A 55546-nucleotide genomic window follows, 5' to 3' on the forward strand; every position below is an offset into this window, starting at 1 on the left:
GATCCGCGGCATCGCGCCGAGCAGACCGAGCGAATACGGGTGCGCAGCGCGGTAGAACAGGTCCCGGACAGTCCCCCGCTCGGCCGCACGACCGGCGTACATCACCAGTACGTCGTCCGCCACCTCGGCGACCACTCCGAGGTCGTGCGAGATCAGGACGAGCGCCGTACCGAATTCTTCCTGCACGTCGGCCAGCAGCTGCATGATCTGGGCCTGAACGGTCACGTCGAGGGCAGTCGTCGGCTCGTCGGCGATCAGCACCCGGGGGTCGTTCACCAGAGCCATAGCAATCACGACCCGCTGCCGCATTCCCCCGGAGAACTCGTGCGGGTAGCTCTTCGCCCGCCGCGCGGCGTCCGGGATGCCGACCTTGTCGAGCAGCTCGACGGCCCGCTGGAACGCGGCCTTCTTCGAGACGTCGTGGTGCAGCCGGTAGGCCTCGGCGACCTGCCAGCCGACGGTGTAGTACGGATTCAGGGCGGACAGCGCGTCCTGGAAGACCAGCGCGATGTCGTTCCCGCGGATCTTGCGCAGCTCGTCCGCGGGCAGGCCGACCAGCTCGCGGCCGTCCAGCAGCACCTCACCCTGCACCGAGGCGTTGGACGGCAGGATGCCCATCACGGCCGCCGAGCTGACGCTCTTGCCCGAACCGGACTCGCCGACGATCGCCAGTGTCTGCCCGGCCGCGACCGAGAAGTCGATGCCGTCGACAGCCGGGACCAGACCACCCTCGGTGTCGAAGGTGACCCGCAAGTCGTGGACTTCGAGTACCGGCTCAGCCATGAGTCACCCTCGGGTCGAGCGCACCGTGCACTATGTCCACCACCAGGTTCGCGAGGATGATCAGGAACGCCGAGAACAGGGTGACCCCGACGACCACGGCGACGTCCAGCTGCCCGACCGCGCTGATCAGCAACTCGCCGAGCCCCTGCATGCTGAACACCTTCTCGGTCAGGATCGCGCCGCCGAGCAGGCCACCGAGGTCCAGCCCGAACAGCGTCACGATCGGGACGAGCGCGCCGCGCAGACCGTGGGTGACGACGACGCGTGCCTCGCCGGCGCCCTTCGCCCGCGCGGTCGTGATGTGGTCGAGGTTCAGCTCCTCGAGCATCTGCGCCCGGGTCAATCTGATGTACGACGCCGCCTGCAGCACCGCGAGTACGAGCCACGGCGTGACCAGGTGCCAGGCCCAGTCGACCGGGCTCTCGGTCAGCGGAACGTAACCACTCACGGGGACCATGTTCAGCCAGAATCCGAAGACCAGGATCGCCAGCAGACCGAGCAGGAACGACGGCGTCGACACACCGATCAGCGCCACCCCGACGGCCAGCCGGTCGAGCGGGCGGCCCCGGTTCAGCGCGGCGACCACACCGAGCGAGACACCGATGAGCAGCCACAGTACGGCGGCTCCGGCGGCGATCGACACCGTCACGGGCAGCCGGTCGATGATCAGCGTGGTGACCGGGCGCGCCAGGGGGAACGAGTACCCGAAGCAGGGTGCGTTGCAGTGCACGGCGGCCGCATCCTCGCCGTACGTGCGACCGGCGAAGATGCCCCGCAGGAAGTTCAGGTACTGCTGGATCGTGCTCTGGTCCAGCTGCATGAAATGACGCGCCTGCTCGAGCCGGTCCGGCGTACAGGGTTTGCCGCAGGCGAGGTGGGCCGGGTCGGCCGGGATCGCGTAGAAGATCAGGTAGACGGCCAGGCTGAGCGCCAGCATGACGAGCGCCGTCGCCAGCAGTCGCCGGATGATGAACCAGAGGATGTCGGGCATCTCAGTGCGTCCTCCGCAGCCGTACGTCGAACGCGTCCCGGACGCCGTCACCGAGCAACGTGAAGCCCAGTACGGCGACGAACAGCGCGATACCGGGGAAGACCATGAACCACGGATCGGCGCCGGTGTAGACCCAGGCGATCGAGTCCGAGATCGAGCGGCCGAGACTCGGTGTCGGTGGTGGGACGCCGACACCGAGGAAGGACAGCGCGGCCTCGGCACCGATGTAGCCGGGGATCGCCAGCGTCGCGACGACCAGCACGGGGCCGAGCAGGTTCGGCAGCAGCTCGCGGGTGATCACCCACCAGCCCGACGAGCCGACGCTGCGGGCGGCCTCGACGAACTCGCGGGTGACCAGCGAACGCGCCTGCGCCCGGATCAGGCGGGCCAGCCCGGCCCAGCCGAAGACGCTCAGGACGCCGATCAGCAGCAGCGTCCGCGGCACCTTGGCCGGCACGATGATGCCGAGGGCAATCATGAAGACGAGCTGCGGGAACCCGAACAGGAAGTCCAGCAACCGGGACAGGACCGCGTCGAACCAGCCACCGACGTACGCCGCGGTGATACCGAGCAGGGTCCCGATCACCGTCGTGACGGCGGTGACCACGATCGCGATCATCAGCGACGTCCGCAACCCGAGCACCACGATCGAGAACAGGTCCCGCCCGGTCAGCGGCTCCACCCCGAACCAGTGGTCACCACTGACCCCACCGAACGACCCACTCGGCGCGTTGCCGCGGGCCGGATCGAGCAGGTCGATGTGGTACGTGAACGCGTCCTGCCCCGACAACTTCACCAGCAACGGCGACGCCGCCGCGACCACGATCAGCGCGACCACCAGTCCCAGACCGACCCGCGCACTCCGGTCCCGTCGTACCCGACGCAACGCCTGCCGGGTAGGCGAGACGGCCCCGGCAACCGACGAACTCACACGCACTCCCGACGAGGTTGTTTTCGAACAGCCGACACAAGCTAGGCCGCATCCTCCCACCACCCCCGGCCCATCTTGAATCCTGAGAATCTCGACTCGGTAACTCTGGATTCGGTTAGCTCCCCTCGGCTGACTACTCTCCGTTCATGGATCTGCTCGAGTACACCCTCTACGGTCCCACCGACGGTTTCCCGGTGATGTCGCTCGGCGGCTCCCCCAGCACCCGCTGGAAACGTCCGGACGTGGTCGAGATCATCATGGAATCCGGGCTGCGGTTGGCCGTCCCGGACCGCCCTGGGTACGGCGGTTCGGCCCGTCGGCCCGGTCGTACGGTCGCCGACGCGGCCGATGACGTGGCACAACTGGCGGATGCGCTCGGCTGGTCCACGTTCGCTGTCACGGGCGGTTCCGGTGGCGGGCCGCACGCGCTCGCCTGTGCCGCATTGCTGCCCGACCGGGTCACCTGCTGTGCCGTGGTCGGCGCGATCGCCCCGCTGACCACCGACGGCCCCGAGCCGACCGAGGACGACGAAGCGAGCGACCCGCGGCAGAGCCTGACGGCGTGGCTCGCCGTGCACGACCCGGCCCGGTTCCGCGCGCGGTTCGCGGCGGGGTCCGAGCAGATCATGGCGGCGGTCGCGGCCGGCGGGCCCGAGTTCCCGCCCGCGCCCGGCTCCCCGCCGGGGCCGCCCGCGCGCGACGACGCCGCCGCGATGGCCCGCCTGACCGCGACGTTCGGTAGCGGAAGCGCCGACGGCTGCCTCGACGACAACGTCGCGTTCGGCACCCCCTGGGGATTCGATCTGGCCGACGTCAGGGTGCCGACCACTATCTGGCACGGCACCGCCGACGAGCGAGCCGCCCGGCATGCCGTCCTGCTGACCGAGGCGATGCCGGCCGCCGAATCCGTCCAGTACGCCGGTGGCCACGTGCCGCCGCCCGCGGCATACCGGGAAATTCTCGAATGGTTGCGGGGCGCAACAAACGGAGCTGACCCGCGTCGGTAAGCTCAGCACCATGCTCGAGCTCAGCGGATCGACATGGGCGATCACCATCGGACTGGTCGTCGTACTGCTCGCAGTGGACCTGCTGCTCGCGGCGCTCCGGCCGCACCGGGTCGGATTCAAGGAGGCGGCCGCCTGGTCGATCTTCTACGTCCTGGTCGCGATCGCCTTCGGTCTGTGGTTCATGAGCCAGTACGGCGGTGACTTCGGCGCGCAGTACTTCGCGGGCTACATCGTCGAGAAGAGCTTGTCGGTCGACAACCTGTTCGTCTTCGTGATCATCATGACCACGTTCGCCGTCCCGGAGGAGCACCAGCACAAGGTGCTCACCTTCGGCATCGTGCTCGCGCTGGTCATGCGCGCGGTGTTCATCGCGCTCGGCGCGACCCTGCTGTCGCTGTTCTCGTTCATGTTCCTGATCTTCGGGTTGCTGCTGCTCTACACCGCGGTGCAGTTGTTCCGGCACCGCGACGAGGACCCCGACGTCGAGAACAACGTGATCGTGAAGACCGCGCGCCGTGTCCTGCCGGTCAGCGAGGAGTACGTCGGCGGCAAGCTGACCGCCAGGATCGACGGCCGCAAGGTGGTCACCCCGCTGTTCGTCGTGCTGGTCGCGATCGGCGGCGTCGACCTGCTGTTCGCGCTGGACTCGATCCCGGCCGTGTTCGGGGTCACCGACGAGCCCTACATCGTCTTCGCCGCCAATGCCTTTGCCCTGCTGGGTTTGCGGGCGTTGTTCTTCCTGGTCAAGGGCCTGCTCGACCGGCTCGTGTACCTGTCGGCCGGCCTGGCGATCATCCTCGCCTTCATCGGCGTCAAGCTGATCCTGCACTGGGGACACGTGGACATCCACAAGTCCATCCCGGAGGTCTCCACCCCGGTCAGCCTCGGTGTGATCATCGGCATCCTGGTGATCGTGGTCGTCGCCAGCCTGGTCAAGACCCGCAACGACCCGACCGCCGTCGCCCACGCAGGCTCCCTGACCGGCCACCACAAACCCGCCGACGACTAGTCAGGTTCGATCAGATCCCAGCGGCGCTGGCGGAGGAAGCGGGTGGCCGCCCAGGTGAGCAGGGCGCCCAGTAGGGCACCCGGCAGCAGCCAGCGCCACCCGGTGAAGAAGCTTGGCGCGGCAATCTCGGCGGCCGACGGAGTCGCGGGCTCGGTTTCCGGCTGAGTGGCCGGTTGGGACTGCGCAATGCTGGTCGGGCCGCCTCTGGCCTGCTCGCCGTTGCGGAGGCCGGGCAAGAGCTTCAGGCCGCTGAGGAGCTTGACGAGCGCCACCGGGTCGGTCGCTGTGTGCCAGGTCGGTCGGGTGGCGGCACCGGAGTCGGCCGAGACCTCGGTGGTGGCGATCCAGGGCCCGCCGGGCGCGTCGGGGTAGATGATGTCGAGGCGGTAGACGGACATGTCGTGGATGAGCCAGGTGGCCCGGACGAACGCACCGACTTCGTGTTGTTCGGAACCGGGGACGTCGCGCGTTCCTTCGACGCTCGTGAGCTTCTGGAGCTCGGCGTACTCCGGATCGTCGTACCCGAAGGCGAGTAGGTGTGGCGGGGCGCTGAGCAGCACGCTGGTGGGACCGCCCGCTGCGGCGGGGATCGTGGTGAGGGCGGCCACGACAAGGAGCGTGGCGAACAGGGCAAGAGCGCGTCGGACCATACCCGGATACACCGCTGCGGCTCAGGAGGTTCCGGTCGCCAACTGAATCGCACGGGCCTTGTCGGCGGTTTCGAGGCGGTAGGTGATGCCACTGCGCTCCCAGACCAGTGTGGGGCCGGCAATGCGCACCACGCGCTTGTCGACGAGCAGCAACTCATGCGGTGTGCTGAACCAGTAGCCGTCAACGGTCGGCACGTACTCGAGCTCGTCGTAGTACTTCTTCCAGTAGAACGGCTCGACCGCCGACTGGAACTGCTCCAGCCGCACGCCGTCCCAGCTCATCGCTACAAACCCCTGTGACGCCTCAACACCATCAGGTGCACCCAGCAGCGCAGGTCGCGCCGGAGTGAAGCCTGCGACCCGCGCAGCCTCCTCCAGAGACAGTTTGCCCGGCACTCCGGGCACAGGAGGCGCCGTACTGGGACCAGTGCCGACCGGGTGGGCCTCCACTCCCCCGATCCGCAGCCACTCGGCCACAGTCGCCCGGACCGGCGGCGTGAGCGCCAGACCGGCCAGCAGCACGCACAGTCCAGCCAGGAACACCCGCCACCGATCCCGCAGCCGCCGACGTACCGGTACGGCGGCCACCCGCGTCAACACCGCCGCAGTCAGCTCAGGGTCCACCGGAGGTACAACAGCCGAGCGCCCTAACGCCCGCAGCTCGTCATCCAGGTTCATGGCTGTACCTCCTTCCGCAAACGCTCCAGGGCCCGGTGTAGTCGTGACTTGACCGTCCCACGTGGCCAGCCCAGCACGACCGCCGTCTCCTGCTCATCCAGCTCCAGCAGATACCGGCACGTCACCACCAGCCGCTGCGGCTCCGGCAGAGCCTGTACGGCGCGCAGCAGCTCAGCCCGCCGTTCCAGCGACACCGCCTCGTCGGCCGGATCCAGTACGACGTCCGGTGGCGCAGCGATCTCTTCCCGACGACTGCGCCTCGAACGCGACCGCAGACAGTTCCGCGTCTCGTTGGCGACGATCCGCAACAGCCACGGCCGGAACGCGGCCTCGCTCCGGAAACCACCCAGCGCCCGGTACGCCTTCACGAACGCCTCCTGTACGACGTCGTCCGCATCCGCACCGGCCCCGAGGAACACCGCCGTACGCTTCGCGATCGGGGCATGCCGCAGCACCAGCTCGCCGTACGCGGCGGAGTCACCGCTACGCAGCCGAGCCAGGATCGCTACCTCGTCCAGATCGCTGATACACCCTCCTGGCACCTACAGGTCATTGTCACTACACCGCAGCTCGCCTGTCGGTTCCGGTGTATAGGGTCGGGATCGTGCCAGACATCGATGAGTCGTTCCTTGCCCTGCCCCGGCATGAGCTCGCGGAGGCCGCTCTGCAGCGGGCCCGGGACCTCGGGGCCACCTTCGCCGAGTTCCGCCTGGAGCGGATCCGGTCGGAGTCGATCGCCCTCCGCGACAGTGTGCTGGAGAGTGCGAGCGACGGCGAGGACCTGGGGCTCGCGGTGCGCGTCGTGCACGCCGGTACCTGGGGTTTCGCGGCCGGGGTCGCGCTGACCACCGATCAGGCGGTCCAGGTGGCCGAGCAGGCCGTGCACATGGCGCAGGTGTCGCGGCCGATCAACGCCGAGACGATCGAGCTCGCCGACGAGCCGGTGTACGACGACGTCACCTGGATCTCGTCGTACGAGATCGACCCGTTCAGCGTCCCGCGGACCGAGAAGGTCGCGCTGCTCACCGACTACAGCGACCGGCTGCTCAAGGCGGACGGCGTCGCGCACGTGAGTGTGCATGTCACCTCGGTCCACGAGTGCAAGTTCTACGCGAACACGGAAGGTACGTCGTACACGCAGCAGCGGGTGCGGATCGGGCCGGACATCACCGCGTTCGCGGTGGACGCCGAGACCGGCCGGTTCGACTCGATGACGAGCTGCGCGCCGCCGGCCGGCCGCGGCTGGGAGTACCTGACGGGCACCGGCTGGGACTGGGACGACGAGCTCGCGCAGATCCCGGGCTGGCTGGCCGAGAAGATGGCCGCGCCGAGTGTCGAGGCCGGTGTGTACGACCTGGTCATCGACCCGACCAACCTGTGGCTGACGATCCACGAGTCGATCGGCCACGCCACCGAGCTGGACCGCGCGCTCGGCTACGAGGCCAACTACGCCGGCACGAGCTTCGCGACCACCGACAAGCTCGGCAACCTGAAGTACGGCTCGCCGATCATGCACGTCACCGGTGACCGGACCGCCGAGCACGGCCTGTCCACGGTCGGGTACGACGACGAGGGGGTCGCCGGTCAGCAGTGGGATCTGGTCAAGGACGGCGTACTGGTCGGCTACCAGGTCGACCGCCGGATGGCGAAGGTGAACGAGAAGCTCCTCGGCACCGGCCGCTCCAACGGCTGTGCGTACGCCGATTCGTCCGGCCACATCCCGATCCAGCGGATGGCCAACGTGTCCCTGCAGCCCGCGCCCGGCGGCCCTTCGACCGAGGAGCTGATCAGCCGGGTGGAGAACGGGATCTACATCGTCGGCGACAAGTCGTGGTCGATCGACATGCAGCGGTACAACTTCCAGTTCACCGGCCAGCGGTTCTACAAGATCACCAACGGCAAGCTGGACGGCCAGCTGCGCGACATCGCCTACCAGGCCACCACGACCGACTTCTGGGGCTCGATGGAGGCCGTCGGCGGCCCGGAGACCTATGTCCTGCACGGTGCGCTGAACTGCGGCAAGGCCCAGCCCGCGCAGTCCGGTGCGGTCAGCCACGGTTGCCCGTCCGCCCTGTTCCGGGGCGTCCGCATTCTCAACACCACGCAGGAGGCCGGCCGGTGACCGCCATTCAGCTCACCCCGCAGGACACCGTCGAGCGCGGGCTTGCGCTCGCCGCGGCCGAGGGAGCCGACGGTTGCGTGATCATCGTCGCCGAGACCTCCAGCGCGAACCTGCGCTGGGCCAACAACACCCTGACCACGAACGGCGCGATGCGCGGCTCGCACGTCACTGTGATCGCCACGGTCGGCGCCGGTGAAGGCACTGCGACCGGTGTGGTCAGCAGGACCGCGGTGACCGACGACTCGCTGCGTCAGCAGGTCTCGGCCGCGGTCGCGACCGCGCGCGCCGCCACACCGGCCGAGGACGCCCGACCGCTGGTCGACGGCACCACCAGCCCGGACTGGGACGACGAGCCGGAGGAAACCTCGGTCACCGTCTACGAGAAGTTCGCCCCGGCCCTCGGCGAGACCCTGCAGCGGGCCACCAGCGAGAGCCGCTGGCTCTACGGATTCGCCGACCACGAGGTCGTCACCCTGTACGTCGGTTCGTCCGCCGGGCTCCGGCTTCGGCAGGCCCTGCCGCGCGGTTTCGTCAGCTCCACCGGCAAGTCCGGCGACCTGAGCCAGTCCGCGTGGGCCGGTGCGGCGACACGCGACTTCACCGACATCGACCCACTGGCGCTCGACGCGGAGCTCACCCGGCGACTGGGCTGGGCATCGCGGACAGTTGCCGTCGACCCCGGTCGCCACGCAACCGTTCTGCCACCAACCGCGGTAGCCGACCTGACGACGTACCTGTTCTGGCAGCTGGACGGCAGGGAGGCCTTCGAGGGGCGCAGTGTGTTCGCGAAGCCACCGGGTGGCACGCGGGTCGGCGAGACGCTCTCGTCGAAGCCGGTGCAGTTGCGTTCAGATCCGAGCCTGCCCGGTCTGGAGACGTTCCCGTTCGCGGTCGCCCGTTCGTCGGGTGCTTCGCAGAGCGTCTTCGACAACGGCCTCACCCTGTCCGCGACCGACTGGATTCGCGACGGCAAGCTCGAGACGCTGATGACCAGCCGGCACACGGCCGAGCTGATCGGCGCCACCACTGCCGCTCCCCCGATCGACAACTACGTCCTGTCGATCGACGGCGCGACCGGTACGACGGACGACCTGGTGGCCGGGATGGGGAACGGCCTGCTGCTGACCTGCCTCTGGTACATCCGGATGGTCGACCCGCAGACGTCACTGCTGACCGGGCTCACCCGCGATGGCGTCTACCTGGTCGAGAACGGCGAGGTCACCGGCGCGGTCAACAACTTCCGCTTCAACGAGAGCCCGGTCGACCTGCTGTCGAGGATCGGCGCGGCCGGCGCGACCGTGCCGTCGTTCTCCCGCGAGTGGGGTGACGAGTTCTCCCGCACGGCCACCCCGCCGCTGCTGATCCCGGACTTCAACATGTCCAGCGTCAGCCAGGCCAGCTAGACGAAACGCCCCGCAAACCTCGAAAGGTCTGCGGGGCGTTTCGTTGTTCGACGTCAGGCCGTCGGATATCCCGGCTCGGCCGGACCAGCCGGCCCACCGAAGCCACGCTCGGCAGCCTTCGGGTCCGGACCGTACTGGTTGTCGCCCGGGTTGCCGTCACCGGCAGCCAGCACGATGAACCAGATCCAGCCGACACAAGGGACCAGGTTGATCAGGATCCACCAGCCACTGCGCCCGGTGTCGTGCATGCGGCGAATGGCCACACCGATCGAGGGCAGCAGCAGCGCCAGGCTGAACAGACCGGCCAGCAGACCGCCGAACGTGTTCTTCTGGTGCGTGCCGAGGATCTGGTCGACGACCCCCAGGACGATGTAGCCGATCGCCCAGAACAGCGTGTACATCCAGTATTCCTTGCGCCGGGCTCGTCCAGAGAACACGGCATACTGCTTGACTACCGCCAGGAACCACTGCATTGCTGAACTCCGATGCTAGAAAGTTGAGGCGCGGACAGAGCCTGTCGGACCTGCCCGGCGTCGTCAATGCACCGTCACCCTTCGGTGATCACTCTGCAACATGGCGCGCCGTACTTCGAGCTAACTTCACCTTTTCGCGACCGTGACCCGCCACATCCGGTGCGGTTTCGGGCCTTCGGCGTACGCCGTGGTGTCGATCGGCTGCCAGCCGTGGGTCAGCTCGTCGAGCCGGGACCGGTCGAAGAAGCGGCCGGCGAAGCCGTCGTGGACGGACAGGCCGCCACCGAGGTCCTGCCAGTTCGCCGCACAGGGGTCGTCGGCGGACCAGACGGCGTACACGAACAGGCCGCCGGGGCGCAGGACGCGGTGGATCTCGCCGACCAGTCCGCGCAGCTCGTCGGGGGTGAAGGCCATGTTCAGCAGCAGGTTCGCGAAGACTGCGTTCACTGTGGCGTCGGCCGGCGGCAGCGGATCGCGGACGTCGTGCAGCGCGGCGGTGACGCGGTCGTCGAGACCCTCGCGTTGTGCCTGCTGCCGCAACTGGTCGAGCGCAGTCTCGCTGAAGTCGGTGGCATGGACGCTGAATCCCTGCCTGGCCAGGAAAAGCGCGTCCCGGCCGTGCCCCGCACCGAGCTCGAGAACGTCATCGATGCCTGCGGCACCAAAGGTCTCCGCTGCCCAGTGCGCCGCCGCCGACGGCTCCGCTCCGTGCAGTTGCGGCTGCCGCGCGTAAGCGGTCTCCCACCGTTCCTGCTGAGCCCGTGCGAGCTCGACGTGTCCAGTGTTCATGTATTGCTCCCCGTGGTCGTCACGCCGGTCTGGACGATCGGCAGACCGCGCCAGCCTACAGTGCAAAGAGACCGGGGGAACCAGCAGCAGTCAGGCCGTGAGCGGGTTCGGGATGTTCAGGTAGACGGTGGAGAGATTCGCCTGGCAGGGCAGGGTGTCTGCGGTCAGCCAGCGGCGCGCGAGGCGGTCACCGTCCGGCCCGGCAGCCTGCAGGAGCGGCAGAGCGAGGATCAGCCGGTCGCGAACCACATTGAGTAGTTCTGCTTCGTCAGCAACCCCGTCAGCGGCCAGACAGCCCACCACGGCCAGCGCCTGGTTGTAGAGCAGGTTGCAGGTCAGGCGGTCGTCCACCGTGCTGTCGTCGACCACGGCCAGCGCAGAGTCGCGCAGACCGGTGACAGCGAGCAGACCACGCAGGTGCGACGACGCGAGGTAGTAGCCCTGGTTGTCGCGGTAGGCACCACCCTTGATTCGACCCAGCCCGTCCAAGCGGACCAGGGTGTTCTGCTGATGCGCTTCCAGGCCGATGCCGGTCTCGGCGTACAGATGGAGCATCGGGATCAGGACGTTGTCGATGTACGACGCCACCCAGCCGACCGTGTCATCAGCGGCGAACTCACTGAGGCGGCTGATGCGGTCCGGCCGTGGCGCGACCAGTCCGGCCAAGCAGGCATAGCTGTTGACGTCGTTCGGCACCTCGCGGACGGCAACATCCAGGCCGGTCAACGTGGGTCCACCCTCATCGAGTGCGATCCACGCCGGGTCCCGGACGATGGTGAAGCGTGGGTGCGCGGTCGCCGTACCGGCGTTGTAGGCAGCATCGAGGAGCCGGTAGACCTCGAGGCCGCGGCGGAGCTCGGTCGGGGTCGACTCCCGGCGTGAGTTCGCAATGCGGAGGCCGAGGGACAGTTTCAGCATCACTGGGAGGTCCGGGTGGTACAGGGTGCGCATGCTCGAAGTCGGGTACCACTGCGCGCCGTGCGGGCCGAGCTCTTTCACACGGCCTTCCGCGAGCAGCTTGGCGACCCGCGGCCGTTGCCGCAGTGCCGCCGCCTGCCAAGGGTGTGCCGGGATCAGCACCCGGCCCGCCGACGGAGTGATACCGGCCAGCGCGCCCATCAGCTGCACAGCGTCCAGTCCCTGCAGCGAGGGCGCGCCGGCCACCTGGTCCGAGGACACCAATTCGGTGTCGGCCTCGAACCAGTGCACCGCGAAACGGCCACCGAGCTCCGGCGAGTACCTCGCCAGCTCGGCACCGCTCAGTCCGTCCCGGCTCTTGGGTGCCGGGTGGTTCAGTTGACCGAACAGCAACGCCTGCTCGATCTCCAGGAAGCGGCCCGGACCGCGATCGGCCCCACCCGCGTCGACGAAGTAGGCGACGTTGCGGACCGACTCGGCCGTGCGCGCCACCAGGTCGTCGACCTCGGCCGGATCCGCGCCGGCCGACAGCAGCCGCACCAGCTCCTCGGGCGCCGGCGGGACGCCGTCCACGAGGATCTCGGTGAACTGGTGCCAGCCGCTCCGGGAAGCATGCTCGACGCGGGCTGTAACCGTCGATGCGCCGACGGCCAGCCGCAGCAGCCCGGTGGTCACCGGTACCGCAGCCTCCCGCGTGTAGCAGCGCAGAATCGCGTTCAGATGCGCCGCGACGGCCGTCTCGGTCGAGGTCAACGCTCACTCCCTGAAGTAAGGCAATGCTTACTTAGGTGAGCCTAACTTTAAACGGCTCCGGTGACCAGCTGACTCCACGTGGTCATCGTCACTCGCCGTACGGCGTCCTGGTGAGCGTGAAGGTGGCCAGATTCAGATGGTCGACACCGCTCGCGGAGCGCACCACCCGGAGCCGCTCCCCCGCGAAGTAGCCGTCACGCCCTTGATACAGGTCAGGCCCCAGCGGCGTGAAGCGGCAGCTCATCGCTCCCGTCAACTGCAGGACACCACCGCTGACCGCGATGGTGAGCGGCGTGTTTCCCCAGTACCAGTGGCCGAGCAACTCGTTGCCCTGCTCGAGTTCCGGCTCCGGCAACCACTCGCGCGCGAGCACCGGCTCGTGCCGGACGAGCGTGCTGATCAGCTCCGGCGCCAGCGACGCCACCTTCCCGTACGTCGCGTTCCCCAGCGTGACCGCACCGATCCGGCGTACCCGATCGACGAACAGCCCGGCCAGGAAGCCCGGCATCGAACCGGTGTGCCCGATCAGCAGATAGGGGTCGTCGGCAATCAACCGCAACCCGAGCCCGTACGATGCGGTCAGTGCCTCCCGCGGATCCGCAGCCGCCGGCGCGGCCATCTCGTCAACGGTGTCGCGGCTGAGCACCTCACCGACCGGGTCGATCCAGAAGTTCGCGTACTTCGCCAGGTCCTCGACCGTGCTCCACAACTGCCCGGCCGGCGCCATCGCACCCGAGTCGTAGGCCGGTTCCTCGATCAGCTGACCACTGAACGGGTGCACGGAATACCCCTGGGCAGCCGCGCCGAACGGGAAGTACGACGTACGCCGCATCTCCAGCGGATCGAGGATGCGCTCCTGCACCAGATCCAGCCACGACTCGCCACGCACCCGGGCCACGATCTCGGCCAGCACCGCGTAGCCGAGGTTCGAGTAGTGGTGCCGCCGATCGGCCGGACCGGCCGCGTGCGACTCGTCCATCGCCGCGACCAGCTCGTCGAACGAGACCCCCGGATTGCGCTCCCACCACGGCCCCTCGGGCTCGGCGTTCATCCCGCCACTGTGCGCGAGCAGGTGCCGCACAGTCCGGTCACCGAACGCGATCCCGGGCAGATGCTTGCCTATGGCATCATTTAGCGCAAGCAGCCCTTCATCGCGGCACTGCATCACCAGCACAGCAGTCAGCGTCTTGGTGATCGACCCGATCCGGTACTGCACATTCGCCCCCGGCGCGAGCCCACCCGCATCAGCGAACCGCCCGCGAGCCCCACTCCACACCAGCTCACTGTCCCGCACCACACCGGCGGCCAGCGAGGGCACTCTGGTCTCACTCTGCGCAGCTGCGATCCCGGCGATCAGGGCCGCGGCGGTCTCTGCACGTACGTCGGTCACCCGCACGAGTATGCCTCGTGCGGGTGACCGACATGCCGATTACTCGAAGGCTTCCGGGGACGGGCAGGAGCAGATCAGGTTGCGGTCGCCGTAGGCGCCGTCGATGCGGCGGACGGGGGGCCAGTACTTCGAGGCGCGGTCGACGGACTGCGGGAAGGCGGCCTCTTCGCGGGTGTAGGCGTGCTCCCACTTGTCGTTGATCACCGAGGCCGCGGTGTGCGGGGCGTTGACGAGCGGGTTGTCGTCGGCCGGCCACTCGTTGGCGGCGACGCGGTCGATCTCGTGCTTGATCGCGATCATCGCGTCGCAGAAGCGGTCGAGCTCACCGAGGTCCTCGGATTCGGTCGGCTCGACCATCAGGGTGCCGGCCACCGGGAACGACATGGTCGGCGCGTGGAAGCCGTAGTCGACCAGGCGCTTCGCGACGTCGTCGACGGTGATGCCGGTCTCCTTCGTCATCGGCCGCAGGTCCAGGATGCACTCGTGCGCGACCAGGCCGTTCTCACCGGTGTAGAGGACCGGGAAGGCGCCCTCGAGCCGCTTGGCGACGTAGTTCGCGGTCAGTACGGCGGCCTTGGTGGCCGCGGTCAGGCCCTCGGCGCCCATCATCCGGATGTAGGCCCACGAGATCGCCAGGACGCCGGCCGATCCGAACGGGGCCGCGCTGATCGGACCGACACCGGACTCGGGGCCGGCCTGGTCGAGCAGCGGGTGGTTCGGCAGGTACGGCGCGAGGTGCGCGGCGACCGCGACCGGACCGACACCCGGGCCACCGCCGCCGTGCGGGATGCAGAAGGTCTTGTGCAGGTTCAGGTGGCTGACGTCACCGCCGAACTGGCCCGGCTTGGCGAGACCCAGCAGGGCGTTCAGGTTCGCACCGTCGACGTACACCTGACCGCCGTGCTCGTGGACGATCCGGCAGACCTCAGTCACGCTCTCCTCGTACACCCCGTGGGTGGACGGGTAGGTGATCATGATCGCGGCCAGCTTCTCGGCGTGCTCAGAAGCCTTACCCCGCAGGTCGTCCAGGTCGATCGTGCCGTCGTCGTTGCCCTTGACAACAACAACCTTCATCCCGGCCATCACGGCCGAGGCAGCGTTGGTGCCGTGCGCCGAGGCCGGGATCAGGCAGACGTTGCGGTCCGCGTCGCCCTGGGCCCGGTGGTAGCCGCGGATCGCGAGCAGACCGGCGAGCTCACCCTGGGAGCCGGCGTTCGGCTGGATGGAGACCTTCGCGTAGCCGGTGACCTCGGCCAGCCAGCGCTCCAGCTGTCCGATCAGCTTCACGTACCCGGCGGCGTCCTCGATCGGCGCCAGCGGGTGCATGTCGGCGAACTCGGGCCAGGTGACCGCTTCCATCTCGGTGGTCGCGTTCAGCTTCATCGTGCACGAGCCGAGCGGGATCATGCCGCGGTCGAGCGCGTAGTCCTTGTCGGACAGCTTGCGCAGGTAGCGCAGCATCGCCGTCTCGGACCGGTGGGTGTTGAAGACGGGATGCGTCAGGTACTCCGACGTCCGCGGTACGGCGATCGCCGGGGCCGCGAGGGTGTCGTCGTACTGGACGCCGAAGGACTGGCAGACCCGGGTCAGCGCGGCGAGATCGGTCTTCTCGTCACACGAGATACCGACGTGGTCGGCGTCGACCTGGCGCAGCCAGATGCCGTTCTGCCGGGCAGCGTCGACGACATCCGCAGCAGCACCGGGAACGCGGGCCAGGACAGTGTCGAAGAAGTCGCCGTGCACGACCTCGACACCCCCGGCGCGCAGGGACGCGGCCAGCTTGCCCGCGTAGTCGTGCACGCGGGCCGCGATCGCCTGCAACCCGTCCGGTCCGTGGTACACGGCGTACATGGAGGCAACGACGGCGAGCAGGACCTGCGCCGTACAGATGTTGGAGGTCGCCTTCTCGCGACGGATGTGCTGCTCACGCGTCTGCAACGCGAGCCGGTACGCCGGGGCGCCGTCCGCATCGACCGAGACACCGACCAGCCGGCCGGGCAGCGACCGCTCGAGACCGGCGCGGACCGACATGAAGCCGGCGTGCGGGCCGCCGTAGAACAGCGGGACGCCGAAGCGCTGCGAGGAGCCGATGACGATATCGGCCCCGGCCTCCCCCGGTGCCTCGAGCAACGTCAGCGCGAGCAGGTCGGACGCGACCGCGACCAGCGTCTCGCGCTCGTGCGCGGCGGCGATCAACGGCTTCAGGTCACGGACAGCACCGCCGGAACCCGGGTACTGCACCAGGAAGCCGAAGAAGTCACCCTCGGGCAGGCCATCGGTGGTGTCGGCAACAACCACCTCGATGTCCAGCGCCTCGGCGCGGGTCTCGACGACCGCGATCGTCTGCGCGAAGCAGTCCGCGTCTACCAGGAAGCGGTTCGACTTTGCCCCCTTGATTGACGACTGCCGGTTCGAGCGGTGGGCCAGCGTCATCGCCTCGGCGGCCGCGGTGCCCTCGTCGAGCAATGAGGCATTTGCCGTCGGGAGACCGGTCAGGTCCGACACGACGGTCTGGAAGTTCAGCAGCGCCTCGAGCCGGCCCTGGGAGATCTCCGGCTGGTACGGCGTGTAGGCCGTGTACCAGGCCGGGTTCTCGACCAGGCGGCGGACGATCACCGACGGGGTGAAGGTGCCGTAGTAGCCCTGGCCGATCATCGAGGTGGCGACGTTGTTGCGGGCCGCCAGCTGGCGCAGCTCGGTGAGCGCGTCCACCTCGGAGGCCGGCTCCGGGAGCCGCAGCGGTTCGGTGGACCGGATCGAGGCCGGTACGGCGGCATCCGCGAGCGCGTCGACATCGGCGTACCCGAGGAGTTCGACCATCCGCGCGACCTCGTCGGGGCGGGGCCCGATGTGCCGGTCGGCGAAGATTGCTGAAATTTCCGTCATCGCAAGAGGCTCCGTTGCAGTAGCTTCCGGGGGCCTCCCCCTCTGTCACGCGGATGAGCACGCTTCAGAGTCGCCTGACGCACCCGGTCCATGGGCCTGAGAGGTTCCGGGGAGGAATTGCCCCTTCGGCGCCCGGTTTTGCACGGGTCTCTCCCGAGTGCGGTGAACAGCTAGCTAGAGGGTACCTCAGCCGGTCATGCGGGCCCGGCGGCGGGCAGCGAGCTCGTCGCTTGCATGGCCCGCGTCGTCACCTTCGCCGTGGCCGTCGGCACGCTCGGTCGGCAGCTCGGACAGCGAGCCTTCGACCTCACGCCAGACACCGCCGAGGGCGATGCCGAAGACTCCCTGGCCACCGGCCAGCAGGTCGATGACCTCGTCCGGCGAGGTGCACATGTAGACCGACGCGCCGTCACTCATCAGCGTGATCTGGGTCAGGTCGTCGATCCCGCGCTTGCTCAGGTGTGCGATCGCGGTCCGGATCTGCTGCAACGAGATCCCGGCGTCGAGCAGCCGCTTGATCACCTTCAGCAACAGAACGTCACGGAAACCGTACAACCGCTGCGTCCCCGAGCCGGTCGCCGGGCGCACCGACGGTGAGACCAGGCCGGTCCGCGCCCAGTAGTCGAGCTGGCGGTACGTGATCCCGGCGGCCGCGCAGGCGGTCGGTCCACGGAACCCGACATCCTCCGGCATCGGCCGCAGGTCGTCCTCGAACAGCAGACCCTGAACGCCGGCCGTGATCGCCGCCTCGGCGCGTGCTTCGGACGTCGACTGCGCCGTCAGATCCGTGTCGCCGGTGCGTGTCACGCCTGAGCCTCCCTGAATACCTGCTGGAACGAGTCGTCTCCGTGGAGTAACGGTGCCCCACGACTCCTTCACGGTAAGCCGCCGACCTGAGAGGGTCAACGACAACCGCTTCGAGCCGCTAGCGTGTCGCGACTCCCACACGAATCGTTACCTTCCCGGTCTTGCCTGCCGCAGGCGCCCGGAGCGGGCTCAGCTCTTGTCGAAGTCCTCGGGGGTGACCTGGTCGAGGAACTCCCGGAACCGCTCGACCTCCTCTTCCTCCTGTACCTCGTCGGCGCCGGTCTCGCTCTCCGGGACCGGGATCCCGGCCTCGGCCAGGATCTCCTCGGCGCAGTACACCGGGGTGCCGGTGCGCAGCGCGATCGCGATCGAGTCCGACGGGCGGGCCGAGATCTCGGTCTTGTCGTCGAAGACCAGGATGGCCTCGAAGACCCCGTCGGTCAGGTTCACGATCCGGACCTGACTGAGCGTGTGCCCGAGCACCCGGATCGTCTCCGCGAACAGATCGTGGGTCAGCGGCCGGGGTGGTTCCATCCCCTGCTGGGCGAACGCGATCGCGCTCGCCTCCGCCGCACCGATCCAGATCGGCAGGTACCGCTCGCCGCCGACCTCCCGGAGCAGCACGATGGGCTGACTCGAGGGCATCTCGACCCGGACTCCGACTACGTCGACTTCGCGCACACCTCAACCCTACTCCGCCCACCTCCCCGAAGCCCGCCACCAGCCCCCCGTCCCACTCCCCGGCCACACCAACGGATATCCGTCCGGAGGGCCCCTTCTACCCCCTTCACACGAACTGATAAGAGGCAACACCGACGGAGATCCCCTCTTGTTGCCCCTCCCGCCGCTCTGAACTGCCGAGAAGGAGCAACGCCGGGGGTTATCCGTCCGTGTTGCCGGTCAGCGTGGGAGGCGGGAGCGGACCAGGGCCGTGTGTAGGCGCACGGTGAGGGCGGCCAGCTCCTGGGTCTGGTCGGTACGGCGGGGGCCGGTGACCTGCTCGATCAGTCCGACCTCGCGGTCGGCCGCGGTCCGGAACGGGCGCAGGTGCCGCGGTTCGATCCCGTACGTCGCCAGCTCCGCGGCCACCTGGGCGACCACGATCGCGTCCCCGCCGTAATGCTTGCCGTCGGCCACGATCAGGCCGTGACTCTCCAGCTCGGCGAGCAACGCCGTACCGACTCCGGCGGCCGCGCAGAGCTCCGCCTTGGTCAGCCGCAGGTCGGTGCCGGTGGCACCGAAGTCGTCGGCGGCCGGCCCGGAGGCCGGCGTACTGGGAGCGATCGGCGGTCCACCTGCTGCCGGGCGCAGACCGCGGTCGATCGCACCGAGGTGCTCCTTGATGACCTTCAGCGGCAGGTATTGGTCACGCTGGGCGGTCAGCACGTAGCGCAGCCGCTCCACATCACCCGCGCTGAACTTGCGGTAGCCCGACGCGGTGCGCGCCGGTGTCACCAGCCCCTCGGCCTCGAGGAACCTGATCTTGGAGATGGTGACATCGGTGAACTCGGCCTGCAGGATCTGCAGGACCTCGCCGATCGAGAGCTCAGGCTTGGCCACTGGCGTAGTAGACCAGCCGGTACTTGCCGATCTGGACCTCGTCACCGTTGCTCAGCTGGACCTCGTCGATCCGGTCCCGGTTCACGTAGGTGCCGTTCAGGCTGCCGACGTCGCGCACCTTGACGCCGTAGGCGTCGCGGCGGAACTCGGCGTGCCGGCGGGACACCGTCACGTCGTCGAGGAAGATGTCGCTGTCCGGGTGCCGGCCGGCGGTGACCACGTCGACGTCGAGCAGGAACCGGCTGCCCGCGTTCGGGCCGCGCTGCACGATCAGCAGGGCCGACCCGGCCGGCAACGCACCCACCGCGGCCTGGTCGTCGGGCGACAGCGGCTCGCCCTGGTCGAAGCGCTCGGTCTCCGGCTCGGCGCTGATCGGCGTCAGCATCGCGGTGTCCGTCACACCGGGCGCCGGCGTCGCGGCGGCCGGACGGTCCGCCCCAGGGAGCATGGCTCCGCACTGCGAGCAGAAGCGGCTGCCCTCGGAGTTCTCGTGCCCGCACTGGTTGCAGAACGGCATGCTGTGATCCTCCCGATCGCCGTTAGGCGACGTTGTGTCGTAGACCCCGTGTTAACAGTGTGGACCCGGACCCCAACCCTCGATCAGCGGTTGAGGTCCGGCAAACCTATCAGGCAGTGACCGGCCCGCAGCGATCAGCTCGGGTCGAGCTGGCCCTGGTAGGTCTCGGCGTCCATCAGGGCCTCGACCTCGGCGTCGTCGTCCACCTCGATGTCGAGCAGCCAGCCCTCGCCGTACGGGTCGGTGTTGACCAGGTCGGGCTGGTCGGCCAGGGCCTCGTTGACGGCCCGCACGGTCCCGTTCACCGGGGCGAACAGGTCGCTGACACTCTTGGTCGACTCGAGCTCGCCACAGGAGTCGCCGGCGCGCACCGCGCTGCCGACCTCGGGGAGCTGGACGTACACGATGTCACCGAGCGCGTCCTGCGCGAAGTCGGTGATACCGACCCGCACCGGGCCCTCGCCGGCCTTCACCCACTCGTGCTCGGCCGTGTACTTCAGGTCTTCGGGGTACACCGTCGTTCCTCTTTCTGGAAGTGTGACTGGACGCTACTTGACTGGGCCTACTTGGAGGGGCTGGGCGCCGGGCGAGCGTAACGATGCTCCTCCTGCGCGTGCAAGGCAGTGATGGCGACGTTGGTCTCCTCGTTCACGTCCGCCGTACCGCCCACCTGGGGACCGGTCACCTCACTGACCAGCCCACCGGGAAAGTTGGACGCCTCGGCCAGGCTGTGCGAGTCACCGATCGCCTCGATCACGTACGGCGAGGTCACCTTCAGCCCGTCGATCTTGATACCGGGAGCGTCGTCGACGAAGTCGGTACTGGCCACCACCCGCACCGTGCCGTTGATCTGGATGGCCTCGGCACCGGCGTCGCGCAGTTCCTCGATCGCGTCCAGCAGGTTGCTGGACGTCATCTTGCCCTGCGGGTCGTTCAGGGTGATCCGGACCCCGGGTCCGTGCGCGGGCACCGTGCCCGCCAGGATCCCGAGCGCGCGGATCTGCGCCTCCGCCTGCTGCTTGGCCGTCTCCGCCTTGTCGGCACTGGACGCCAGCGTGTTCTTCCGCTCCTCCAGCTCGGCGATCTCACCCTCGAGCCGCCGGGTGTTCTGCCCGAGTCCGTCGAGGATCGCGATCAGGTCCTCACGGCGGGCGTTCTGGTACCCGTCGTCGGCACGGTTGACGCGCACCTGGACGACCGCCGTACAGGCGACCAGCGCGAGCACGACCGCGACGATCGCCTGGCCGCGGGACGGCTTGAACCCGGCCTTCAGCCGCCGGACGGCGAGGTTCGGCGTCCGCGCCTTCTTGGGCATCGGCGTCGGCTCGGCCGGATGCGCCTGCTCCGGCTCTGCCGGCTTGGGCGGGGCCTGCGGTTCGAAGCGGGGCGGCTTGGCATGCTCGGCCTTCGGCCGCAGCGGCGCCTCAACCACCTTCGGTTCGTCCGCGCTGCGCTCATCCGCCTTGGGCTCGTCCGGCTCATCCGCCTGGCGCGGATCCGTCTTGGGCTCGGCCGCCTGGGGCTCGGTCACTGCCTGTGCGTCGGCTGCGGGCTTGTCGGCCGACTGCTCCTCGGGGGCCGGCTCATCCGGTTCCTTGGGCTTGGCCGTCGGCGTACCGTCCTGGCCCCACCAGCTGGCGACGACCGTGGGCTGGTCGTCGGGGGTGGGCTTCTCGGGGTCCGGGGTGCCCGGCTTCTCGTCGCTCATGTCAGGCCCTGAAGATGTGCCGGCGGATCGCGGCCATGTTGGTGAAGATGCGGATCCCGAGCACGACGACCACGCCGGTGGACAGCTGCGAGCCGACCCCGAGCTGGTCACCCAGGTAGACGATCAGCGCCGCGATCAGCACGTTGGACACGAACGACACAACGAACACCTTGTCGTCGAAGATCCCGTCCAGGAACGCCCGCAGCGCACCGAACACCGCGTCCAGCGCCGCGACCACCGCGATCGGCAGGTACGGCTGGGCCCACTCCGGGACGTCCGGGGCGACCAGCAGGCCGATCACCACGCCGATGACCAGTCCGAGTACGGCGATCATTTCGAGCCACCGACCTTCGCGTATCGCAGCGCGATGGTCGCATCCGCCGGCACCAGCAAGGAATCCTCCGTCGTGATCGTCATCCGGACATCGAAGTTGCTGACCAGGTACTGCACCCACTGGCCGCCCGAGCTCTGCGCGAACCGGGCCGGCAGCGTCCCGGTGTCACCGATCGCGAGCACCGTGTACGGCGGGGTCAGCGAGCTGTAGTCGACCGTGATCGCACTGCCGGCACCCCGGATCGCGGTCATCGAGGTGAGCCGGTGACCGTTCACCGCGATCGCCTCGGCCCCTGCCGTCCACAACCCGTTGACGAGCTGCTGGAGGTCGACGTCGAGCAGCCGGCCCTCCTTGTCCGCGTCCTTGGCGTCGTTGACGACGACCTTGAGGCCGGGACCGGTGACCGCGATCGCTCCGGTCTGCAACTCCAGGTCGTCGAGCTTCTGCTGCAGCGCCACACCGTTGTCCGCGTTGGTCAGTCCCCCGGCCTGCAGCCGGCGGACCTCGTCGGCCAGCCGGGTCTGGTCGGTGCGCAGCCCGGCCAGCCGGGTGTCGGCCTGGTTGATCCGGGCGATCAGCTCCTTGCGCTGCTTCTCCGCCTCCGGCGCGCTGCGGTAGTTCTGCGAGGCCGCGACCGCGATCAGGAAACCGAGCACCACTGCCGCCACCGCGAGCATCACCCGGTGCCGCGACCGGACCGGCTTGCCGTCCTGCTGCGGCCGGGTCCGGGCCGCAACGGCGTACCCCTCGTCGATCGGGTGCGCCATCAGGTTGTTCAGCAGCGACATCGAGGCGTCGACGCGCCGTGGCGGAGGCGGCTTGGTTACGGGCTCGGTCACTGGCTACCGCGCCTTGTCGATTGGTTTCACTGTCTGGATCAGGTGCCGCAGCTGCTCGAAGTAGAGCACGCCGGCCCAGTAGTAGAGCGCCGTACCCCAGATGGCGAACGCCCAGCCGAAGACGCGGGCCAGCAGGTTCAGCGTGCTGTCGCCGTCACCGAGCAGGAGCAGCGGGAACGCGTACAGCAGGCAGAAGGTCGCCGACTTGCCGAGGAAGTGCACCGGCAGCGCGTTGAAACCACGGCGGTGCAGCGCCGGCAGCGTGAACGTGAGCAACAGGTCGCGCAGCGGCAGCGCGATCGCCAGCCACCACGGGATGATGTCGCGCAGCGCCAGACCGAGCACGGTGGCGAAGATGTACAGCCGGTCGGCCACCGGGTCGAGCATCTGCCCGAGCCGGGTGGTCTGGTTCATCCGCCGCGCGATCTGGCCGTCGGCCCAGTCCGTGAAGCCGGAGATCGCCAGCACGAGCAGCGCCCAGCCGTCCTCCCGCGGCCCGAGGATCAGCCACAGGAACAGCGGCACACCCAGCAACCTGAGGAAGCTGAGCGCGTTCGGGATCGTGAGCACCCGGTCGGACACTTCCAAGTCCGGCACGCGCCCCCTCCTCTCTCACCCCTGATAGTCGCTGTAACTCTACTTGGGCCATGCCCCGGGGCATGCCCCGGACACCCTCTACACCTGAACGTCTCGGCGGGTCACCCGCTATGGGTGCTGCAAACCGGTAATCCGATCGATACTGGACCGTGTCTAAGTTCCTGGTACTCATCTACGGCAATCCGGAATCCCGTGCGGTGTGGGACGGCCTGACCGCCGAGCAGAAGCGTGAAGGCATGGCCGGGTACGCCGCCCTGCACGAAGCGCTGGCCGAACGTGACGAGCTCCTCGCTTCCGAGTCGTTGGCTCCGCCGTCCGCGACCAAGCAGGTGCTGGTCCGGGACGGCAAGCCGCTGACGACGGACGGTCCTTTCGCCGAGGTGAAAGAACAGCTGGCCGGGTTCTATCTGCTCGACTGCGAGTCGATGGAGCGTGCTGCCGAGATCGTCGCGCTGATCCCGGAGGCGCCGTACAGCGTGGTCGAGGTGCGTCCGGTGCGCGATCTGTCGGCGTACATGTGATGCAGCTCGAGGAGGTGTTGCGGTCGCAGGCACCGTCGGTGCTGAGCGCACTCGTGCGCCGGTACGGCGATTTCGACGCCTGCGAGGATGCAGTTCAGGAGGCGTTGCTCGCGGCATCGGTGCAGTGGCCGAGCGACGGCGTACCGGAGAATCCGCGGAGTTGGCTGATCACGGTCGCGTCGCGGCGGCGGATCGAGGTGCTGCGTAGTGAGGCAGCCCGGCAGCGCCGCGAGGAGGCGGTGAGTGTGCAGCCCGAGCCCGAGCCAGCGCCGGCTGTCGACGACTCGCTGACCTTGCTGATGCTGTGCTGCCACCCGGACCTGACCACTCAGTCCCAGGTCGCACTCACTCTGCGGGCGGTCGGCGGCCTGACCACCGGCGAGATCGCCCGGGCATTTCTGGTGCCTGAGGCAACTATCGGTCAGCGGATCAGCCGGGCGAAGGCGAAACTGCAGGGCGCCCGGTTCGCGCTTCCGCCGCCCGACGAGCTGCCGGCCCGGCTGACCGCCGTACTGCATGTGCTCTACCTGATCTTCAACGAGGGCTACACCGCATCGTCCGGCGACTCGCTGCACCGGGTCGAGCTCAGCACCGAGGCCATCCGGCTGACCCGGCAGCTCCACGAGCAACTGCCGTCAGAAGGTGAGGTTGCCGGCCTGCTGGCGCTGATGCTGCTCACCGACGCCCGCCGCCCCGCCCGCACCACCCCCGAGGGCCACCTCGTGCCTCTCCCCGACCAGGACCGTTCCCGCTGGAACCCCGGAGCCATTGCCGAAGGCACCGACCTGATCAGCACCACCCTCGCCACCGCCCCCGTCGGCCCCTACCAACTCCAGGCCGCCATCGCCGCCGTCCACGACCAGGCCGCAACAGCCGACGCCACCGACTGGCGCCAGATCCTGATGCTCTACGAACTCCTCGAATCCACCGCCCCCGGCCCCATGGTCACCCTCAACCGCACAGTCGCCGTAGCCATGGTCCACGGCCCAGCCGCCGGCCTGGCCCTACTCGACGACATCGACCCCACCCTCACCAACCACCACCGCGTCTCCGCCGTCCGAGCCCACCTGCTCGAGCTAGCTGGCGACGTGGCCGCCGCCCGAGACGCCTACCTCCTAGCCGCCCGCCAAACCCAAAGCACCCCCGAACAGCACTACCTCCACACCCGAGCCGACGCCCTCACACCCCCAACCCCCTAACAGAATCCCGTCAGCCCAGCCAACAACCGGGGGCTTGAACAGGAACTGGTGGGCGTGAACAGGTCATTCCTTGTTCACGCCCACCACCCGCTGTCCACACCCCCACTAGCCGGCCACAGCACGCCCGCCCAGCCCCACTCCGAGTGGACGGGGTTTCAGTCGTAGGTGGCCTGTAGGTGCCAGGTGGCTTGGCGGAGGGTGAAGAGCCAGGCGCGGGTGTCGGCGGTGACGAACTGGAAGCGGGCTTGGCGGGCGGTGCCGGCGGGGTCCCACCAGCGTTCGTCGGTGGTCCAGGGGCCGGCCCAGGCGGTGATGGGGTGGAGTTTGTTGCTGTCGGCGACGCGGCGGCCGGGGGCGAGGCGGAAGGCGGTGGGGGCGGCGGAGAGGTCGCCGCGGGCGGTGACCGAGACCTGGGTGCCGTCGGCGGCGTAGACCTGGGCCGGGAGTGGTTCGGAGAAGACGGTGGTGGGGGCGAGTGCGGTGATCGCGCCGGGCCAGGGCTGGTCGGGTGAATGGGCGGGAACCGGGCGGTCGCCCCACGGGACCTGGGTCTGGCGTTCCGCGAAGCCGCGGCCGCCGCCGACCACCACCGACACGACAGCGCCGTGGCCGAGCATGCTCTGGACCCGGGACAGGGCGCGGTGGATCCGCTCGTCCGGTCCGCCGCCCCACAGGCCGTCGGCCTGGGCACCGACCGGGTCCACCTGCTCCGGGACGAGCCGGATCCGGGTGACCGGTGAGGTCAGGCCACTGGTCGCCGTACCGCTGCCTTGGAGTTGCCAACGGACCCGGTCGACCACATCGGCGGCGGTGAACCAGCGTGGGTGCAACCACTCGCGCTCGTGGATCCGCCCGGACTCGGTCTCGACCTCGACCCGCAGCGTCGTACACACCCCGCCGAGCTCGGTCAGCCGGTCGACCAGCTCGTCGGCCACCGACCGGACCGCGAACGCCACCTGGTCGACCCGATCCACCGACGGCTCGAACTCGAGCGTGCGGGTGAGCTCCGGCGGCACCTCCCGCGCCACCACCGGCCGGTCGTCCGCCCCGCGAGCCAACTGATGTGCGAACGCACCATCCGGGCCGAACCTGGTCAGCACCTCGGTTGCAGACAACTGCGCGAACGCCCCCAACGACCGCAACCCGAGGCGGCGCAGCAGACCGGTGAGCGTTGGCTGCTCGAGTACGTCGACGCTGAGCGGCGCGAGGAACTTCGGCGAATCGCCTGTCGGCACCACCAGCACCCGTGTCTGCTCCGAGCTCACCCGCGCCGCCTGCTCAGCCGCGAACGGACCATCCGCAACCCCGACCCGCCCACCGGGCACCTCGAACGTCTCGAGCCGGTCCAGCAGCTTCTCCGCAGCCGCCGACTCACTCCCGTAGAACCGGGCCGGCCCGCGTGCCTTCACCGCGCACATCCCCGGCCGGATCACCTGCACCCCCGGCGTCAACGCCTCCAGACACTCCACCACCGGCTCGAACGCCCGCGCATCCGCCACCTCGTCGTACTTCACCACCACCAGCTCCGGACACCGCGCCTGCGCCTCCCGAGCCCGCTGCCCGCGCCGCACCCCCTCCCTCCGAGCAGCCGCCGAAGTAGCCAGCACCCGCCCCTTCTCCAGCACCGCAACAGCCCCGTCCCCCACCCCCGCCGCCACCACCGGCCAATCAGGCACCCAAACCACCATCACCCGACCAACCTCCCGCCCCCTCACCACAAACCCCCAGCAGGAGCTGCGAGCGTGGGGAGGGCGGCGCTCCCCACCACGACCCCCCAGCAGGTGTCGGGGCAGGGAGGGCGGCGCCTCTCCCACCACGAACCCCCAGCGGGTGTGGGGGCGAGGAGGGTGGCGCCTCTCCCCCTCCCCGCCCCTAGCTCGTGGCCTCGCATCAGCCGACTGCCTCTTCTTGCCAGGTGGGGGCTGTAGTGAGGGCGGGCGAGGCGATGGTGCGGAGGGCGCCGTCGGAAGCGGGCAGCCAGAGGGTGTGTCTGCGCGGGGTGGTGCCGGCTCGGCGGGTGGTGACGGCGACGGTGGCTTGGCGGGCGGCGAGGAGCCCTTCACCGTCGCCCAGGCCGGTCCAGGCGTTGCTCTCGATCTCCAGGCGGGCTTCGCTGCCCGGCCAGGAACCGGAGGCGATCAGCAGCGCACCGCGAGTCCGCAACCGGGCGGCCAACCGGGACGCCTCGCCCGGTGTGACCTCACCGGGCGGCCGGACCACGACAACTGTCAGTGCATCGACCAGCGCGGCGACCACGTTGAGCCACTCGGACCCCGGATCCGGCACCAGCACGAGGCGCTCCAGGTCCACCCCCAGCGCCTGCGCCGCCTCCGCACCGAACGACGGCATCCCGACCACCCCGCACCAGGCACCCTCCGCGGACGGTCCCGCCATCAACGCCATCACCAGCGCCGTCGACCCGTGCACGGAGTACACCGCGCCGCCGCGCAGCGGGGCTCCCGCCAGCAGCTCGGAGACCACCGGTGACGTCGGCAGCGCCCTGTCCACCGTCGCCGTGTCCAGCGCCTGCTGCACGCGGGCCTTGGCGCCCCGCGCCTTCGTCGTGGACAGGAAGGCACGAGCCTCGTCGAGCGCCGTGATCCCCGTCATGAACCCATGTTCGAACACCTGTTCGACTGTGTCAATCCGATCGTCCACACCCCTGCGAACGGTTATCGTCCGACCATGCTCCGTGTCGACCATCCCACCTTCCAGCGCGCCCTCCAGGAGATCGAGGACAGCATCGACACCGCCTGGCAGGCCCTCTGCGCAGAGTCCGGCGTCACCCCCGGTACGCCGGAAGCCCGCGAACTGGCCGAGGTCGTCCTCCAGGACACCTCGGAGTTCGACTGGCGGGTCGTCGACGGCGCGCTCAAGCAGCTGACCTGCACCGAGTGCGGATCCGGTCTGGGCGCCGGCCCACTCGGCTGCGCCGCCTGCGACCTCGCGAACGGCTTCCGCTTCGCCGCCCAGGAGACTGACCGGCCAGGTGTCCAGTCCCGCAACGAACACGCGCTGCGAGTCTCTTCAGCCGTCGCCCGCACCCGCCACCGCTACACCCCGCGCGCCCGGGCCGGCTACGAGATCGCACTGCCCTGTCTGCTGGCCGGCAAGATCCCCACCACGCCACAGGCCCAGCGCGCCAAGGACCGCATCAACCAACTCACCGACCACGAGCTAGAGCAGCTGATCGACCCGCTGCCCCTTTACGGAGACCTCTGATGAACACCCTGTACGACGCAGTGGTCCGCCACCACGACGACCTGGCCGCCTGGCTCGGCGGTGACGCCGACCCGGAGGTGCTTGAGCGTTTCCGGGCTGCCCACCGACCGGAGTTCACCCTGATCACGGTCGACGGCGTGAAGCTCGGACTGGACGAGCTGATGGGTGGACTGAGTACAGCCCACAACGCCGTACCAGGCCTCAAGATCACCATCGAACAGTTCGAAGTACTCACCCAGTCCGCGGACACCGCGGTCTGCCGGTTCCTGGAGCAGCACTCGATCGGCACCGCCCGCTGGACCACCGCCGTACTCACCGGCACCCAGTGGCTGAGCGTCCACGAGACAGCTGTCCTCTGACCGCGCATAGGGTGGTGGCATGCCGAGAACTATTGCCACCAACACCAAGGTCGATCTCGAAGGACTACTGGAGTTCGTCCGGCCGCGTCATCACATGCTGCTGATCACGACTCGCGCGGACGGTACGCCGCAGGCGTCGCCGGTGTCGGGTGGGGTCGACCCCGAGGGCCGCATCGTCATTTCGTCGTACCCCCAGCGCGCCAAGAGCACCAACGTCGAGCGCAACCCGCAGACCAGCGTCGTAGTCCTCTCAGACGACTGGAACGGCGCCTGGGTTCAGGTGGATGGCGAGGGCGAGGTCATCCAGCTCCCTGAAGCAGTAGAGCCCCTCGTCGACTACTACCGCTCGATCTCCGGTGAACACCCCAACTGGGACGAGTACCGCGAAGCCATGCAAACCCAAGGCAAATGCCTCATCCGCATCACCCCCACCCGCTGGAGCCCCCTGGCCACCGGAGGCTTCCCGGCCCACCTCGCCGACTGAACCCGCACAGGGAGCTTCAGACTCGGTTGGTGCGGCGTTCCATGGTTTCGGTGATGCGTTTCATGGCACCTTCGAGGTGGTCTCGGAGGGCGGCTTCGGCGCCGGGCTCGTCGTGGGCCATGCAGGCGTCGAGGATGGCCTGGTGTTCGCGGCGGGTTTGTTCGATGCGGGCCTTGGTCTGGCGAGAGCCGAAGCGGTAGCGCTCGCTGTTCTGCCAGACGGGCTCGATGGCTCGGGGCAGCCAGCGGGAGCCGCCGGCGCGGTAGATCGCGAAGTGGAACTCGGTGTGGGCCTGGCGAGAGGCGATGTTGTCGCCGAGTCTGGACAGGCGGACGTGCTCGGCCAGGGCAGTGCGGGCCGCGGCGGCGTCGGCTTCGGTGAAGCGGGTGGCGGCGGCGCGGACGGCGAGGGACTCCAGCGACAGGCGGGTCTGGTGGGTGTCGCGGAGGTCCTCGACGGAGAGCTCCCGGACCCAGGCGCCCTTGTGGGGCACGATCTCGACCAGTCCGAGTGCGGCCATCCGGCGGAGGCCTTCGCGGATCGGCATCTGGCTCATGTCCAGCCGTTTGGCGAGCTCCTCGAGACGGAGCGCCGTACCACTGGGCAGTTCACCGGACAGGATGAGCTCGTGCAGCTCGGCGGCGGCCTCCTCAGCGAGAGTACGACGGCCGGTCGGTCCCCCAGGCGTGAGCTCGAGTCGTCGGGTCATTGGGCGCGGGCTGCCTCTCTCCTCCACACAGAACAGCTCTGGGAGGTAACCGTACGGCAGGCCGGGCCGAGTGCGCGCTTTCGCCGACAGATTGCTCAGGACGAAAGTTCAGCCCAGGAGTTCAGCCCAGTGCGGTCAGGTCCAGTAGAAACCGTGCACCGGAAGCGGATCGGTCCAGAACCTCGCTGATCCGGGCAGCCGGTAACAGCTCGACTTCCGGCCGCAGCCGGGCCGGTGCGATATCAGCCAATGCCTGACCGACCGCACCTGGCTCGGGTGTCGTCCGCTGCACGTTCACCGGCAGCACGCGCAGGTCGCGACCGATCAGCTGATGCAGGTCGAGGGTTGTGAACTCGCCACTCTTGTAGCCGAGCAGGGCGATTCGCCCGCCCGGTGTGATGTGCCCAAGCACCCCACTGGTCACCGGACCGCCCAGAGTGTCGACCGCGAGGTCGCACCACGGCAGGTCGCGACCGACCTGACCCAGCTCGTCCACGCGCACGATCTGGTCGACCAGATCACCAACCAGCTCGACGGACTCAACCACACCGGCCAGACCGATCACCCGCGCCGCACCGGCCGACCGAGCGACCGCTGCGCACAGCCGCGCGACCAGTCCGGTGATGCCGGTGACGACGACCGTCTCACCAGCGCGCACCTGACCAACTCGCCGTACGGCGGTGTGTGCGGTCAACGCCGGTGTCAGCAACGCCAGTGCGGTCGCCGGCTCCATCGATGCCGGCACCGGATGGACAGCCGCGTCGGGCACGACGGCGTACCGGCCCCATAGACCAGGCCGCGTCACACCGACCCCTTCGCCCCGCAGCACCACGCCGGCGCCGGTCTCGGCGACTGCCGAGCTCACCACCACACCGAACCCCTCGGAGCCCGGAGTGAACGCCGCTGCCGGCTGCTTGCCACTCAGCACGGTCCGGTCCTGTGCCGTCACCGAGGCCAGCCGCATCTCGACCAGCGTCTCCCCCGGGCCGGCCGTCTGCTCGATCTCCTCGACCGCCAACTCCGGTCCAGGTCCGTGACTGCGCAGCACGGTCCCCTCCTGCGACCTCATCTGTCCCCCATTTGATATGTGATCACGACACAATTCGACGGAAACCGCCACCTCACCGGTCGGAGACCTCCTTGGCCAACGGCACGGTCAGCTCCCCAGCAGTCACCGCACGCTCGCTCACCACCGCATCACTGCCCATCGGGAACGGCCAGTCGCTACCGGCCAGCACGTGGGCGGCACCGAAGGTCCTGGTGAGCAGTTGCAGCATCGCCTCGTCGTGCACGAGGTCGTCGACGTAGAAACTTCGGACCGCCTCGATCACCGGCATCGAGAGCTCCTCGATCCCCGGCCGGGCCGTCTGCACCCCGCGCTGCCATCGTCCAGCCACCGCCGCGGTCACCCCTCCCCCATGACACAAACAGAACCGAATCCCAGGGAACCGGCCCGGCACATCCGCGAAGACGAGTGACGCCGCGGCCAGCCCGGTCTCGTACGGATTCCCCAACAGGTTCGACAAGTAGAACGATTGGAGCCGCTTGTCGTCACTGTGTCCTGGATGAATGAGGGTGAAAGCCTCCAGTTCGTGCAGCACCTGCCACACCGGATCCAGCCCGGCATAGTCCGGCGTACCGAGCGCGAAGCCGCTGAACACGCCCTCGCGCGCCAGTGCCGCAGCCACCGCCGGGGCGGCCGGATCCAGTAGCGGCAGCTGAGCGAGCACCCGCAACTGCGGTGTGGCGAGCTCACGGAGCCCCTGGTTCACCAGCTCGGCCCACTCGACACCCGCGCCGTACCTGAACAGAGCCGGCGGCACCGAGACCACAGCGCCGTCCAGATCCTGGTCAGCGATCCACTGCAGCAGTGCGGCCGGGTCGGCCAGCCGCTTGAGCGGCAGCCGGTGCCCGTCGATCACCAACGCGCCACTGTCGACGGACAGCCCGTACTCACCCCGGTACGCCGCCGTGAGTACGGTCGGCGGAATCAGGTGTGTATGGACGTCCCAGCCCGGCATGTCAGCGCGCATCCTCGTCGTTGTCGTAGAACGACGGCCGCTCCGGGTAGTGCGGACCGTCGTACACCTCCAGCAGCACCGAGGTCTCCTCGGCCAGCGTCGGCCCGTGCACGGCGCCCTTGGGGTTCCAGTAGAAGCTGCCCTTGACGAGCGTGACCCCGGTCGGCACGTACACGTACCGCCCGCTCAGACAGAACATGAACTGGTTCGACGCATGCCGGTGCGGCGACGGGATCCCGCTCCCCTTCTCGAAACGCACCAGCGCGATCGACGCCTCGGTCTCCGGATCCCGCCACAACATCTTGTGCGACAACCCGTCCAAGGACTTCTCGACCCACTCCAGATCATCCGTCTGCAGCAACAACTCACGCAGCGGCTCATCAAACGAAGTCATCAGGCCTCCTCCCGCGGCACAGGCCGGCCAGTAACGCGTGTGTACAACTCAAAGGCCACCCCGGCAGACAGCGGCGCGACTGCGGCGACATGTCCGTCCGGCCGCAGCAGTACGACGCTCTCCGCCGGTACGCCGTACCTGTTCGTGACGACGCTGCCCGGATCGAACAGCGACCTGTCCCGCAGCCCTGAGTCGTGCGGCGCGTCCCAGCGGGACACCGCGTAGTGGCGAAGCGCAGGTGAGTCGTTGAGCGGGATCTCCGGCCGCCGCCGCACATCGGTGAAGTACAGCGCGACGAACGACTCCCGCACCAGCTCGTGAATCGTCACCCGTCCGGCCGGCCCCTGCAGGGCCAGGTCAGGCGCCCGGTCCCCAGCCCGTACGGCGGGCGGTTCGGCGGTCGTGGCCACCATGGACCAGTCCCCCACCCCGTCCACGTCCAACCGCACCCCGAGCAAAGTCCTCGTGTACGCCGTCGCCCAGTCGCTCGTGTCGGCAGTCACGGCACCACGCTGGTGGGACATGTACTTCCGGGCCGCCTCGGCCATCTCGCCGGACCCGTTGACCGCCACCGGCCGCTGCTCCTGCTCGTACCCGTCCAGCAAGGCCGGGTCGGCCCAGCCCCGCAGTACCCAGGCCAACCGCCACGGCAGGTTGGAGGCGTCGAGCGCACCCGTGTTCAGACCGAGCGCCCACATCGGCGTGATCAGATGCGCGGCGTCACCCATCAGGAACACCTTGCGGTCGACGGTCCACTTGTCCGCGACCCGGTGGTGCACGTTGTAGATGACGGTGCCGAGCAGCTCGATCCGATCCACCTCACCGATGAACTGCTTCACCTTCACCAGCAGGTCCACATCACCCGGCGTCTCCGCACCCGGCGCCAGCGGGAACAGGAACCGCCAGTTGTCCGGCTGCCGGATCAGCACCATCCACTCGGTCTTGTCCGCGAAGTATGCGAGGTACGGGTAGTCGCGGGCGTTGTCGACGTCCAGGTCGACGGCCACGTCGATCAGCATGTACCGCTCGGGCAGCGTCTCACCCACCACCGGCACACCGAGTGCGTCCCGCACCTTGCTCCGGCCGCCGTCACACGCGAGCAGCTGCGCAGCCTCCAGCGTCTGCGGGCCGTCCGGCGTGTCCACCTGCAGCACCACCCGGTCGTCCAGCACCTCGAACGACGTCACCCGGTGCTGCAACCGGACCGTGTGCCCAGCGCGCTCCAGGGCGGCCGCCAGGATCGGCTCCATCCGCTGCTGCGGCAGGTTGATCACGAACGGGAACTGGGTGTCGTTCACCAGCTCGGCCAGGCGCACCGACGCCCGCGGCGTGTTGGTGGCCCGGTCGATGTCACCGATCTCGTCGATCCGGACAGCGGCGTTCAGGATCTCCTCGACCGCGCCGTACCGGTTCCAGATCTCCAGGGTCCGGCTGAGCGTCGTACCGGCCTTGGTGTCCGACGACAGGGTGGCGTCCTCCTCGAGGAGCACGAACGGTACGCCGTAGTGCGCGAGACCGAGTGCCGTGGTCAGACCGATCGGTCCGGCACCCACGACGACGACGGGGAGCTGGTCAGCAGTCAAGAGTCACCTCTCGAAAAGGCACGCTCCCGGGTCAGCGTGGACCCGGTCATCGTGGCCGCATCGGACAGCAGGAACAGCAACGGGCCGACCACGTCCTCGGGGTCGCCGATCCCTATCGTCTCCCGCCAGTGCTCCCGGTCCGCCTCCTGGTTCGCACCGCGGAACTGCTCGGTGTCGATCACCCCAGGCGCCACCACGTTCACCCGCACCCGGTCCGCGGCCACCTCCGCCGCAAGCGACTTCGCGAACGCGACCACCCCGGCCTTGCTCGTCGCGTACGCCGCTGCGCCCGGGTAGCCCGTCGACGCCATCCCGGACGTGAACACGACGACCGAACCGGACCGCTGCGCGACCATGTGCGGTACGACGGCCTGACACACCCACACCACGCCGTCCAGGTTCACCTGGAGTGTGTGGGTCCACTCGGCCGGATCCAGCTCCAGTACGGCGGATCGCGGCTGCACCGCCGCACCGGCGACCAGTCCGTCGATCCGCCCGTACTGCGAGACCACTCCAGCGACCGCACGGTCCACAGCCGCCCGGTCCGCCACATCTACCTCGACGAACGAGACAGCGGGGTCAGATGGCTTCACCACGTCGAACACGACCGCAGTCCCGCCGCACGACGTGATCGCGGTCGCCAGCGCCGCACCGATGCCCTGAGCGCCACCGGTGATCACGACGACCACTCCGGTCGCGTCAAAGCTCACCTTCACGACGACGTCTCCTTCTGCTGCTTAGACGTCATCGTGTCCGTGATCCGCTGGAACGCGCCAGCCAGATGGTTGCGCAATGCCGTCTCAGCACCGTCAACGTCCCGCGCCGCACAGGCGTCGAGGATCGCCTGATGCTCAGACCGGTTCTGCTCGATCATCGCCGCGGTGAGCCGGCTGCCGAACCGGTAGCGCTCACTGTTCTGCCACACCGGCTCGATGGCCCGTGGCAACCACTGCGACCCGCTGGCCCGGTACAGAGCGAAGTGGAAATCCGCATGCGCATCCCGAGCACCAGCCAGATCCTGTGCCTGTGACAGCCGCAGGTGATCGGCCAGTGCGGCCGCAGCCTTCTCGGCGTCCGCTGCGGTGAACCGCTCGGCGGCAGCCCGCACTGCGAGCGACTCCAGCGCCAGCCGGGTCTCGTGGGTGTCCCGCAGGTCCTCCAGCGACAGGTCACGCACCCAGGCACCGCGGTGCGGGATGATCTCGACCAGTCCGAGCGCCTCCAGCCGCCGCAGTCCTTCCCGCACCGGCATCTGGCTCATCTCGAGCCGGTTCGCCAGCTCCACGAGCCGCAGCGGCGTACCGCTGGGCAGCTCGCCGGACAGGATCAGCTGGTGCAGCTCCGCGGCCGCATGCTCAGCCAGCGTCCGGCGCCCACCACGACCGCCACCGGTCATCAACTCCAATGGGCCGCTCATACCCGCACCATCCGATTCCGCAGCTCCCCGAGCTTGTCCGAGCGTGTGACCACCACATCGCCGTCCTGCAGGAACACCTGCGGCTCACGAGCGTTTCCGATTCCCGCCGGGGTCCCGGTCAGCAGCAGGTCGCCCGGCCGCAGTGTCATCCCGAACGACAGCTCACTGATCAGCGTGGCCACGTCGAAGGCCATCTGCCGCGTCGACGCGTCCTGCCGCACCTCACCGTTCACCAGGCACTGCAGTTGCACGTCCTGCGGGTCGCCCAACTCGTCAGCTGTCACGATCCACGGCCCGAGCGGCATGGTGTTGTCGATGCTCTTTCCCTTCAGCCACTGACCACCGTGGGCACGCTGCAGGTCCCGTTGCGACACGTCGTTGGCCAGCGTGTAACCCCAGACGTAGGACAGCGCGTCGGCCACCGGGATGTTGCGGCCGGTCTTGCCGATCACCAGCGCCACCTCGGCCTCGTAATCCCATTTCGACGAGATCGAAGGGTCCCACGCGATGTCGTCGTACGGGCCGATCACCACATCGGGCCCCTTGGTGAAGAAGGTCGGGTGCAGCGGCCGGTCGACGTCCTGCCCCTCGCGCTTACCCTTGCTCTCCTCGAAGTGGTCCCAGTAGTTCCACCCGGTACACAGGATGTCCCGCCGGAACCTCCGCAGCGGAGGCCGCAGATCCCCTTGCACATAAGAGATCTTCTCCCCCGACAACTCGGCACCCTCAGCGATCACGGACGTCAGATCCGTTGCCGTCAGCAACAGAACCGAGTCCCCCTCGAGGACGCCGGGCTTCTCCACCCCGGCGTCCGAGACCATCACGTACTTCATCTCAGGTCCACTCGACGCCACGCATGGAATCACCCCCGGTCGGTGCGACCACCGCGATCGCATTGATCTCGATCAGATAGTCCGGATGCGCAAGTTTGCTGACCTCGACCATGGTCGAGGCGGGCAGCGGTTCGACGAAGTACTGCGCGCGGATCTCGTGGATCTTCGCGAAGTCCTCCATGTTGCGCACGTACACATCCACCCGGCAGACGTCCGCCAAGGTGCCACCGGCGGCCCGGACCGCGGCGGAGATGTTCTCGCACACCTGCCGGGTCTGCTCCTGGATGTCACCGACGCCGGCGATGCTGCCGTCCGGACGGCGCGCGGTCATCCCGGAGACGAACACGAACCGCCCGGTCGCCGCGACCGTGGTCGCCTGCGAGAACACGCCGTTCGGGCTGTGCAGTTCGCTCGTCGTGACTTGGGTCTTCGCCATCAGTTCAGCACTCCTCCAGCCGGGATGACGGCGCCGACCGCGCGAGCGGCCGCCAGTAGCCCGTCCAGTCCCGACCTCTCGATCAGTACGCCGTGACGCCGTTGGTGAGCCGCGCGTTCCGCCTCGATCTCACCCGGCAGGTACAGCCGGTCCACCCCCGGCGCGGTCGCGCTGCCGCGGACCCGAGCAGCCAGTCCGGACGCGCGGTGGCGGAAGCTGTCGGCACCACCGAGCAGCTCCGGATCGATCGCCAGGAACAGGTGGGCACAGTCGTTCGGCCGGTCCGGCTCGCGGTACAGCGGGCGCACCTGGTCGCCCCAGCCACCACCACTGAGCACCCCGGTCAGTACGTCGATCATCAGCGCCAGCCCGAACCCCTTGTGCCCGGCGGCCGGCAGCAGCATGCCGAGCACGGCCTCCTCCGGATCCGTGGTCGGGATCCCGGACGGGTCGGTGGCCCAGGTGTCCGGGATCGGCTGACCGGCCGAGGCCGCCAGGCGGATCTTGCCCAGGGCAACGGCCGACAGTGCCATGTCGAGCACGATCTCCGCACCGGACGCGGTCGGTACGGCGATCGCCAGCGGATTGTTGCCGACCAGCCGCTCGGCACCGCCCGGTGCGGGCATCAACGGCGTCGTGTTCGACATCGCGATCCCGAGACAGCCGGCCTGTGCGGCCTGCATGGCCCAGCGACTGGCCGCGCCGAAGTGGTGCGCGTTGCGGACCGACACCAGGCCGATGCCGTACCGCCCGGCACGCTCGATCGCCTGCCCCATCGCCTGCGGGCTGGACAGCTGGCCCATCCCGCCGCGGGCATCCGCGACCAGCGCGGCACCGGCGTCGGACACGATGTCCAGCTCGCGCTCCCTGGTCACCCCACCGGCGTTCAGGCGATCGACGTACATCGGGACGAGCATGATGCCGTGCGAACTCACCCCGCGCAGGTCCGCCTCGACGAGTGCGACCGCGATCGACACGGCGTCGCCCGGCTCGAAGCCGACCGCGCTGAAGACGGCCGACACGGTCGCCTCCAGCCAGGCCGGCCGGACCAGGACGCGGCGGTCCGCGTCAGAAGCCTGAGTTGTCACCGCTTCTCCTGCGCCCACGGCAGCAGCAGATGCTCCAGCAGGACCAGCCCGTAGAACAAGATGATGCTCATGATGCTGAGCAGCGTGATCGCGGCGAAGGCCAGCGCGGTATCGGCACTCGCACCGGACTGCTGGATCAGATAACCCAGGCCCTGGGTGGCGCCGACGAACTCACCGATCACCGAACCGATCACGGCCAGCGAGATCGCGACCTTGAGCCCGGTGAAGATCTGCGGCATCGCGTGCCATAGCCGGAGCTTGAAGAACTCCTGGGTCCGGCTCGCGTTCAGCGACCGGAGCAGCTCGACCAGCTCGACCGGGGTCGACTTCATCCCCTGCGCGGTCGAGATGACGATCGGGAAGAAACACATCAGCAGCACCATCAGGACCTTCGGTCCCTGGCCGAAGCCCATCCACACCACCAGCAGCGGCGCGATCGCGACCTTCGGGATCGCGTTCACCATCAGCAGCAGCGGATAGACCAGCCGCTCGAGAATCGCCGACCGGACGATCAGCAACGCGATCGGGACCCCGACCACGATCGAGAGCAGGAATCCCTGGATCGTCTCCAGCAACGAGACCCCGGCGTTCTGCAGCAGCATCACCGGGTCCTGGCTGAACCTGACCAGTACGTCGCCAGGGCTGGGCACCAGGAACTCCGGCACCGCGAAGACGATCGTGGCCAGCCACCACAGGGCGATCACCGCGATCAGGCCGACGATCGGCAACCCGATGGCGGCGGCCCGGGACTCGGTCCACCAGGAGCGCTTCGTCATCGCGGCCACACCTCGTCGACCAGCCGCTCGGCGACCGGCGGCGTCTTGTCCGAAAGCAGCGCGTGCAGCCGGGCGCTGATCCGGGCGACATCGGCCAGATGGCTGTTCTGCCCGAGGCTGCGCGGCCGCGGGATGTCGATCTCGACGACGTCGCGCAGGCGGCCCGGCCGGGGAGAGAGGACAACGGCCCGGTCGGCCAGTACGACGGCTTCGTCGATCGAGTGCGTGACGAACACGATCGTGGTGGACAGCTCCATCTTGATCCGCTGCAGTTCCTCGGACAGCTCGGTCCGGGTGAGCGCGTCGAGCGCGGAGAACGGCTCGTCCATCAGCATCACCTTCGGGTCGCGGATCAGCGACCGGCACAGCGACACCCGCTGCTGCATGCCACCGGACAGCTCGTGCGGCAACCGCCGTTCGAAACCTTCCAGCCCGACCAGCTCGAGCAGCTCCTGCGCCCGCTTCTTGTACGCCGTCCGGTCCCGGATCGTCCGGTCCAGTTCCACCGGCAGCAACACGTTGGACAGCACCGACCGCCAGGCCAGCAGAGCCGGCCGCTGGAACATGAACGAGACGTCCGGCCGCGGCCCGGTCACGGGCTCGCCCGCGACCTTGACCGTTCCTGAGGTCGGCGACAGCAGTCCCGCGATCAGCCGGAGCAGGGTGGACTTGCCACACCCGGACCGGCCGATCAGCGTGACGAACTCACCGGCGCGGACGTGCAGGTCGATCTTCTCGAGGGCCGTGATCGAGCCCTCGCGTCCGTCGAAGACCTGACCCACACCGTCCAGCCGGATCATGCGGCCTAGCCCTTGGGTGCCAGGTCGACTGTGACCAGGTCGCCCGGCGCGAGCCCACCCTTGGTGAGCTGGTTGGCATCGACGAGGGTGTCGAGGACCTTCTGCACCCGCGCGGTGTCGACCGCGCCGAGCGGGTCGGCGCTGTTGACCGGCAGCGTGTACGGCTTCATCAGCTCGAGCTCCTGAGTGGCCACCCCGACATCGGTCGTCGGCACATGCTTCTTCAGGATCTCCGCCGCCGCGGCCGGGTCCTTCATCGTGTCGTCGAGGCCCTTGAGCAGCGCGGCGGTGAACTTCTTGACCTGGTCCGGGTTGTCCTTGGCCAGGTCGGACCGGGTCAGGATCGCGTTCCCGTAGAGCTGCGGCAGCGCCTTGCCGAACGGCAGCATGACCGCCTTGCGGCCCTCCTTGTCGGCCTTCTCGACCAGCGGCTTGCCCACCATGAACTGACCGATGGCGTCGACCTTGCCGGTCGAGAGCAGTGTCGGCAGCGCCGGCGGCGGGGACGGGATGAAGTTGACCCTCTTGTCGTCGATCCCGACCGCCTTGGCCCAGACCGGGAACATCACCTGGTTGGTCGACCCCGGCTGATCGCCGATGGCCTTCCCCTCCAGGTCCTTCGGCTCCTTGATGCCCTTGCCCTCGAGCGTCACGATCCCGGCCATCGACGTCTGGTGGATCATCCCGACCGTGGTCACCGGCAGCTTCTGCTTACCCAAGGTGATCGCGATCGCGGTGAAGTCACCGATGCCGTAGTCGGCCTGGCCACCGGCGACCTGCTTCATCACGTCGACGGTGCCGGAGCCGGGGCTGATCTTGACGTCGAAACCGGCGTCCTTGAAGTAGCCCTTCTCCAGGGCGACGTACGCATAGGCTTCGCGGCCGAACTGGCCGAACGAGGTCAGGTAGCTGACCTTCTGCAAGCCGCTGTCGCTGCCCTTGTCGTCCCCGCTGTTGCACGCGCTGACCAGGGCGAGCCCCAGGACCGCCGTCAGCGCGACGACGGAACGCCTCAACCTCATATCGACCTCTCTCATCCGATATTTGATCAAACATCAAATATGGAAAGGTGGTCAATCGGCTCCAGGGGACTTCACCGCGACTTTACCTGCCGGTCCCGGCCGGTGAAATCGCTGAGCTTCCCGCAGTTCCCGCGTGCCACCTGTCCTGGAGCCGTTCCCCTTGACCTGGCCCTTCCCGGCCCTGCCACCCGCCCCGACCACAGACCGTACCCGCCCGGACAGCAGATCGCGACGCCCCCGGAGTGCCGATCGGGGACTTCGGCATCAAATTTGCGTAAACCCTCAACCTCTTGTGATTCCGAGCACTCCCTTCAGCTCTTGACCGCCGTTCACTCCGGCGAGGGAGGTCGGGACGACCGGGGTTTGACACGATGGAGGCGTGGTGAACGCACTCAGGTCCCTCGGCCGGGCGTCGACGTACCTGCGCTGGATCTATCTCCTGATCGGCGCCGCACTGGTCCTGGCCGTTCTCCTGGTCGGCAGTGCGGTCGGCGCGCTCACGCATGAGCTGCGGCTGCCGGGTCCCGCGAGTGCCGTGATCCTGGTGCTGCTCGGCGTCGCACCGCCGCTCGCGATCGGTTTCCTGCCCGCGGTGCGCGAGGTGGAGGGCATCGCGGTCTCCTCGCTGCTCGGCGTGAAGTTCGACGAGCGCCCCCTCGGCCCGGCCAAGACCTGGGCCCAGCGCCGCCGGACTGCCGCCTGGCTGACTCTGCATCTGGTCGCAGGCGGTCTCGTCGGCATCCTCAGTACCGCGGTCTTCGGGGCCGGGCCGGTGTTGCTCGCGGCACCGTTCCGCGCGACCGGTTCGCGCGACCTCACGCCCGGCATCTCGTACGACGTCACCGGCAGCTGGACCGATCTGTGGATGCCGCTCGCGGTGCTGGTCGCACTGGCCGCGCTGTTCTTGATCTCGTCGGCCGTCGGCGCGCTACTCGCCCACCTCGCACCACGCATCCTCGGTCCGACAGCGGCCGAGCGCATCGAACTCCTCGAGCGCCGTACGGCGACACTTGCCGAGCGCAACCGTCTGGCCCGCGAACTGCACGACAGTGTCGGCCACGCACTCAGCCTGGTGACCATCCAGGCAGCCGCAGCCCGCCGGGTGCTGGCCAGTGATCCGGAGTTCGCCGAGACCGCCCTGGGCGCCATCGAGACCTCGGCCCGGTCGGCGCTGGCCGATCTCGACCACGTGCTCGGGCTGTTGCGCGACGACCGGCGACCAGGTTCCGCGACCGCACCGCAGGCGACCCTTGACGACCTCGACCGGTTGGTGGAGGCCACGCGAGCCGGTGGAATCACCGTCACGATCGAGCGCATCGGCGCACTCGACCGGCTGCCCTCCGCGGTGTCGCGAGAGGCCTACCGGATCCTCCAGGAGGGCCTCACCAACGCGATCCGGCATGCCGGCCACCCGGACGATCAGTTGACCGTGGCCATGGAGATCCGGCTCGACGCCGCCGGGCTGCGGCTGACTGTGACCAACCCGGTCAGCGGAGATTCCGCCAACTCCGGTGGCGGGCGGGGACTGGACGGCATCCGTGAAAGAGTCGCCGTACTGCGGGGCGCAGTCGCGGCCGGCCGGGACGACGAGGACTGGCGGCTGACCGTGTCGCTGCCGGTCGCCGTGACAACGAAGGGATGACAGGCATGACGCTGTCCGTGGTCGTGGTCGACGACGAGCCGCTGATCCGCAGCGGGCTGCGCGCGATCATCAACGCCGAGCCGGACCTGAGTGTCGTCGGCGAGGCCGGCGACGGTGCCGAGGTGCTGCCGGTCGTCCGCCGGACCAACCCCGACGTCGTCCTGATGGACGTCCGGATGCCCGCGGTCGACGGCATCCAGGCGACCCGGTTGCTGCTCGACAGCCTCGACCCGGCACCGCGCGTACTGGTGGTGACCACCTTCGAGAACGACGACTATGTGTACGACGCGCTTCGCGCCGGCGCCTCCGGATTCCTTCTGAAGCGGACCCCGCCGGACGACATCATCGCGGCGATCCGCACGGTCGCGAGCAGCGAGTCGCTGCTGTTCCCGGAAGCGATCCGGGCGCTAGCGCTGGCCCACGTCGGGTCACAGGCTCAGCGACCGACCGGGCTCGACCAGTACCAGCTGACCGACCGCGAACAAGAGGTCCTCCGGCTGATGGCTCGCGGGCTGTCGAACGCGGAGATCGCGGCCGAGTTGATCCTCGGGCTGCAGACGGTCAAGACCCACGTCGCGAACGTGCTGGCCAAGCTCAACGCCCGCGACCGCACGCAGGCCGTCATCAAGGCCTACGAGTCAGGCTTCGTGCCCCTGCACTAGGTGGTTGCCGGGTCGACGTTCTCGTCGGCCAGCAAACAGGCGTTGTGCAGCGGATCGATCGCATCCGCCTTCAGCGCGACCCGCTGCAGCAGCCGGCGGAAGCTCCGCCGCTCGTCGTCGTCCAGACTGCCGAGCACCTCGTCCTCGGTGGCCGTCAGCCGCCGCTCGAGGTCGCAGAGCGTCTCCGAACCCTGCTGGGTCGGCACGATCAGGCGGGCCCGACGGTCGGCTGGGTCCGGCTGACGCTGCACCAGGCCGGCCTTCTCCAGGTCGTCGAGCAGATACGTCATCACGGTCCGGTCGACGCCGAGCTGGGCGGCCAGGTCGAGCTGCCGCTTCGGGCCGTCGGAGTTCACCGTGGCCAGCACCTGATACCCGCGTGGCCCACCCGGTACGTCGTCGAGCGCCGCCCCGGAGGCCTTCGCGTACCGGCGGAAGACGACACCCAAGGCCCAGCCGAGGTCGGTCTCCACGGGCGCGCCACTGGCCGCGCGCGGCGAGACACCACGGGCCGTGGTGGCCTCCACATCCGCCGAAGTACTGGTCACGGGCCCAGTCTACGTGGTCTACGCCACCCGGAATATGATCTGACTTGAATATGTTCTGTTCTACAGATTATCTTCGTAGCAGCTCGAATGAGCTGAGCCTCACCAAGCCTCCAGGGAGAGAAACGACTATGACGACCTTGCTACGCGTCGACGCCAGCGTGCGCCTGAACGGATCGGTCAGCCGGGCGCTCGCCGACAGCGCCGAGGCGGCCTGGCGGGCCGAGCACCCGGACGGCGTCGTCGTCCGCCGGGACCTCGGCCGCAACCCGCTACCGGCCACGGCCTGGCCCGCGCTGGCCAAGGCCCAGCTCGGCGAGGAGCCGGCCACCGACGCCGAGCAGGACCTGCTCACCGAGGCCCGCGACCTGGCCGACGAGGTGACCGCCGAGCTGAAGAACGCCGATGCGCTGCTGCTCGCGGTCCCGCTCTACAACTACGGGATCTCTCAGCACGTGAAGACCTGGATCGACCTGCTCCTCCTGGATCCCGCGTTCCTGCGCGGCCCGAACCCGATCGAGGGCCGCCCTGCCATCCTCACCCTCGCCCGCGGCGGCGGCTACCAGCCCGGTACGCCGAAGCACGGCTGGGACCACGCCACGGCGTACCTGGAGCGCATCGTCGGTGACGTCTTCGGGCTGAAGATCCGGATCGCCGCGGCCGAGCTCACCCTCGCGCCGGTCACCCCGGGCATGGAGGAGCTGATCGACCTGTCCAAGGAGTCGGAGTCCGAGGCGCACGCCAAGGCCGAGGAGCACGGCGTCGTGGTCGCGAAGGAACTGGTCGCCAAGGCCGCCTGACCGCCAGCACTCTGACGCGATGCCGTGCTAGCCGGCGTCGGGTCAGTGCAGTTGCCAGGTGGTCAGGGTGACCGAGAGGGTGACGATGGCCGGCTCGGGGAGGACTGCGATCTTGTCCGAGAGCTCGTGCGGCGGGATGTGCCGCGCGCTCGGCGTCATCAGCACCAACTGCTCCACCGCGACTCGATCCAGCCGCATCGGCTCCGCGATCACCTCGCGGCCGGTCTCGACGAAGGTCCCACCGAGGGCGTCCTGCAGGCGCCGCTCCTTGTCCTCGTCGACCGACACCATCCCCAGTACGCCGATCAGCTCCTCCAGGTGCTCCGGATTCGGAGTCACTACCAGCAGCACGCCGTCCGGTCGCAGGATCCGAGCCATCTCGGTCGCGTTCCGCGGGGCGAACACATTCAGCAGCACCTTGGCCGCACCGTCCACCACGGGCAGTTCGCGCCAGGCATCACACACCACCGAGCCGATCCGCGGATCCACCTTGGCGGCCCGGCGAGCGGCGTACCGGGAAACGTCCAGAGCGAGCCCCGGTCGCGATCTGCCGGTGACGCCGGACAGGTAGTAGCCCGTCCCGGCACCGACCTCGACGACCAGCTCGTCGCTGTCCGGCTGCAGGTATTCGGCCGCACGCAGGATCAGCGCGTCCCGGATCGGGGCGTAGTGACCACCACCCAGGAACACCGTCCGGGCGCCGACCATCCCGGCCGAGTCGCCCTCGATCCCATTCGATGCCGAGGGCAACAGATTCAGGTATCCCTGCTTGGCCAGGTCGTACGCATGCCCCTGCGCACACCGCGCCGTCCGGCCGGTCAGTGCCAGCGCATCGGCACAGACCGGACAACGCAGTACGGCGACCAGGTCGGGATCCACCCGCCCATTGTCGGTCAGACGATGTCGCGACTGGTGATCCGGGCCCACGCCGCGCAGTAGAAGACGGCCAGGTAACCGGCCTGCAGGAGCAGGTTGCGGACGATCGCATCCCAGTACGGCGGGTCGCGGAGCAGGTCGGCGAACGACGTCCAGCCGTACATCAGCAGCCACGGATGGATCACGTCGATCTGCGGGATCGCCGACAGGATGCCGAGCACGATGAACGTGCCGAAGGTGGCCGCCATCGCGGCCAGCGGGGTCGAGGTCAGCGACGACACGAACAGCCCGATCCCGGCCAGGCCCATCAGCGAGAGCGCGATCACCACCGCGATCGCCAGCGCCCGGAGCAGCCCCTCACCCAGCGAGATGGTCGAACCGGACAGCAGCAGCACATCGCCGACCGGGAAGAGCACGAAGCCGACGATCAGCCCGGCGACCCAGATCGTGAACGTCGCGGCCAGGCAGAAGATCGCCAGCGCGACCATCTTCGCGGCCAGCAACCGGGACCGCCCGGCCGGTGCGGTGAGCAGGTTCCGCAGGGTGCCGAGGCTGGATTCACCGGCCAGCGACTCCCCCGAGATCACGGTCACCGCGGTCGGCAGGAAGAACGGCAGCGAGAGCCCGAGGCTGGCCACGATCAGGAACAACCCGTTCCCCGCGACCTGGCCGAGGAATCCCTCGGCGCCGCCTTCGGTCCCGGAGAGCTTGATCGCGACCCCGATCATCACCGGGACCGCGGCGAGCACGGCCAGCAGCACCCAGGTGCGGGCACGGCCGAAGACAAGCTGCAGCTCGGACTTGAACAACGCCAGTGTGTGCCGGCCTGCGCTGGGCCTTGCGACGGCTGGGATGTCTGCAACTGCGCTACTCGGCGACATCGAAACCCTCCCCGGTGAGCGCGACGAAGGCGTCTTCGAGGCTGGGACGCTCCAGGCCGAAACCGTGGATGCGGACATCCGCGGCGACCAGTCCCGCGGCGAACTTGTCGATCGGCAACTCCCCCGCGTCACCTTCGACGGTCTCTTCGGCGGTCCGCAGGTCGGTCACCCCGAGACTCTTCAGGGTCTCGGCGGCCTTGGTGATATCCGGTGTCCGGACGACCAGCCGCGGGCGCAGCTCGGAACGCAGCTCAGCCATGCTGGACTGGCGGATCAAGCGACCGCGACTCATCACCGCGGCATGTGTGCAGACCTGCTCGACCTCTGCCAGCAGGTGGGTCGAGGTGAAGATCGTGGTGCCGTCGTTCGCCAGCTCGCGGATCAGGTTGCGCACCTCACGGGTGCCCTGCGGGTCGAGGCCGTTGGTCGGCTCGTCGAGCACGAGCAGCTCCCGGCGCTGCATCAGCGCGACCGCGATCGCCAGCCGCTGCTTCATCCCGAGTGAGTACGCCCGGACCTTCTTGCCGGCCGCGTTCGAGAGGCCGACCCGTTCAAGCGCCTCACCCGCCCGGACCTTGCGGGTGCGCGGGTCCGCCGTACGGTCGGCGGCGTCGAAGCGGAGCAGGTTCGCCTGGCCGCTCCAGAACGGATAGAACGCCGGGCCCTCCACCAGCGCGCCGACCCGCGGCAACACCCGCAGCTGCGCCTTCGGCATCGGCTGCCCGAGCAGCTCGACCTCGCCCGAGGTCGGTGCGATCAGGCCCAGCACCATCCGGATCGTGGTGGTCTTGCCGGAACCGTTCGGCCCGAGGAAGCCGAAGACGCTCCCCGCCGGGACCTCGAGGTCCACCGAGTCCACCGCCACCTGCCCACCCCGAAACCGTTTGGTCAGCCCTCGCGTGACGAGTGGCGAGCCGCCGGTCGGAGTGGCAGGTGGGGGTTTGAGGTCCGACGGGGAAGCCCCGTCGGACAGCTCCTGTGTCTCTGTCACGGTCAGCGAGGGGCCTTGGCTGCGGCGTCCTGCAGGGTCTGCGGCGTGACCAGGCCGGCGAAGACTCTGCCGTCATCGGTGATCAACGCGTTGACCATCTTGCTGGTCACGATCTTGCCCTTGCCCCACGAACCTTCGACCGTCTGCGCACCTGCGAGGAACTGGTCGACCGGACCGCCGTTGCCGGTCAGCTTGGCGCCGCGGACCATCACTACGGAGCTCCAGCCTTCACCGAGCACGGTCGGCTCATTCGCCGTACCGGGCTTCTTCTCCGGCTTGGCTTCCGGCTTGCCCGGGATGCCCTTCGGGACGTCCGGGCGGGTCGTCGGCACCTTCGGCTGCGTCACCTCGACACCCTTCGGCGGGGTGAACGCGAACGTGCTCGCAGACGGTACGGCGAAGGAGACCTGGGTGAAGCCGATCTCGACCGCCGCGTCCTTGCCGGTCCTCGGCAGCACGCTCACCTGCAGCGGGACCCAGGTCCTGGAGTCCACGGCCAGGGTCACCGAACCGACCGTCGTCTTGTCGGTCTTCGGAGTCAGCCGCAGCTTGTAGGCGTCCCGACCGGCGACCTTCTCGGTGCCGCTGACGTCGACCTTCGTGGTCGGGTCGATCGCGTCCAGGAACTGCTTGGCCACGTCCTGCGGGTTGTACGACTGCGGCGCCTTCTCCGGCTTACCGCTCGACTTGTGCGCGGGGATCTGCAGCTTGACGGCCTCACGCTTGCCCGAGTCGTAGGCCCAGGCGGACTTGCCGTCCGTCGTCCAGACCCGCTCGGCCATGTTGTCGAGCACCGAGACCCGCGCCTTGTCCGGCGCGGCGAACGCGACGCGAGCTGTGTGCTCACCGCTCAGCATCTCGGTCACCGTGCCGCTCGCGGAGTCGCTACCACCGGTCACACCAGGTAGCGCCGGCAGCCCGAGGTCCGCGGACGAGTGCACCGTGCCACTCAGCCCGTCGACCTTCGCGGTCTGCACCTTGGCCAGCAACTCCTGTGCGGAGATGTCCGGCAACTTTGGCGAGGCGTCGGCGACCACCGGCCCGAGCGTCCCCACTCCGGCCACCAAAGCCACCGCTGAAACCGGAACCAACCACCGTCGACTGCGCTGCGCTGCACCCATGTCCTCAAGACTCGCACCGGCAGCAAGCCCAGCCAAGGGTCTTCGGGGTCAGTTCCCCCGAAAGAGTGAGCCCGCCGTACGACCTGGGTCGTACGACGGGCCCGATTGCAGTGGATCAGCGGCTCTGCAGCGCGTCCAGGGCGACCGTCATCGCGGCGGCGACCCGGAAGTCGACCCGCTGGTCCTGCACCGAGACGCGGTACCGGTCCCGGATCGACATCTTCCGCTCGACCGACAGGATCGGCTGCTGGCTCGCGTTGTCGGTGAAGTCGAAGTGGAAGATGAACGGCAGCGGGATGTCACCGACGATCGGGACGACGTCCCAGACCCGGCGCAGGATCGCGATCCCGGCGCTCCGCTCGGTCCCGGACGCCTCGAACCCGGCCCCGGTCAGCTGCCAGCTCGACCGCAGCAGGCTCTTGCCGAACTCCTTCTTGAACCAGCCGATCTGCTGGCCGCTCGCGTCGAACACGTCGTACCCCGAACCGAGGTCGATCCGCTTCCGCGCCTTGAACGAGAACACCACCTGCGACTTGGTGTCGTCGGTGTAGAACGTGACTTCTTCCTTGAACGCCATCCGCTTCTGCTGGGCGAACGCCAGCAGCTGCCCGTCGGACCCGTCCGGGTTGGTCGTGATCAGCTCGTACTTGTTGGCCATCAGCGTGATCCGCTGCTTCATCGAGAAGGCGGGCACGTACATGGATCCCCCACTGGGTGGCACAGTCATGCGGAGGAGTCTGGCAGCTCCCCCGGTTCATCCCGCAATCGAACCCCACAAGCCCCCGCCCCGACCCGCAACCCCCGCCCCACCGCAACCGCCACCGCGTCACCGTCAACCACCTGTACGACGATCTCCCCGGCTCCCTGCATCGCCAGGTCCCGCACGATCTCCACCCCGGTCTCGACCCCTTCCACCGGATCCCGCACCGGCCGCCACAAAACCCCGAAGTCAGCCGCCGGCTTCGCCCCCAGCTGCACGACGATCGTGTCCGCCCGCCCGAGGTAGTCGCCCGGCTCTCCACCAACCACCACCCGAACCACCTGCACCCGCGGAGCAGCACCACCCGCTGCAGGCTCTCCTGCGCCCATCCCCCGCGTCGGATGCCCCGGGGAGGACTCTCCCGGCGCCACTCCACCCTCCACCGATCCACCCGACGCGACACCACGCTGCGAAACGCTTCCTCGCTCGCCAACAGCTTCCCCGGCTCGCGCAGCGGCGCGCTCAGCGTCCTCGGCGATCGAGGCCGGGGCGGCGCCTGGGAGGCCTCGCTTCCCCCATGACTCCTGGTGCACAGCCCACGCCAGCGGGCGGCGGGATGCCCAGCCCGATCTCACGAGTTCGGGTGCTGGAGCGAACTCGTCGACGTACCCGATGCAGAGGTAGCCGACCAGCTCGATGTGTGCGGGCAGGTCGAGTACTGCGGCGACCTCGCCCGGTTCGAAGAAGGAGACCCAGCCGACGCCGAGTCCCTCGGCCCGTGCGGCCAGCCACAGGTTCTGGATGGCGATTGCCACCGAGAACCACGTGGTGCGCGGATCCGCATGCCGGCCGAGGACGTGCCGTCCACCCCGTCCGGCGTCACACGTGACTGCGATGTTCAGGGGAGTGTCGAGAATCGCCTCGATCTTCAACCCGTCGAACTGCTTGCGCCGCTCCGCCGGCAACGACGCCGCGAACGCATCCCGCTGCGCAGCCGCCAGATCGTGGATCTTCCGCCGCGTCGCGATCTCGCGGATCAGCAGGAAGTCCCACGGCTGACTGAGTCCGACACTCGGCGCCCGGTGCGCAGACTCCAGCACCCGGGTCAGCACGTCATCCGGAATCGGCAGGTCCACGAACCCACGCCGGACATCCCGCCGCTCAGCAAGCACCCGATGCACCACATGCCGCTCCCCCGGCGCATACCCGGGAGCTGAGGAGAGCCGCCCGACCGCAGCAGTGGCTTGCGCCGACGTCCGCTTGGTGACCACCAACTCGGCACCAGTGCTCAGAACTGCGGCTTCCGCGACACTCGGCGTACCGGCGAGGCGTTCGACCTGCTCGCTCGGGCTCGGCACGTTCTGCCGACGCAGTTCAGCCGGGGCGACCGTTTGCAGCTCGGCACCGAGGTGGGCGGCCAGCCTCTGGACACCCGGCTCGGTCTCGCGGCCCTCGGCCGTGATCAGGATGCGTACCTTGCCGCCGGCCTCGGCCACGGCTTCGTCAACCAGCATTCGGAGTTCGCGGTACGACGTACCGGCGCGCAGCCCGACGCCGACGACCAGGTTCATTTCTCCAACCCAGCGTGCACCCGAGCCGCCGCCACCAACCGCGCGGGCACATCCGGGCTGGCCGTCCAATGCAGATGCAGGTACGACGCGTGCACGCGCGGCCGGGCGATTCCCTCGACCCCGCTCGGCAGGTACCAGGCCGGATCGACCTCACCGTCGAGCTCAACCGCAGTCCGGTGGAATTCGTGCCCACGAACCCGCCGCCCCTCGTCGAAGAACGCGGTCGTCGTCGCCGCGATCGCAGTCCGGTAGCCGAGCGTCAGGCTGCCGGTCATGCGGGCGGTCGCCGGGAGTACGCCGGTCATCGGGTGACCGTCGAGTTCGCGGCAGAGATACAGCAGGCCGGCACACTCCGCGATCACCGGCAGTCCGGCCGCGATCTCGGTCGCCACCTGCTGACGCAACTTCTCGTTGGCCGACAGCGCCTCCGCATGCAGCTCGGGGAACCCACCACCGAGATACAGCGCAGCGGTGGCCTCTGGCAACGGATCGTGCAGCGGATCGAACCGGACCACCTCGGCCCCGGCCGCGGTCAGCAGCTCCGTCGTTTCGGTGTAGTGGAACGAGAACACCGGCCCACCAGCCACCGCGACAACCGGCCGGCCTTCCTCCGCCGGCGTCACCTCCGCCGCCGGATCCCAGGTCGACGTCTCCAACGCGGAGGCCGCCCGGGCCGCCGCGACGAACGCCTCCAGGTCGACCCCGGCGCGGACCAGCTCAGCCGCGGCCTCGACCGCCTTCTCCGCCTGCTCGCGCTGCTCATCGGCCGGTACCAAACCCAGGTGCCGACTGGGCACCGTCAGTCGGGTGTCCCGCCGCAACACGCCCAGCACCGGTACGCCGGTCGGTGCGACTCCGGCCCGGACTTCGGCCTCATGCCGGTCGGAACCGACCTTGTTCAGGATCACGCCGACGATGCGGACTTCGGTGTCGAAGGCAACGAAACCCTGGACGACCGCACCGACACTGCGCCCCGCGGCCGAGGCGTCGACCACGAGCACGACCGGTGCCTGCAGCAACTTCGCCACGTGCGCGGTCGACGAGAACCCTTCGGTTCCGAGCGCGCCGTCGTACAGGCCCATCACGCCTTCGATCACTGCGATGTCGGCACCCTGTGCACCGTGCGCGAACAGCGGCGCCACTCGCTCTTCACCGGAGAGCATCGGATCGAGATTGCGGCCCGGCCGGCCAGTGGCCACCGCGTGGAATCCGGGGTCGATGTAGTCGGGCCCGACCTTGAACCCACCGACGACATGTCCGGCCCGCCGCAGAGCGGCCATCAGCCCGACCGCGACGGTGGTCTTGCCCGCTCCGGAGGAAGGCGCCGCCACGACAACCCGCGGGATCACCACGCTCCGCTCCCTGCGGCTACCACTCGATGCCCTTCTGGCCCTTTTGCCCGGCGTCCATCGGGTGTTTGACCTTGGTCATCTCGGTGACCAGGTCCGCCGCGTCGATCAGGCGCTGGTCGGCGTTGCGGCCGGTGATGACGACGTACTGATGGCCGGGGCGGTTGACCAGGGTCTCGACGACCTCGTCGACATCGACCCAGCCCCACTTCATCGGGTAGGTGAATTCGTCCAGCACGTAGAGATCGTGGGTCTCGGCGGCGATCCGGCGCTGGATCTCGCGCCAGCCCTCGACGGCGTCGGCGGCGTGGTCCTCCTCGGTACCGGCCTTGCGCGACCAGCTCCAGCCCTCACCCATCTTGTGCCACTCGACCGGCCCACCCTGACCGGTTGCCTCGTGCAACTGGCCGAGCGCCTTGAAGGCACCCTCCTCGCCGACCTTCCACTTCGCACTCTTGACGAACTGGAAGACGCCGATGTTCCAGCCCTGGTTCCAGCCGCGCAGCGCCATCCCGAAGGCGGCGGTCGACTTCCCCTTCATCTCACCGGTGTGCACCATCAGCAGCGGCCGGTTGCGTCGCTGCCGCGTGGTCAGGCCGTCCTGTGGCACGACCTCCGGCTGTCCCTTCGGCATCAGGCCGCCTTCCGTTCGGTGACCGCACGAACAAGGTTGCCAGCGGCAACATCACCGAGGTCCAGGTACTCCGCCCCCAGGTCGGTGGCGAGCTCACCGGCGAGCCCGAGCCGGACCCCGCGGCGCGGCTCACAGTCGACCACCACGGTCGCGATCCCCCGCTGCGCAAGCCATCCGGCCGCCTGCTTGGCCCGGGCGAACGCCTTCTCCCCATGCGTCGCCCGGCCATCGGTGACAAGCACCAGCAACGGCCGCCGCCGCGGATCCCGGATCGCCGCGATCCGCAGTACCTCCGCCGCCTGCATCAACCCCTCGGCCAGCGGCGTCCGCCCACCCGTCGGAAGCGACTCAAGCCGCCGTACGGCGGTCTCCACACTCCCGGTCGGCGGCAACGCAACAGTCGCCTCCGCACCAGCAAACGTGACAAGCCCGACGGTGTCGCGCCGCTGATAAGCATCAAGCAACAGCGAAACGATCGCCGTCTTCACCTCACCCATCCGCCGCTTCGTCCCCATCGACCCAGAAGCATCCACACAGAACAGAACAAGATTCCCCTCCCGCCCCTCCCGCACAGAAAGCCGCACGTCACCACCCCGAACCACCAGCCCGCGGGCCTCCGCTCCGAAACTGCGTCGGCCACGGGCGTGCTGGTGTGGTGCTGCGGCTCGGATCGTGGCGAGCAGGTGCGGTCGGCCCGACTCGCGTCCCACGCGTGCGCGATCGCCCACCACTCGTCCTACCTCGGTGATCGCTCGCGACCGGCGACCGGCCACGCCGGCACCCGCCGCCTGCACGCTCAGCAGGCGCGCCTTGTACGGCTCGGAGCTTCCGACGACCTCGCCAACTGGGGTCGGTCGGCCGGGGCGGTTCGTGTCGGCGTCGGCCGGTTCCGGGTCGGTGGAGTTCCGCGGAAGGTCCGGCCCTGTGGGGTCGCTGGGCGCGTCCGACCCGTCTGACCGGTCGGCGGTTGAGCCGTCGCCCGAGTCTGCCGGGTCAGCACCGTCGCGTGGGTCTGCGGGGTCTGCGCCGTCGCCCGAGTTCGACGGGTCGGCACCGCCACCCGGGCCACCGTTGTCCGGGCCGCCGTCGGGGTCGTCTTCGGGATCCGGCGGAGGCGGCGTACTGTCTTGGATCGCCTGCTCGAGTTGGTCTTCGTCCATGCCTGGGGCGTCGAAGGGGTTTCGGCGGCGGCGGTGTGGGAGCGCGAGTTTGGCGGCGGCGCGGACGTCCTCGACCTCGACCACGGTCCGCCCGGACCACGCTGCGTGGGCGACTGCGGTGCGGGCGGTGACCAGGTCGGCGCGCATACCGTCCACGTCGAACGACGCGCAGATCTCGGCGATCTGCCGCAACGCCGAGTCGGTCAGGATGACTTCGCTCAGCAGATCACGCGCCTTCACGATCCGCTCCGCGAGCTCGCGTTGCGGGCCGTCGTACCGGATGACGAACGCGGCCGGATCGGCCTCGTACGACAGCCGCGCGCGCATCACCTCGACGCGTACGGCGGGATCCCGGCTGGCGACCACGTCGACAGTGAGCCCGAACCGGTCGAGCAGTTGCGGCCGCAGCTCTCCTTCCTCCGGGTTCATCGTGCCGACGAGCACGAACCGCGCCGGGTGCGTGACCGACACCCCGTCGCGTTCGACCGTCGCCCGTCCCATCGCCGCCGCGTCCAGCAGCACGTCCACCAGGTGGTCGTGCAGGAGGTTGACCTCGTCGACGTACAGCAGTCCGCGGTGCGCAGCCGCCAGCAGTCCCGGCTCGTACGCCGTGATTCCCTCGGCCAGCGCCTTCTCCAGATGCAGCGACCCCAGCACCCGGTCCTCGGTCGCGCCCACCGGCAGCTCGACCAACCGGGCCGCCCGGCTCACCGCCTCCGGCGCCACGTGCGGCCCGTCCGGACAGTCCGACGCCGGAGCTGCGGGATCACAGGAGAACCGGCACCCCGGTACGACGTCCACCGGTGGCAGGATCTCGGTCAGCGCGCGGACGGCGGTCGACTTCGCCGTCCCCTTCTCACCGCGGATCAGCACACCGCCGATCGCCGGTGAGATCGTCGCGAGGATCAGCGCAAGCTGAAGGTCTTCCATCCCGACCACCGCAGTGAACGGAAAGCCGGTCGAGGGTGGCGCAGGCCGCATCAGCGGGGAATCCCTTCGTCAGCGGGTGTCCGCGCCCGCTTCGGCAACTGGTACGCCACGGGGACCGCGGCGGACAGGGTGTGGATGTCCTGGCTTCCGGTCTCCCGGTCACAGTGGCGGGACCGCCCCGGACTTCCGGGCCCAGACCCGGTCACCGGTGTTCCTCCACACCTGTCCGCTCGATCATGGCACACCCCGCCCCACCGCTCAGCGACCAGGTTCACACCTACCCTGGCCGCATGATCAAGGCCTGCCTGAACGGCGACCGCACCCGCGCCGACCACCCCGGTGTCCCCATCACCCCGGCCGAACTCGCCGACGCCGCCGCGGCCGCCGTACAAGCCGGGGCCGACGCCCTGCACCTGCACCCCCGCGGCGCCGACGAACGGGAAAGCCTGCACTGGCCCGACATCCGCGCCGCCGTCGAAGCAGTCCGGGCCGCCTGCCCCGGCATCCCGCTCGGCGTCTCGACCCGCGAACCGATCGTCCCCGACCTCACCGAACGCCTCCGCCTGATCGCCGAGTGGCACCCCGGCCCCGACTTCGCCAGCGTCAACTTCCACGAACCCGGCGCCGCCCAGATCGCCGACCTCCTCCTGGCCCGCGGAATCGCCGTCGAAGCCGGCCTCTTCACCCCCGAAGCCGCCGCCACCTACCTCACCTGGTCCGGCCCCACCCACCGCATCCTGATCGAAGCAATCCCCGGCATCTCCCCCGGCACCGACGGCCCCACCGCCGCCCAATCCATCCTCGCCGCCCTCCCCACCACCGACATCCCGCTCCTGGTGCACGGCGAATCCCACTGGACCTGGCCAACTCTCCACTGGGCCCAAGCCCAAGGCCACAACCTCCGCCTAGGCCTGGAAGACACCCTCACCACCCCCACCGGAGAACGCGCCGACTCGACCGCGGATCTGCTCAGGTTCCTGTAGCCAAGGACACGTAGTAGTGCCTCCGAGGGCACCGGTGGCCGCTCGGCCGAGCGTGTCCCACCGCGGAGTTCGGTACCTCTACGTGTCCTTACCGACGCCTGTGGATAACTCCAGCCGCGATTCGGCGAGATCCGGCACGCTCGTGGGATGGATTCCCTCGCCGACATCGTGGCCCGGCTGGGCGGTTCGGCCCATGCTGCGCAGCTCCTCCAGCTCACCACCGAGCGGAAGTTGCGAGCCGCCGTCCAGGGCGGAGAGCTGGAGCGAGTCGCCCGTGGGCACTACGCGTTGCCTTCCCTCGGGCCGCACCGGCTCGCCGCGCTCGCCTACGACGGTGTCGCGTCCCACGTGAGCGCCGCTCACCTGTGGGGTCTGCCGCTGCTCACTCACCCCGAGCTGCCACATGTCACCGTCCCGGTCGACCGTCGCGCTCGGCGCGGTCGGCCGGCGGTGCTGCATTGGGGACCGGTGACGGGCGACGAGCGACTCGCGCGGACCACGACCCTGCTCCGAACCGTGATCGACTGTGCCCGGATCCTGCCGCTCGGCGAGGCGCTCGCCGTGGCCGACGCGGCTCTCCGCACCAGGCGGCTGAGTCCGGCCGAGCTCGAAACTGCAGCGACCGGGATGCGCGGCTTCGGCCGTCCGCTCGCCCTGCAGGTCGCGGCGGCCGCCACACCGCTCGCGGAGAG

General features: G+C 69.0%; 59 protein-coding genes and 2 riboswitches (2 of these 61 cut by a window edge). Of the genes, 14 read left to right on the top strand and 45 right to left on the bottom strand.

Features of this window, described 5'->3' with window-relative positions:
* The 3 genes in view from ACFCV3_RS19805 to ACFCV3_RS19815 are tightly spaced (at most 1 nt apart) and all read right to left on the bottom strand, a layout consistent with a single transcriptional unit that may run on beyond the window.
* A protein-coding gene (locus ACFCV3_RS19805; protein WP_376031727.1) for an ABC transporter ATP-binding protein crosses the window boundary here: on the bottom strand, positions 1-783 show its 5' portion. The gene continues 216 nt to the left of window position 1, outside the view; only the first 783 of its 999 coding nucleotides appear in the window; its start codon is at positions 781-783; its stop codon lies beyond the left edge, outside the window.
* Positions 776-1774 carry an ABC transporter permease gene (locus ACFCV3_RS19810; protein ID WP_376031729.1) on the bottom strand — a complete coding sequence of 333 codons (999 nt, stop codon included), beginning with the start codon at positions 1772-1774 and terminating at the stop codon, positions 776-778. The genes ACFCV3_RS19805 and ACFCV3_RS19810 overlap by 8 nt, the downstream gene beginning before the upstream one ends.
* Before the next feature lies 1 nt (position 1775).
* Positions 1776-2705 carry an ABC transporter permease gene (locus tag ACFCV3_RS19815; RefSeq protein WP_376031730.1) on the bottom strand — a complete coding sequence of 310 codons (930 nt, stop codon included), beginning with the start codon at positions 2703-2705 and terminating at the stop codon, positions 1776-1778.
* 146 nt (positions 2706-2851) lie between these two features.
* Here ACFCV3_RS19815 and ACFCV3_RS19820 point away from each other — a divergent pair, with 146 nt between their 5' ends.
* On the top strand, positions 2852-3712 hold the full coding sequence (locus ACFCV3_RS19820) for an alpha/beta fold hydrolase (RefSeq protein ID WP_376031732.1): 861 nt from the start codon (positions 2852-2854) through the stop codon (positions 3710-3712).
* A gap of 10 nt (positions 3713-3722) precedes the next feature.
* The gene (locus ACFCV3_RS19825; RefSeq protein ID WP_376031734.1) at positions 3723-4721 is read left to right on the top strand and encodes a TerC/Alx family metal homeostasis membrane protein; all 999 of its coding nucleotides are present in this window, start codon (positions 3723-3725) and stop codon (positions 4719-4721) included.
* Here the strand turns inward: ACFCV3_RS19825 and ACFCV3_RS19830 are convergent.
* The 3 genes from ACFCV3_RS19830 to ACFCV3_RS19840 are packed head-to-tail and all read right to left on the bottom strand — an operon-like array spanning position 4718 to position 6591.
* Positions 4718-5371, bottom strand: a complete 654-nt coding sequence (locus ACFCV3_RS19830) for a hypothetical protein (protein ID WP_376031736.1) — start codon at positions 5369-5371, stop codon at positions 4718-4720. The two genes, ACFCV3_RS19825 and ACFCV3_RS19830, sit on opposite strands and share 4 nt — an antisense overlap.
* A 21-nt stretch (positions 5372-5392) precedes the next feature.
* A complete protein-coding gene (locus ACFCV3_RS19835) occupies positions 5393-6049 on the bottom strand; it encodes a hypothetical protein (RefSeq protein ID WP_376031738.1) in 657 nt (218 codons plus the stop codon).
* On the bottom strand, positions 6046-6591 hold the full coding sequence (locus ACFCV3_RS19840) for an RNA polymerase sigma factor (protein WP_376031740.1): 546 nt from the start codon (positions 6589-6591) through the stop codon (positions 6046-6048). The genes ACFCV3_RS19835 and ACFCV3_RS19840 overlap by 4 nt, the downstream gene beginning before the upstream one ends.
* 62 nt (positions 6592-6653) lie before the next feature.
* On the opposite strand from ACFCV3_RS19840, the gene ACFCV3_RS19845 reads away from it, so the two are divergent.
* Together ACFCV3_RS19845 and ACFCV3_RS19850 are read left to right on the top strand one after the other, a co-directional pair.
* Positions 6654-8171, top strand: a complete 1518-nt coding sequence (locus ACFCV3_RS19845) for a TldD/PmbA family protein (protein ID WP_376031742.1) — start codon at positions 6654-6656, stop codon at positions 8169-8171.
* Entirely contained in the window at positions 8168-9574 is a 1407-nt protein-coding gene (locus tag ACFCV3_RS19850; protein WP_376031743.1) for a metallopeptidase TldD-related protein, read from the top strand. The genes ACFCV3_RS19845 and ACFCV3_RS19850 overlap by 4 nt, the downstream gene beginning before the upstream one ends.
* Before the next feature lie 53 nt (positions 9575-9627).
* Here the strand turns inward: ACFCV3_RS19850 and ACFCV3_RS19855 are convergent, their stop codons facing one another.
* The 14 genes from ACFCV3_RS19855 to ACFCV3_RS19920 form a co-directional block, all read right to left on the bottom strand.
* Positions 9628-10047, bottom strand: coding sequence for a DUF805 domain-containing protein (locus tag ACFCV3_RS19855; RefSeq protein ID WP_376031745.1), 420 nt, complete (start codon positions 10045-10047; stop codon positions 9628-9630).
* Positions 10048-10173: 126 nt separating this feature from the next.
* Positions 10174-10836, bottom strand: a complete 663-nt coding sequence (locus ACFCV3_RS19860) for a class I SAM-dependent methyltransferase (RefSeq protein ID WP_376031747.1) — start codon at positions 10834-10836, stop codon at positions 10174-10176.
* Between the two features lie 90 nt (positions 10837-10926).
* On the bottom strand, positions 10927-12507 hold the full coding sequence (locus ACFCV3_RS19865; RefSeq protein ID WP_376031748.1) for an IucA/IucC family protein: 1581 nt from the start codon (positions 12505-12507) through the stop codon (positions 10927-10929).
* A gap of 88 nt (positions 12508-12595) precedes the next feature.
* Positions 12596-13897, bottom strand: a complete 1302-nt coding sequence (locus ACFCV3_RS19870) for a serine hydrolase domain-containing protein (RefSeq protein WP_376031750.1) — start codon at positions 13895-13897, stop codon at positions 12596-12598.
* Positions 13898-13936: 39 nt separating this feature from the next.
* The gene (gene gcvP / locus ACFCV3_RS19875; RefSeq protein ID WP_376031752.1) at positions 13937-16783 is read right to left on the bottom strand and encodes an aminomethyl-transferring glycine dehydrogenase; all 2847 of its coding nucleotides are present in this window, start codon (positions 16781-16783) and stop codon (positions 13937-13939) included.
* A gap of 74 nt (positions 16784-16857) precedes the next feature.
* Positions 16858-16949: riboswitch (glycine riboswitch) on the bottom strand.
* A gap of 20 nt (positions 16950-16969) precedes the next feature.
* A complete protein-coding gene (locus ACFCV3_RS19880; protein ID WP_376032435.1) occupies positions 16970-17566 on the bottom strand; it encodes a MerR family transcriptional regulator in 597 nt (198 codons plus the stop codon).
* Between the two features lie 213 nt (positions 17567-17779).
* Positions 17780-18271, bottom strand: a complete 492-nt coding sequence (locus tag ACFCV3_RS19885; protein WP_376031753.1) for a bifunctional nuclease family protein — start codon at positions 18269-18271, stop codon at positions 17780-17782.
* Between the two features lie 219 nt (positions 18272-18490).
* Positions 18491-19150, bottom strand: a complete 660-nt coding sequence (locus ACFCV3_RS19890; protein ID WP_376031755.1) for a MerR family transcriptional regulator — start codon at positions 19148-19150, stop codon at positions 18491-18493.
* The gene (locus tag ACFCV3_RS19895; protein WP_376031756.1) at positions 19137-19667 is read right to left on the bottom strand and encodes an FHA domain-containing protein; all 531 of its coding nucleotides are present in this window, start codon (positions 19665-19667) and stop codon (positions 19137-19139) included. Before ACFCV3_RS19895 ends, ACFCV3_RS19890 begins: the two co-directional genes overlap by 14 nt.
* Positions 19668-19801: 134 nt before the next feature.
* On the bottom strand, positions 19802-20182 hold the full coding sequence (gene gcvH, locus ACFCV3_RS19900) for a glycine cleavage system protein GcvH (protein WP_376031758.1): 381 nt from the start codon (positions 20180-20182) through the stop codon (positions 19802-19804).
* Positions 20183-20229: 47 nt separating this feature from the next.
* The gene (locus ACFCV3_RS19905) at positions 20230-21375 is read right to left on the bottom strand and encodes a DUF881 domain-containing protein (RefSeq protein ID WP_376031760.1); all 1146 of its coding nucleotides are present in this window, start codon (positions 21373-21375) and stop codon (positions 20230-20232) included.
* A gap of 1 nt (position 21376) precedes the next feature.
* A complete protein-coding gene (locus tag ACFCV3_RS19910) occupies positions 21377-21709 on the bottom strand; it encodes a small basic family protein (protein WP_131352136.1) in 333 nt (110 codons plus the stop codon).
* Positions 21706-22548 (bottom strand): DUF881 domain-containing protein, encoded by an 843-nt coding sequence (locus ACFCV3_RS19915; protein ID WP_376031762.1) that lies wholly within the window; start codon positions 22546-22548, stop codon positions 21706-21708. The genes ACFCV3_RS19910 and ACFCV3_RS19915 overlap by 4 nt, the downstream gene beginning before the upstream one ends.
* A 3-nt stretch (positions 22549-22551) precedes the next feature.
* On the bottom strand, positions 22552-23145 hold the full coding sequence (locus tag ACFCV3_RS19920) for a CDP-alcohol phosphatidyltransferase family protein (protein WP_132415673.1): 594 nt from the start codon (positions 23143-23145) through the stop codon (positions 22552-22554).
* Between the two features lie 149 nt (positions 23146-23294).
* On the opposite strand from ACFCV3_RS19920, the gene ACFCV3_RS19925 reads away from it, so the two are divergent.
* Positions 23295-23666 (top strand): YciI family protein, encoded by a 372-nt coding sequence (locus ACFCV3_RS19925; RefSeq protein WP_376031764.1) that lies wholly within the window; start codon positions 23295-23297, stop codon positions 23664-23666.
* Positions 23666-24865, top strand: coding sequence for an RNA polymerase sigma factor (locus tag ACFCV3_RS19930; protein ID WP_376031766.1), 1200 nt, complete (start codon positions 23666-23668; stop codon positions 24863-24865). The genes ACFCV3_RS19925 and ACFCV3_RS19930 overlap by 1 nt, the downstream gene beginning before the upstream one ends.
* Before the next feature lie 155 nt (positions 24866-25020).
* Here ACFCV3_RS19930 and ACFCV3_RS19935 read toward each other — a convergent pair whose 3' ends face one another.
* Positions 25021-26541: a DNA polymerase Y family protein gene (locus tag ACFCV3_RS19935; protein ID WP_376031768.1), complete on the bottom strand. Its 1521-nt coding sequence runs from the start codon at positions 26539-26541 to the stop codon at positions 25021-25023.
* Between the two features lie 214 nt (positions 26542-26755).
* Positions 26756-27475 carry a hypothetical protein gene (locus tag ACFCV3_RS19940; protein WP_376031770.1) on the bottom strand — a complete coding sequence of 240 codons (720 nt, stop codon included), beginning with the start codon at positions 27473-27475 and terminating at the stop codon, positions 26756-26758.
* Positions 27476-27550: 75 nt separating this feature from the next.
* Here ACFCV3_RS19940 and ACFCV3_RS19945 point away from each other — a divergent pair, with 75 nt between their 5' ends.
* Genes ACFCV3_RS19945 through ACFCV3_RS19955 form a run of 3 tightly spaced genes read left to right on the top strand, consistent with a single transcriptional unit; the run spans position 27551 to position 28930 of the window.
* Complete coding sequence (locus ACFCV3_RS19945) at positions 27551-28087, top strand: hypothetical protein (protein WP_376031772.1); 537 nt, start codon at positions 27551-27553, stop codon at positions 28085-28087.
* Positions 28087-28446: a hypothetical protein gene (locus ACFCV3_RS19950; protein ID WP_376031773.1), complete on the top strand. Its 360-nt coding sequence runs from the start codon at positions 28087-28089 to the stop codon at positions 28444-28446. Before ACFCV3_RS19945 ends, ACFCV3_RS19950 begins: the two co-directional genes overlap by 1 nt.
* Positions 28447-28465: 19 nt before the next feature.
* Complete coding sequence (locus ACFCV3_RS19955; RefSeq protein WP_376031775.1) at positions 28466-28930, top strand: PPOX class F420-dependent oxidoreductase; 465 nt, start codon at positions 28466-28468, stop codon at positions 28928-28930.
* A gap of 16 nt (positions 28931-28946) precedes the next feature.
* Here ACFCV3_RS19955 and ACFCV3_RS19960 read toward each other — a convergent pair whose 3' ends face one another.
* From ACFCV3_RS19960 to ACFCV3_RS20020, 13 genes are all read right to left on the bottom strand, one after another.
* Complete coding sequence (locus ACFCV3_RS19960; protein WP_376031777.1) at positions 28947-29639, bottom strand: GntR family transcriptional regulator; 693 nt, start codon at positions 29637-29639, stop codon at positions 28947-28949.
* Between the two features lie 121 nt (positions 29640-29760).
* Entirely contained in the window at positions 29761-30708 is a 948-nt protein-coding gene (locus ACFCV3_RS19965) for a zinc-binding alcohol dehydrogenase family protein (protein WP_376031779.1), read from the bottom strand.
* Between the two features lie 52 nt (positions 30709-30760).
* A complete protein-coding gene (locus ACFCV3_RS19970; RefSeq protein ID WP_376031781.1) occupies positions 30761-31672 on the bottom strand; it encodes an amidohydrolase family protein in 912 nt (303 codons plus the stop codon).
* The gene (locus ACFCV3_RS19975; protein ID WP_376031783.1) at positions 31662-32054 is read right to left on the bottom strand and encodes a cupin domain-containing protein; all 393 of its coding nucleotides are present in this window, start codon (positions 32052-32054) and stop codon (positions 31662-31664) included. The genes ACFCV3_RS19970 and ACFCV3_RS19975 overlap by 11 nt, the downstream gene beginning before the upstream one ends.
* Positions 32054-33637 carry an FAD-dependent monooxygenase gene (locus ACFCV3_RS19980; RefSeq protein ID WP_376031785.1) on the bottom strand — a complete coding sequence of 528 codons (1584 nt, stop codon included), beginning with the start codon at positions 33635-33637 and terminating at the stop codon, positions 32054-32056. Before ACFCV3_RS19980 ends, ACFCV3_RS19975 begins: the two co-directional genes overlap by 1 nt.
* Positions 33634-34353: an SDR family NAD(P)-dependent oxidoreductase gene (locus ACFCV3_RS19985; RefSeq protein WP_376031787.1), complete on the bottom strand. Its 720-nt coding sequence runs from the start codon at positions 34351-34353 to the stop codon at positions 33634-33636. The genes ACFCV3_RS19980 and ACFCV3_RS19985 overlap by 4 nt, the downstream gene beginning before the upstream one ends.
* Positions 34350-35054 (bottom strand): GntR family transcriptional regulator, encoded by a 705-nt coding sequence (locus tag ACFCV3_RS19990; RefSeq protein WP_376031789.1) that lies wholly within the window; start codon positions 35052-35054, stop codon positions 34350-34352. Before ACFCV3_RS19990 ends, ACFCV3_RS19985 begins: the two co-directional genes overlap by 4 nt.
* Positions 35051-35887, bottom strand: a complete 837-nt coding sequence (locus ACFCV3_RS19995) for a fumarylacetoacetate hydrolase family protein (protein WP_376031791.1) — start codon at positions 35885-35887, stop codon at positions 35051-35053. Before ACFCV3_RS19995 ends, ACFCV3_RS19990 begins: the two co-directional genes overlap by 4 nt.
* A gap of 1 nt (position 35888) precedes the next feature.
* On the bottom strand, positions 35889-36323 hold the full coding sequence (locus ACFCV3_RS20000; RefSeq protein ID WP_376031793.1) for a RidA family protein: 435 nt from the start codon (positions 36321-36323) through the stop codon (positions 35889-35891).
* Positions 36323-37411 (bottom strand): Ldh family oxidoreductase, encoded by a 1089-nt coding sequence (locus ACFCV3_RS20005; protein ID WP_376031795.1) that lies wholly within the window; start codon positions 37409-37411, stop codon positions 36323-36325. Before ACFCV3_RS20005 ends, ACFCV3_RS20000 begins: the two co-directional genes overlap by 1 nt.
* Positions 37408-38187: an ABC transporter permease gene (locus ACFCV3_RS20010; protein ID WP_376031796.1), complete on the bottom strand. Its 780-nt coding sequence runs from the start codon at positions 38185-38187 to the stop codon at positions 37408-37410. The genes ACFCV3_RS20005 and ACFCV3_RS20010 overlap by 4 nt, the downstream gene beginning before the upstream one ends.
* Positions 38184-38987 carry an ABC transporter ATP-binding protein gene (locus ACFCV3_RS20015; protein WP_376031798.1) on the bottom strand — a complete coding sequence of 268 codons (804 nt, stop codon included), beginning with the start codon at positions 38985-38987 and terminating at the stop codon, positions 38184-38186. Before ACFCV3_RS20015 ends, ACFCV3_RS20010 begins: the two co-directional genes overlap by 4 nt.
* A 5-nt stretch (positions 38988-38992) precedes the next feature.
* The gene (locus tag ACFCV3_RS20020) at positions 38993-40009 is read right to left on the bottom strand and encodes an ABC transporter substrate-binding protein (RefSeq protein WP_376031800.1); all 1017 of its coding nucleotides are present in this window, start codon (positions 40007-40009) and stop codon (positions 38993-38995) included.
* Positions 40010-40391: 382 nt separating this feature from the next.
* Here ACFCV3_RS20020 and ACFCV3_RS20025 point away from each other — a divergent pair, with 382 nt between their 5' ends.
* Both ACFCV3_RS20025 and ACFCV3_RS20030 read left to right on the top strand, forming a co-directional pair.
* Positions 40392-41651 carry a sensor histidine kinase gene (locus ACFCV3_RS20025; RefSeq protein WP_376031802.1) on the top strand — a complete coding sequence of 420 codons (1260 nt, stop codon included), beginning with the start codon at positions 40392-40394 and terminating at the stop codon, positions 41649-41651.
* 5 nt (positions 41652-41656) lie between these two features.
* Positions 41657-42313, top strand: coding sequence for a response regulator (locus ACFCV3_RS20030; RefSeq protein ID WP_376031804.1), 657 nt, complete (start codon positions 41657-41659; stop codon positions 42311-42313).
* Here ACFCV3_RS20030 and ACFCV3_RS20035 read toward each other — a convergent pair.
* Positions 42310-42861, bottom strand: a complete 552-nt coding sequence (locus tag ACFCV3_RS20035; protein WP_376031806.1) for a MarR family winged helix-turn-helix transcriptional regulator — start codon at positions 42859-42861, stop codon at positions 42310-42312. The genes ACFCV3_RS20030 and ACFCV3_RS20035 overlap by 4 nt on opposite strands.
* Before the next feature lie 128 nt (positions 42862-42989).
* Here ACFCV3_RS20035 and ACFCV3_RS20040 point away from each other — a divergent pair, with 128 nt between their 5' ends.
* Positions 42990-43658: an FMN-dependent NADH-azoreductase gene (locus tag ACFCV3_RS20040; protein ID WP_376031808.1), complete on the top strand. Its 669-nt coding sequence runs from the start codon at positions 42990-42992 to the stop codon at positions 43656-43658.
* Positions 43659-43700: 42 nt separating this feature from the next.
* Here the strand turns inward: ACFCV3_RS20040 and ACFCV3_RS20045 are convergent, their stop codons facing one another.
* From ACFCV3_RS20045 to ACFCV3_RS20085, 9 genes are all read right to left on the bottom strand, one after another.
* A complete protein-coding gene (locus ACFCV3_RS20045) occupies positions 43701-44537 on the bottom strand; it encodes a putative RNA methyltransferase (protein WP_376031810.1) in 837 nt (278 codons plus the stop codon).
* A gap of 14 nt (positions 44538-44551) precedes the next feature.
* A complete protein-coding gene (locus ACFCV3_RS20050) occupies positions 44552-45415 on the bottom strand; it encodes an ABC transporter permease (protein ID WP_376031812.1) in 864 nt (287 codons plus the stop codon).
* Positions 45402-46406, bottom strand: coding sequence for an ABC transporter ATP-binding protein (locus ACFCV3_RS20055; protein WP_376031814.1), 1005 nt, complete (start codon positions 46404-46406; stop codon positions 45402-45404). Before ACFCV3_RS20055 ends, ACFCV3_RS20050 begins: the two co-directional genes overlap by 14 nt.
* A gap of 2 nt (positions 46407-46408) precedes the next feature.
* On the bottom strand, positions 46409-47470 hold the full coding sequence (locus tag ACFCV3_RS20060) for an outer membrane lipoprotein carrier protein LolA (RefSeq protein WP_376031816.1): 1062 nt from the start codon (positions 47468-47470) through the stop codon (positions 46409-46411).
* Positions 47471-47642: 172 nt separating this feature from the next.
* Positions 47643-48254 (bottom strand): hypothetical protein, encoded by a 612-nt coding sequence (locus tag ACFCV3_RS20065; RefSeq protein ID WP_376031818.1) that lies wholly within the window; start codon positions 48252-48254, stop codon positions 47643-47645.
* On the bottom strand, positions 48251-49798 hold the full coding sequence (gene bluB, locus ACFCV3_RS20070) for a 5,6-dimethylbenzimidazole synthase (RefSeq protein WP_376031820.1): 1548 nt from the start codon (positions 49796-49798) through the stop codon (positions 48251-48253). Before bluB ends, ACFCV3_RS20065 begins: the two co-directional genes overlap by 4 nt.
* Complete coding sequence (locus tag ACFCV3_RS20075) at positions 49795-51150, bottom strand: cobyrinate a,c-diamide synthase (protein ID WP_376031821.1); 1356 nt, start codon at positions 51148-51150, stop codon at positions 49795-49797. The genes bluB and ACFCV3_RS20075 overlap by 4 nt, the downstream gene beginning before the upstream one ends.
* A 16-nt stretch (positions 51151-51166) precedes the next feature.
* The gene (gene cobO, locus ACFCV3_RS20080) at positions 51167-51781 is read right to left on the bottom strand and encodes a cob(I)yrinic acid a,c-diamide adenosyltransferase (RefSeq protein ID WP_376031823.1); all 615 of its coding nucleotides are present in this window, start codon (positions 51779-51781) and stop codon (positions 51167-51169) included.
* Complete coding sequence (locus tag ACFCV3_RS20085) at positions 51781-53871, bottom strand: magnesium chelatase subunit D family protein (protein ID WP_376031825.1); 2091 nt, start codon at positions 53869-53871, stop codon at positions 51781-51783. Before ACFCV3_RS20085 ends, cobO begins: the two co-directional genes overlap by 1 nt.
* A gap of 136 nt (positions 53872-54007) precedes the next feature.
* Positions 54008-54085, bottom strand: a riboswitch (cobalamin riboswitch).
* Between the two features lie 76 nt (positions 54086-54161).
* Here ACFCV3_RS20085 and ACFCV3_RS20090 point away from each other — a divergent pair.
* Both ACFCV3_RS20090 and ACFCV3_RS20095 read left to right on the top strand, forming a co-directional pair.
* A complete protein-coding gene (locus ACFCV3_RS20090; RefSeq protein WP_376031827.1) occupies positions 54162-54854 on the top strand; it encodes a 3-keto-5-aminohexanoate cleavage protein in 693 nt (230 codons plus the stop codon).
* A 147-nt stretch (positions 54855-55001) separates the two neighbouring features.
* Positions 55002-55546, top strand: the 5' portion of a protein-coding gene (locus tag ACFCV3_RS20095; protein ID WP_376031829.1) for a DUF559 domain-containing protein. Its footprint extends 373 nt past the window's final position; the window shows 545 of its 918 coding nt (coding positions 1-545); its start codon is at positions 55002-55004; its stop codon lies off the right edge, out of view.

This window comes from Kribbella sp. NPDC056345 (assembly GCF_042262745.1).
GTDB lineage: Bacteria > Actinomycetota > Actinomycetes > Propionibacteriales > Kribbellaceae > Kribbella.

Coding starts and splice junctions, on each gene's coding strand:
- ACFCV3_RS19810 (WP_376031729.1), bottom strand. CDS start 1,774: ATGCCCGACATCCTCTGGTTCATCATCCGGCGACTGCTGGCGACGGCG.
- ACFCV3_RS19820 (WP_376031732.1), top strand. CDS start 2,852: ATGGATCTGCTCGAGTACACCCTCTACGGTCCCACCGACGGTTTCCCG.
- ACFCV3_RS19825 (WP_376031734.1), top strand. CDS start 3,723: ATGCTCGAGCTCAGCGGATCGACATGGGCGATCACCATCGGACTGGTC.
- ACFCV3_RS19830 (WP_376031736.1), bottom strand. CDS start 5,371: ATGGTCCGACGCGCTCTTGCCCTGTTCGCCACGCTCCTTGTCGTGGCC.
- ACFCV3_RS19835 (WP_376031738.1), bottom strand. CDS start 6,049: ATGAACCTGGATGACGAGCTGCGGGCGTTAGGGCGCTCGGCTGTTGTA.
- ACFCV3_RS19855 (WP_376031745.1), bottom strand. CDS start 10,047: ATGCAGTGGTTCCTGGCGGTAGTCAAGCAGTATGCCGTGTTCTCTGGA.
- ACFCV3_RS19860 (WP_376031747.1), bottom strand. CDS start 10,836: ATGAACACTGGACACGTCGAGCTCGCACGGGCTCAGCAGGAACGGTGG.
- gcvP (WP_376031752.1), bottom strand. CDS start 16,783: ATGACGGAAATTTCAGCAATCTTCGCCGACCGGCACATCGGGCCCCGC.
- ACFCV3_RS19895 (WP_376031756.1), bottom strand. CDS start 19,667: ATGCCGTTCTGCAACCAGTGCGGGCACGAGAACTCCGAGGGCAGCCGC.
- ACFCV3_RS19905 (WP_376031760.1), bottom strand. CDS start 21,375: ATGAGCGACGAGAAGCCGGGCACCCCGGACCCCGAGAAGCCCACCCCC.
- ACFCV3_RS19910 (WP_131352136.1), bottom strand. CDS start 21,709: ATGATCGCCGTACTCGGACTGGTCATCGGCGTGGTGATCGGCCTGCTG.
- ACFCV3_RS19930 (WP_376031766.1), top strand. CDS start 23,666: ATGCAGCTCGAGGAGGTGTTGCGGTCGCAGGCACCGTCGGTGCTGAGC.
- ACFCV3_RS19940 (WP_376031770.1), bottom strand. CDS start 27,475: ATGACGGGGATCACGGCGCTCGACGAGGCTCGTGCCTTCCTGTCCACG.
- ACFCV3_RS19945 (WP_376031772.1), top strand. CDS start 27,551: ATGCTCCGTGTCGACCATCCCACCTTCCAGCGCGCCCTCCAGGAGATC.
- ACFCV3_RS19950 (WP_376031773.1), top strand. CDS start 28,087: ATGAACACCCTGTACGACGCAGTGGTCCGCCACCACGACGACCTGGCC.
- ACFCV3_RS19955 (WP_376031775.1), top strand. CDS start 28,466: ATGCCGAGAACTATTGCCACCAACACCAAGGTCGATCTCGAAGGACTA.
- ACFCV3_RS19960 (WP_376031777.1), bottom strand. CDS start 29,639: ATGACCCGACGACTCGAGCTCACGCCTGGGGGACCGACCGGCCGTCGT.
- ACFCV3_RS19965 (WP_376031779.1), bottom strand. CDS start 30,708: ATGAGGTCGCAGGAGGGGACCGTGCTGCGCAGTCACGGACCTGGACCG.
- ACFCV3_RS19970 (WP_376031781.1), bottom strand. CDS start 31,672: ATGCGCGCTGACATGCCGGGCTGGGACGTCCATACACACCTGATTCCG.
- ACFCV3_RS19975 (WP_376031783.1), bottom strand. CDS start 32,054: ATGACTTCGTTTGATGAGCCGCTGCGTGAGTTGTTGCTGCAGACGGAT.
- ACFCV3_RS19990 (WP_376031789.1), bottom strand. CDS start 35,054: ATGAGCGGCCCATTGGAGTTGATGACCGGTGGCGGTCGTGGTGGGCGC.
- ACFCV3_RS19995 (WP_376031791.1), bottom strand. CDS start 35,887: ATGAAGTACGTGATGGTCTCGGACGCCGGGGTGGAGAAGCCCGGCGTC.
- ACFCV3_RS20000 (WP_376031793.1), bottom strand. CDS start 36,323: ATGGCGAAGACCCAAGTCACGACGAGCGAACTGCACAGCCCGAACGGC.
- ACFCV3_RS20010 (WP_376031796.1), bottom strand. CDS start 38,187: ATGACGAAGCGCTCCTGGTGGACCGAGTCCCGGGCCGCCGCCATCGGG.
- ACFCV3_RS20015 (WP_376031798.1), bottom strand. CDS start 38,987: ATGATCCGGCTGGACGGTGTGGGTCAGGTCTTCGACGGACGCGAGGGC.
- ACFCV3_RS20020 (WP_376031800.1), bottom strand. CDS start 40,009: ATGAGGTTGAGGCGTTCCGTCGTCGCGCTGACGGCGGTCCTGGGGCTC.
- ACFCV3_RS20030 (WP_376031804.1), top strand. CDS start 41,657: ATGACGCTGTCCGTGGTCGTGGTCGACGACGAGCCGCTGATCCGCAGC.
- ACFCV3_RS20040 (WP_376031808.1), top strand. CDS start 42,990: ATGACGACCTTGCTACGCGTCGACGCCAGCGTGCGCCTGAACGGATCG.
- ACFCV3_RS20050 (WP_376031812.1), bottom strand. CDS start 45,415: ATGTCGCCGAGTAGCGCAGTTGCAGACATCCCAGCCGTCGCAAGGCCC.
- ACFCV3_RS20065 (WP_376031818.1), bottom strand. CDS start 48,254: ATGACTGTGCCACCCAGTGGGGGATCCATGTACGTGCCCGCCTTCTCG.
- bluB (WP_376031820.1), bottom strand. CDS start 49,798: ATGAACCTGGTCGTCGGCGTCGGGCTGCGCGCCGGTACGTCGTACCGC.
- cobO (WP_376031823.1), bottom strand. CDS start 51,781: ATGCCGAAGGGACAGCCGGAGGTCGTGCCACAGGACGGCCTGACCACG.
- ACFCV3_RS20085 (WP_376031825.1), bottom strand. CDS start 53,871: ATGGAAGACCTTCAGCTTGCGCTGATCCTCGCGACGATCTCACCGGCG.
- ACFCV3_RS20090 (WP_376031827.1), top strand. CDS start 54,162: ATGATCAAGGCCTGCCTGAACGGCGACCGCACCCGCGCCGACCACCCC.